The following is a 55077-nucleotide window of genomic DNA, read 5'->3' on the forward strand; positions in this document are numbered from 1 at the left end:
CCTACTACCTGATCATGCCTTCGGAGGTCTCCTCCAACCTGGCCAAGTTCGACGGCGTGCGCTACGGCCACCGCGTGCTTCCAGAAGAGGGTCCGCTCACCATCGAACGCGTCATGGCAGCCACCCGCGCCGCCGGCTTCGGCGACGAGGTCAAGCGCCGCATCATCTTGGGCACCTACGCCCTGTCCGCAGGCTACTACGACGCCTACTACGGTTCGGCCCAGAAGGTCCGCACCCTGATCCAGCGCGACTTCGATGCCGCGTTCGAGCAGGCAGATGTGCTGATCTCCCCAACCGCACCGACCGTGGCCTTCGAGCTGGGTGCGAACGACAACGACCCGCTGGCCATGTACCTGAACGACGTGGCAACCATCCCGGCAAACCTCGCCGGCGTCCCAGGCATCACCGTGCCCGGCGGCCTGAGCGAAAACCTGCCGGTGGGCATCCAGTTCCTGGCCCCTGCCTACGAGGACGCCCGCCTGTACCGCGCCGGTGCAGCCCTTGAAACCCTGCTGGAAAAGCAGTGGGGACACACGCTGATTTCGCAGGCGCCAGCCTTCGAATCCGCCTCGATTGCACAGGAGGCCTAGGAATTATGAGCAACTACACCGATGAACTAGTCGACTTCGACGAGGCGCTGGACCGCTACGATCCGGTCCTCGGCTTCGAGGTCCACGTAGAGCTGAACACCAAGACCAAGATGTTCTCCGATGCGCCGAACGCCTTCGGCGACGATCCGAACACCAACGTCACCCCGGTGGACCTGGGCCTGCCCGGCGTGCTGCCGGTGGTCAACAAGACCGCAGTGGAGTACTCCATCCTGATCGGCCTGGCGCTGAACTGCCAGATCGCCGAAAAGTGCGGCTTCGCCCGGAAGAACTACTTCTACCCGGACACCCCGAAGAACTTCCAGACCTCCCAGTACGACGACCCGATCGCCCACGACGGCTGGCTGGACATCGAGCTGGAGGACGGCGAGGTCTTCCGCGTTCAGATCGAACGCGCCCACATGGAAGAGGACGCCGGCAAGCTGACCCACATGGGCGGCGCTGCTGGCCGCATCCAGGGTGCTGACTACTCGCTGGTCGACTACAACCGTGCCGGCGTGCCGCTGGTAGAGATCGTGACCAAGCCGATCGTCGGCGCCGGCAAGCGCGCCCCGGAGCTGGCCCGCGCCTACGTGGCGGCCATTCGCGAGATCGTGAAGAACTTGGGCGTTTCGGATGCCAAGATGGAACGCGGCAACGTGCGCTGCGACGCCAACGTTTCGCTGATGCCAAAGGACGCCGACAAGTTCGGCACCCGCACCGAAACCAAGAACGTGAACTCCCTGCGCGCCGTGGAGCACGCGGTGCGTTTCGAAATCGAGCGCCACGCTGCGGTGCTGGATTCCGGAGCGAAGATCGTTCAGGAAACCCGCCACTGGCACGAAGACACCCGCACCACCACCTCGGGCCGCCCGAAGTCGGATGCGGATGACTACCGCTACTTCCCGGAGCCGGACCTGGTGCCGATCGTGACCACCGCAGAGTGGATCGACGAGCTGCGCGCCCGCTTGCCGGAGCCTCCAGCAGAGCGCCGCAAGCGTCTGAAGGCCGAGTGGGGCTACGCTGACAAGGAATTCCGCGACGTGGTCAACGCCGGTGTGCTGGACGAGATCGAGCAGACCGTGGCCACAGGCGCCTCCGCAGCCGTTGCCCGCAAGTGGTGGATGGGCGAGATCGCCCGTCTGGCCAAGGCCGCCGACAAGGAGATCGCAGATCTGGGTGTCACCCCGGCAACCATCGTTGAGCTGAACTCCCTGATCGAGGGCAAGAAGATCAACGATAAGATCGCCCGCCAGGTGCTTGAATTCGTTCTTGCAGGCGAAGGCACCCCAAGCGAAATCGTTGAGAAGCGTTCGCTGGCAGTCGTGAACGACGACGACGCGCTGGGCAAGGCAGTCGACGAGGCCATGGCGGCCATGCCGGATGTGGTTGAGAAGATCAAGGGCGGCAAGATGCAGGCCATCGGCGCGCTGATGGGCCCTGTCATGAAGGCTACCCGCGGCCAAGCCGACGCAGGCCGCGTCCGCGAAATTGTGATGGAGAAGCTGGGCCTCTAACCCACGCTGAAACACCATAGACCGATGGCCCGCACTGTTCAGGTGCGGGCCATCGGTCTATGGTCATCCACTATGAAGGAATTCAGCGACTCGGAGCTGCTTCGCCTCATCAGCAGGCAACTGGATGGACCCGGCCTTATGGAAAAGGAGCTAGGTCGCTATGCATTGGAAATAATAGGCTCTCAGCTGGTGCTCCGCTATGAGGGAACTGGGACCAGGCGGGGGCGGTTCAAGACAGTGATCGATATTCCTGAATTCATCGGTGACGACATATGGAACGACTATTGCGATGGCAGCAGCGACATCGCCTATTGGATCATCTGGGCCGTGATTGTTCCGGTGAACGAGGCATACTGCACCAGTGATCTTTTCACGCCAATGGATTCCGACGGCTCTATCAATTTGCCGCTTGTTCGATAGGGAGCCGAAGACTGGGCTGGGAGCTAATCATGCTGGTGCGTCAGCGACGCCACAACGAATTTGCCGGTGGTCTTGACGGGGGAGTCCTCCAGCAATTGCGCCGCATCTAGATACGACAGCTGCGCTCCGTCGAGCGTGCAAGACTTCTCCAGTGCTATAAGCACTTGCAGGACGCCGTCTTCGAACCGAAGACTTGGCGAGTCAACGATGGACACCGCAGGATTCCAGCACTCCCGGAGTCCCATGACATTCAGGTCGAGAAAGCCTTCGTTGCGAGGAGTCGCTGAAACATCGTCCTCCCCTTCAAAGACGATGGTTCCCTCCACAGGGAGAAGGATCTGCTGGCCATTGAGCACCAGATCCACCGCTCCAGGTCCCAGCGCCACCTGGCCTCGCCGGACGCCTGGATAGGGGCTATAAGGCTGAGTCCCGGTAATTTCGGCAATGCTGATCTTCCATGTCCATTCTCCGCTTCCCTCGGCAGCATCGCTGAAAAGGGTGCGTGTGATACCTTTGCCGTTCTTCCACGGTCGCGGCGGCAAATCTGCGTAGCGAATGATGGGCAATTTCATCATGAGTGGTTGGGTCCTTCGTGTTTCGGTGCGATGAATTAATGCTTGCATTCAGAAGCCATTGTTCAGCGCTTGAATTTCAAGCAGTGTCTGAACAGTCATAATTGCTGTTGAGTGCGGTGCTCCGCTCCGGTTCCGCCGTGGGTAGGATGAAGCCATGGAGCTGCACTTCAATCCAATGGATGAGTCCGATATGAACGACGTCATCGAGTTCCTGACCAAGAACAAATTTCCCTACCATGTGCGCAGCGAATGGACGGATGACGATGCCGCCAAAATTGTGGGAGATGGGCGATTCTGGAATCAATCGTCGCAGGGCTACTGGATCGTCGATGGCCACAAGCGTTTGGGAATGGTCAGCCTTGAGGACCTGGATGATGACTCGCCTATGTTCGATTTGAGGCTGTCGGAGGAACACCGAGGCCGGGGCTACGGTGTCAACGTCCTCAAGGCTCTCACGGACAAGGTTTTTACCGAGATGCCTGAAACCATCAGGTTCGAAGGACAAACGAGGGGAGACAACATCGCCATGCGTAGAACGTTTGTGAAAGCTGGGTTTCTGAAAGAGGCGCATTACCGGCTGGGTTGGCCTGCAGGCGGTGGTCAGTTCGTAGCATCTGTGGCCTATGCAATGATTCGGCCCGATTGGAAATCCGGAAAGACCACCAAATTCGTGTGGGAAGATTTGGTTTGATACAGGCATGAGGGCATGGATATTTGCCGGTAATATTTCAGCAAATTGAAAGGCTCATTGATTATTGTCTCAGCATGGGAATTTTTCGCGTATTAAGAAAACCGTCGCAGTTGGCGTTCCTTGGGTTCTGGGCGGTGCTGGTGCCCGCAACAATGACGGGATGCAACTCGACTCCTGATTTGCCGCCGCCGTGCATGCCACCAAGTTTTTCGACTTCTGTCAGTGAAGCTCGGGCAGGGGATTCGGTCATCATTTCAGCGCCTGCTGCAACATGCAATCCGAGTTATGGAGCGGGCGCCAAGGTGGAAATTTCTATTTCTACTGATTCCGGTGAGAAACTGCTTGATACAAAAGCCGCCATGGAAGACAACGGTGCCTTCGAATACTCCTACCGAGTACCGAAAACTGCCAAACCCGGTGTGCTATCGGTCAGTGCGGCTCCCGCTGATGTCGATTGGTGTGATGACACCGGGACCAACAACCGGCTTAAGGATGAATCCGACATTGAGCGAACCTCCTGCGAGATTCCGGTGAGGCTGTTAGCCATAGTCGACTAGCGACGCTAGGGAAAGAGTGCTGGAGTGTTGAATTTGAAGTTCAGGAAGACTGGGCAGACCGACATTTTCGCCGCTCAATTTCGAGCTCGATTGCAGGGTCTTGGCCACTCCACAAAATGTCCCCGAACTTCTTATCTGAAGCTACTAATTTTTCGTAATCTTCCGCGGTGAGCAAAACGTGCGAACGGTGTCCGTGGTCGGTAATTGTCACTGGCCCACGGAGAGTGGCTTTCTTCGCAGCTGATACATCACGATTGAACTCTTGGCTGGTAAAAGTTCTATTCATCTCAACCTCGCTAAAGTACTTTCAGTAATTACTGTACGCATTTCTGGGTATAAGGAGAATGGCGACGGACTCTTTGTGGACTGCGAATCACCATGGCGAACTGATCCGCATTTAATTGAAAGAGCGGGTCTTGCAAGCCCAGGAAATGACTTTGGTTGACTGGGCTCGAAGAATGACGATAGAAATTAGGCCAGCCACTCTCGACGACTTGCCACCAATCCAAGAAATTGGATTGCTTACGTGGCCGCCGGCGTACCTTCCATTAACCTCTCCGGAATACGTGCTGGCAAATCTAAATTCTTGGTGGAGCGAATCTGCTGTACGAGAATCAATCACGGCCGATAGGACTTTGGCTGCACTGCAAGCTGGCCGGACCATTGGTACATGTACCATCGGTGATTTCGAGGGTGATGCGGTGATCTGGCAAATATATGTGGTGCCTGCCATCGGCTCACGGACAGGGCGCTGGAGCCGCCCTGATGCGCGCGGCGCTCGAACACATTGGGCGGCGGGAAGTTCGTCTTGAATTCGTCAAGGGCAATGACCGCGCCTCGAGATTCTACGAGAGGTTCTGATTCCGCTTTGACTTTGCAGAAAGTCCAGGTGGCGGAACTATGACAGTTTGGATGAAGCGCCCGGCGTCCTAAAGCTACTAGCCTACGATGGAGCAATGACCCAACATTCTCCATCGATTTCCGGACTACCACCTGCAGAAGTAAGCATTTCGCTGGACCTTGTTCGCGAACTCATTCAGACGCAGGCGCCGCGCTGGGCCGGGGAGCAGATTTCCTATGTTGCGACCGGCTGGGACAATGAGGTCTATCGACTCGGCGACGACCTGATCATTCGGCTTCCGCGAAGAGAACTTGGCGATACGATTGGCCGAAGCGAACGGCAATGGCTACCAAAGCTGGTTGAAGAAACCGGCCTGAATATTGCCACCGAGCTGTTTTGCGGCGTACCAACAGCAACGTACCCCTTCGCTTTCTCGGTTACCAGGTATGTCCCAGGTCGAAGCGCTGCGACGTTGGACAGGCCAGCGCGCAATGACTACGCGGTGGAACTGGCAGGCTATTTACGCCGGTTGCATCGTCCTGCATCCGAACCCTGGCCGGTGAGCAGCTACAGGGGCTGCCCATTGTCAGGACTAGATGAAAAAACCGGCGGACAGATCTCCTTGTTGCCTTCCCGGCAGCGTGCTTCAGCTTTGAAACTTTGGCGAGAAGCTGTCCACGCGCCAGTTTATACAGGTCAACCCGTGTGGATTCACGGGGATCCCCACCCGCACAACACGATTGTCTCTAGGGGAAACCAAGGATTTAGGTTGTCAGGATTGGTCGATTTCGGCGATCTTTGCACCGGCGACCCTGCCTCTGATCTGGGCATGGCGTGGATGCATTTCAGCCCAGAGGTTATTGATAGATTCATGACCTCCTATGGCGTTCAGAATGGAAGCGCGACGTGGCTCAGAGCTCGGGGATGGGCACTGCGTTATTCCATGCTCACCTCAACCCTTGAGGAAAGCGACCCCCTGGGAATCGTTGGTCGCGAGACCCTCGATATCCTGCTTGCATAGAGCAACGGCCAGCACAATTGCGAAAGAGTCCTATCTCAATGCCAGAATTAGCTCAACTGCCCAAAGGACTTACCTAGTGAAAGGTGCGAGCAATTATGCTTCGCAAGATCGACCCGGCTCGAACTCGAAATTACTCGATGGTGCTCCGCGAGATTTTCGCTGATCCTGGTCGTTCGCGAAAAGAGATTGCTGACGCCATTGGGATCAGCGCGGCCTCGGTGACGAGCATTGCTGCCAACCTCTTGAGCAACTCGTTGATCGTTGAAGCTGCCCCGGTCGCTGCCGGTCAGGGTCGGCCTCGAGTGCCGTTGGCGGTCGACACCGAATCACAGTTGGTCATGGGCATTCACTTGGGACCGAGGGTTACCGGCGTCGTGCTGACGGGTCTGGACGGGGTAGCCAAGGCATCGGTACTTGTCCCGCATTCTGGATTGGACGCTCAGTCATCGTTTGCCTTGGTCATCGAGCAGGCAAACAAGCTGATTGCTGAGCACGGAAAGGGCCGAACAATCCTCGGAACCGGCGTCGCAACCGGTGGAATTGTCGACCGAATCAACGGTCGCATTGTTGAGAACCAGGGCGCCGGGTGGAGCGAAGTTCCAGCGGTGCAGATGCTGGCCCAGCTCCCGCAGCCGCTAGTTTTGGATAACAATGCGAGGGCGGCGGCTCAGTCAGAACTCTTCTATGGGCACGGTGCCCGGGTCGAAGACTTTCTGCTGATGGTCATCACCTCAGATCTCGGTGCTGTCATTGTCAGCAATGGTCAGATTCGGGCTGGCTGGTCGCAGCATGCAGGCAACATTTCCCACCTGACGGTCAGTGATAGCGGGGTGGCCTGCGAATGCGGTCGAAGCGGGTGCCTGCAGGTCATGGCAACGGATGAATCGACCGTCCGCCGTGCTCATGAAGCAGGTCGATTGGATGTCGCTGATTACGGGGACATCGACAGGATGTACGACGCGGGGGATGAGCAGATCCGCAGCTTGGTTGCAGAACGTGATGGATTTGTCGCGCGTGCGGCGGCAACGCTGTTCGACCTGCTTGATCCTGGACTTCTCGTCATCGCGGGAACTCCGGCAGAACGCCCGGAAACCCTAGCCCACGTGCAGTCGGTAGTTTCTGAAAGTACTTATCAAGGAGCCATTGCCGGCAGCCGCGTGGTGTACTCCAGCGATCATGAACTGTCCTTGTCGATCTTCGCCGCAAGCATCATGGTCAATGAGGTCCTCGCCGACCCATTGAGTTTCATGCAGTCAGCCGAAGAGCAGCACCAGGACAAGTAATTTCTTTCAAACCTGTTGACAGGTGACGCGCGTCATGTTTATTTTATTTCATAAAATAAAATAATGTGGCCGCGATCACGACCTTGCTCGTGTGGGGAGTCGCATCGAGGAAGGAACCAGATGAAGCAATCGAAGAAGCTTGCATTTGCTGCGGGCATCGCATCGCTGATGTTGGCCGCAACAGGCTGTGCATCATCCGCCGGATCATCCGGCGCCGGCTCTGAAAACGGCGACGCGACGCTGTCGTTCATGACCACCGAGCCCAAGAGCATACTCCCGCAGCAGGATCCAGGCAGCCAGATTGGTATGGCCTTATGCGCCAACCTCATGGAGGTCAACTCCACAACCCAGAAGCTCGAACCATTGGCTGCGAAGTCCGTTGAAAGCAAGGACGCCAAGGTCTGGGACATCGAACTGCAGGATGGTTGGACCTTCCACGACGGCACCCCTGTTACCGCGAAGTCCTTCGCGGATGCATGGAATGCCACCGCCACCGGATCCAACGCCTGGCAGGGCAACGGCACCTTCGTTGCGTTCGAAGGCTACGACAAGATGAACCCACTGGACGGCAGCAAGGCCACGGCAGACAAGCTGTCGGGCGTCAAGGTCGTCGACGACACCCACCTGCAGGTGACGCTCACCGCGCCGAACGCCGACTTCCCGAAGATCTTGAGCACCAACCCAACCTGCCCAATGCCGGAGTCTGCCTTCAAGGACCTGGATGCCTATGCGCAGGCACCGGTTTCCAACGGCCCCTACAAATTCATTTCCTGGGACCACAACCAGCAGGTTGTTCTGGAGAAGTGGGATGGCTTCAAAGCTGGTGAAGGATTCACCGGTGGGGCAAAAACCCTCGTCGGCAAGGTCTACACGGCGGTTGACGCCGCCTACACCGACATGACCGCCGGCAACCTCGATATGATCCGCAATGTTCCGGCCACCATGGTCGACAAGGCCAAGAGCCAGCTCGGCGAAGAATCGCTGTATGAGGTCAAGACCGCTTCCAAGCAGCAGACCCTGCAGATTCCCGAGTACGTCGATGACCTGAAGTCCCCGGCGCTGCGCAAGGCCATCTCACTGTCCATCGATCGAGAAGCCATCTCCCAGTCGCTGCTCAAGGGCTACTCCGCCCCATCCGATGCGCTGGTTCCGCCATCACTGGATTCCTATGTTGAAGGCTCCTGCGAAGACTGCGTTTTCGATCCAGAAAAGGCCAAGAAAATCCTGGCAGATGACGGCGGCTTCGACGGCACTTTGATCATCGAAAGCAACTCGGCTTCAGACCAGCAGCTGGTCCAGGCCATCGGCAAGCAGATCCAAGACAACCTGGGCATCAAGGTTCAGCTCAAGCCGACCCTTGGCACCGAACTGTCGGAGCGCCGCAACAGCCAGAAGCTCGACGGAGCGGTCTTCGGCCTGTGGGGCTGGTCCTACATGTCCCCGGACCAGTACCTGAGCCAGTATGAAACCGGGGGAGACGGCAACGCCGCCACCGGGTACTCCAACCCGAAGGTCGACAAGCTGCTGCGCGCGGCACGTGCAGAGCTGGATGAGGCCAAGGCCACCAAGCTGTACTCCGAGGCCGAGTCGATCATCATCAAGGACATGCCGGCCATCCCGCTGTTCATCCCTACCGACTTCGGCCTGCAGTCCAAGTGCGCACAACTGAACGATGTGCAGGGCGATCTGCAGTACTACCGCGCCGGCTACGGCTGCTAGTTCCGATCCATCAGCTGTTGGTGCGGCATTGATCCTCAGGGTTCACTGCCGCACCAATTGCAAGATACTAGGGGAGAACCCATGCTGGGCTACACGCTACGGCGCATCCTGCAGATGATCCCGGTGCTGCTGGGCGCCACATTTATCATCTACGCACTGACCTTCCTCATGCCGGGCGACCCGATTGCAGCACTGACCGGAGAACGTCCGCTACCCGAGGCAACCGTCGCGCAGATCCGTCAGGCCTACCACCTCGATGACCCGTTCATCGTCCAATATGGAAATTACATCCTCGGCGTCTTCCGCGGAGATTTCGGCATCGACTTCTTCGGCAGGCCGGTCTCAGACCTGATACTCGAACGGCTTCCGGTGACAGTGGCGCTCGCCGTCACCGCGTGGGGGCTGAAGCTGGTTATCGGTCTGATCATCGGCGTCTACGGTGGACTGCACGCAGGCAAGGCGGCAGATCACTTCGCCCTGATCTTCACCGTCCTTTTCATGGGAATCCCCGGATTCGTGATTGCGCTGGGCGGGCAGACCTACTTCGGCGTTCATCTCGGATGGGTGGATCCAGCGGGCACCCGTGCCGGGTGGCCCATGGCCTTCATCCTTCCGGCGCTTGTCATGGCGCTGGAAGCCGCGGCCGGACTGGCCCGGCTGACCCGCACCTCGCTGGTCGACGTGCTTCGTTCCGAATACCTTCGCACCGCCAAGGCCAAGGGTCTGTCCCAGGAACGCATCATCTGGGGACATGCACTGCGCAACGCGATGATTCCAGTGGTCACCTACCTCGGACTGAGCCTTGCGGGAATGCTCGGGGGAGCTGTCATCATCGAAGCCATCTTCAACCTGCCTGGCATCGGCGGATTGATGGTTTCATCTATCAACAACAAGGAAGGCACGGTAGTCGTGGGCATCGCTACGCTGCTGGTGCTGGTGTATCTGGTCTTCAACCTGCTGGTTGACCTGACCTACGGCCTGATTGATCCACGGGTGAGAATATGAGCTCTACCATCACAACTATTTCAACTGCCGACGGCGCCGAAGCCGTCGACCGGGCGCCGAACCCTTCGCGTGGTGCGCACCGACGCTGGTGGCTGCGCCCTCGTTTTGCGATCTCGGGAAGCATCGTTCTGCTGATGATTCTCATGGCGGCGTTCCCGCAGATATTTACCGGTTTCGGCCCAGGCCCCACCGAGAACTGCGACATCCTGCTCACCAACCAGCCGCCCAGCGCCGCCCACATTTTCGGCATCGATATTCAAGGCTGCGACTACTACACGAACATCATCTACGGTGCTAGGGCTTCCATCCTGGTAGGCATCGTCGTCTCGGTCATCGCCTTCACCATTGCAGCGCTGGTGGGCGCGATCGCCGGGTACTTCGGCGGCTGGGTGGATGCGGTCATTTCACGTTTCTGCGATATGGCCTTTGGGCTGCCGTTTATCCTCGCGGCCATCGTCGTCCTGCAGCTCTTTGGGCAGCGCAATGTATGGACCGTCATTTTTGCCCTCGCCCTGTTCAGTTGGCCCGGCGGCGTACGCTTCATGCGCTCGTCAGTACTGGAAGTGCGCAACCGCGAATATGTTCAGGCCGCCAGGCTGCTCGGTGCGTCCAACCGCCGCATCATCTCCAAACACATCGTTCCGAATGCGATCACGCCGCTGCTGGTGCTGCAAACCCTGGGGGTCGGCGGCATGATCGCCGCGGAGGCCGGCCTGACCTTCATCGGCATCGGCCTGACTCCACCGGCGGTTTCCTGGGGTCTACAGCTTGCCGCTGCACGAGACTACATCGACGCGGCTCCGCACCTGCTGATCTTCCCGGCAATCTTCCTGACACTCACTGTGCTCGGCTTCGTCCTCTTCGGCGAGGCGCTGCGCGATGAGTTCGACCCGAAGGGCAAATAATGACGCGACTACTTGAAGTACGCGACCTCCGCGTTGAATTCTCGACCAGCCAGGGCATCGCCACTGCCATCAACGGCGTGAACCTTGGCCTTGAACACGGGCAGTCGCTGGGCATTCTCGGGGAATCCGGATCGGGCAAATCCGTCACGGCACGAACCATCATGGGACTGCTGGACACGCCACCGGCAAAGATCAGGGGCGGACAGATCCTGCTTGAAGGTGAGGACCTGCTCACCGCCACCGCAAAACGCCAGCGCCAGCTCACCGGACCTGTCATGTCCATGGTGTTTCAGGATGCGCTAAGTGCCCTGAACCCTGTGCACCCGGTGGGACGGCAGATCGGCGAGCTCTATCGAGTCCACCGCGGATACAGCCGCAAGGCCGCCAAGGCGGCGGCCATCGAGATGATGGATCGGGTGCGCATCCCGGCTGCGGCAAGCCGCGTCAACGACTACCCTCATCAGTTCTCCGGCGGCATGCGCCAACGCATAGTCATCGCCATGGCGCTGGCGCTCGGTCCAAAGCTCTTGATCGCCGACGAACCGACCACCGCCCTGGACGTGACGGTGCAGGCCCAGATTCTCGAACTGCTCAAGGAACAGCAGGCAGAGAACAACATGGGGCTGATCCTTATCACCCACGACATTTCGGTAGTCCGCGAGGTTACCGACCAGGTTGCAGTGATGTATGCCGGGCGAATCGTCGAGCAGGGGCCCACCGCAAGCGTGCTGAGCGATCCCCGCCACCCCTATACCCTCGGCCTGTCCCAATCCGTGGCCAGCGAAGATCTCAAGGGCCAGCGGCTACCCGCCGTGGAAGGAAGCCCGCCCGATCTGCTGGCGCTTCCGCGAGGCTGCGCGTTCGCCACGCGCTGCCCGTTGGCAGATGAACAATGCACCGCCTCGGTCCCACCCCTGGAAAAAATCGGCCAGGACCGCACCGCAGCATGCTTCCATTCACGAAAGGCGGCAGTAGATGTTGCATACAGCAACTGAAAACGAAACCAGCCCGGTGGCAAACAGCCCCATCATGGAGCTACGCGGCATCAAGATGCACTACCCGGTGGCGCGCCCGCTGCCCTTCACCCCCAAAAAGGTGGTCAAGGCGCTGGACGGGATAGATCTTGAGGTTCTGCCGTCCACCACCCTCGGCATCATCGGTGAGAGCGGATGCGGCAAGTCAACGCTTGCCAGGGTGCTCTCGGGGCTGGAGAAGCCGACGGAAGGACAGGTACTTTTCGAGGGCGTGGACATCAATGAGCTGCAGGGGGCTGAGCGTGCGGCCATGCGCCGCAACATCCAGCTGATTTTCCAAGACCCCTACGCATCCCTTGATCCTCGGATGACCATCGAGCAGATTCTCAGTGAACCATTTGAGATCCACCCCGACCTGGTTCCCAAAGACCAGCGCAAGGCGAAGATCGCAGAGCTCATGGAATTGGTTGGACTGAGTCCGGATCACCTAGGACGCTACCCGCATAACTTCTCCGGAGGCCAACAGCAGCGCATTGGAATTGCCCGGGGAATCGCGCTGAACCCGAAGGTGTTGATCTGCGACGAAGCGGTATCTGCCTTGGATGTTTCGGTGCGGGCGCAGGTTGTTAATCTGCTGCAGGACCTGCAGCGGGAATTGGGGCTGAGCTTTGTCTTCATCTCCCACGACCTTCAGATCGTCCGTCACATCTCGGATTCCGTCGCCACCATGTACTTGGGGCGGGTCGTAGAAAAGGGCGACTACGCACAGGTCTATGACCACAGCGCCCACCCGTATACCCAGGCCCTGCTTTCAGCTGCACCGGAACTGCGCCAGGGGTCGAACACCCAGCGTGAATTGATCATGCTGCAGGGCGACCCGCCCTCGCCCATCGACCCGCCAACAGGCTGTCGATTCCATACCCGCTGCCCCATTGCACAGCCAAGCTGTGCAGACAGCGAGCCGGAACTCGATTCCCTGGGAGCCGGGCACCAGGCACGCTGCTTCTTCCCGGGCCCCATGGGCCTGCGCCTCAACTAGTCTGCGCCGCAGCCTTTGCTGACACTCAATATTTAAGGAGAATTTTCATGGACCTCAAGGTCGGAATTATTGGATTTGGATTGCGGTCCTCATTGCATCGCCACCTGCAGCGCCCCGGGGAGGGCAGCGTAGTGAGCATCGTCTGCGACACTTCACAGCGCGGACGCGAAGATGCCAAGACAGCCTTGCCCCAGGCCCAGATCACCGACGATCTGCAGGTGCTCCTGGATTCGGAACTCGACGCGGTGTTGGTGCTGACTCCGGACTACACCCATAGGGAGGTGGTGGTGCGGACGTTGGAAGCGGGGATCCCCACCTTCGTCGAGAAACCATTGGATGTCAGCGTCGAGGCAGCCGATGAAATTCTTACCACGGCCCAGCACACCGGAACCCGACTCTACGTCGGACACAACATGCGCCATATGCCGGTGATCTGGCAGATGAAGCAGATCATCGACGAGGGAACGATCGGCGAAGTCAAAGCAGTCTGGTGCCGCCATTTCGTGGGCAACGGCGGAGACTACTACTTCAAGGACTGGCATGCCGAACGCCGCTTCAGCAATACGCTGCTGCTGCAGAAGGGAGCCCACGACATCGACGTGATTCACTGGCTGGCTGGCGGGTACAGCACCCAGGTCTCAGGCATCGGCGCGCTGGCCGTCTATGGGGATGTCACCAGCCGCCGTGATAATTCAGACCGTCGGTTGCGCGACTGGTTCTCCCTAGATAACTGGCCGCCCACCGCTCAGACTGACCTGAATCCAAAGCTGGATGTAGAAGACATCTCCATGGTGCAGATGAAACTCGATAACGGTGTGCTGGCCTCCTATCAGCAGTGCCACTTCACCCCCGACTACTGGCGCAACTACACGGTGATCGGCACCAAGGGGAGGATTGAAAACTTCGGCGACGGACCTGGAGACTTCATTCACGTCTGGACCACACGAACCACCCACGGCTTTGCCGAACCCGACCAGAAAATCGAGGTCCTAGGCGACGAAGCAGACCACGGAGGAGCCGACCCGAACCTGATTGCAGAGTTCTTAAGATTTGCCAGAGACGGTGGTGCCACCGAAACCTCGCCGGTGGCGGCGCGCGCAGCCGTGGCAGTAGGGGACCTCGGGGCAAGATCGCTGCGCTCGAAGGGCGAAACCATGTATATCCCAGAACTGGGGGAGCAGGCGCTGCAATACTTCGCGGCCAACCAGTCGGCCGAACGAGTCGGTTAAAAGAATCGCTCAGAATCCTACGAGGGTGGGATTCTGAGCGATTATTCGCTGGTCTCTACTGAACAGCCAACGCGGGAAGCTCACTCATGGCGCCGAAAACGCGAGAGACTCCAGCGTCGCGCAGCTTCTGAGGATCGGTGCTGGTCGGTCCAATGTTGGAGAAGCCGAAGACCGTCGCCCCGGCGCCGATGCCCGCGGAAGCTCCGGTGGCAGTGTCTTCAATGACCAATGCGTGGGATGGGTCGATGCCCAGTGACGACGCGGCCGCCAAATAAACGTCGGGTGCCGGCTTGCTCTTGGCGCACTCCATGCCGCTGAATACACGATCACCGAAGAATCGGGTCAATCCTGCCAGTTCCAACTGCATTTCGACCTTGGCGCGGTCGGCACCTGTGACGCAGGCAATCTTCTCGCCATAGACCTCGTGAATGGCCTCCACCGCCTGGACCGCACCCTCAATGGCCTGCAGGTCCGTGCGCAGTGCAGCGTCGCGCCGGGCGCGGAAGGAACTGATCCATGCGTCGTCGATGCGCACGCCGGTGTGCTCCAAGATCGGTTCCCATTGATCCTTCAGCGCCTTGCCGATGAAGATGCGGATGCACTCCTCGACGCTGATATCCCAACCCATCTCGATCAGCATCTGCCGCAACACCGAATTGGTAATCGACTCCGAGTCCACGAGGACTCCGTCGCAGTCAAAGAGTACGGCAGAGAATTTGGGTTCCACGATTGGTGGTCCTTTCGAGAGGTACTAGGCGGCGGGAATCTGGTGCAGGATCCTTGCCAGGGGAGCGAGTTCCGGCTGCTCTTCTGCTTCTGCCAGCACGCGCTCAAGTGTTGAGTCGTGAATCGGCTTGGCCCGCTGGTACAGCTCCAGGCCGACCGGAGTCAGTTCCGTGTAGATGCCGCGGCGGTCATCCGCGCACAAAACGCGTGAAAGCAGGTTGCGGTCTTCAAGACGGGTTACCAGACGAGTGGTGGCGCTGGGGCTCAGAGCGGTGGCGCGGGCCAGCTGAGCCATGCGCATGTGCCAGCCGTCCTGTCGGTTCAGCGCGTCCAAAAGTGTGTACTCGACCACAGAAAGACCTACTTCTTTGCTGAGGTCTTTTTCCAGCGCCGCGTCGATAATTCCGTGTAAAGCCGCCAAAGTGCGCCATCCGCGGGCGCGGATTTCAACTGCGTCGTCTGCGATTCCCATGATTCCCCTCCAGATCATTGCTTGCGCTTGTTAGTTGCGTGTGCAACTATAGTATTCGTTGACGCAATAACAAGCGTCTGCAACTATCTTTCTCTAGTCTATCAGGAGTAACGCTATGCCGCTCGGCCTTATTGCACTGGCCATCGGTGCCTTCGGCATCGGCCTCACCGAATTCGTGATCATGGGTCTGCTGCCCGAAGTTGCCGCCGACTTCGGCGTCAGCGAGGCGGCCGCCGGCTGGCTCATTTCCGGTTACGCATTGAGCGTCGTCCTCGGTGCCCTAGGTTTGACCGCTGCCACCGTCCGTCTGCCACGCAAGCCGGTTCTTGTTGGCCTGCTGGTGCTGTTCATCGTTGGAAACACACTCACCGCCATTGCCCCGAGCTACGAGGTGGCAATGATCGGCCGAGTCATCGCGGCCCTGTGTCACGGCGCCTTCTTCGGCATCGGTTCGGTGGTTGCGGCAGATCTGGTGCCCAGCGATAAGAAAGCTCGGGCCATTGCCATCATGTTCACCGGTCTGACCGCAGCCAACGTGCTCGGCGTGCCGTTTGGCACCTTCCTCGGCCAGCAGGCTGGCTGGCGTGCAACCTTTTGGGCTATCTCGGGCATCGGAGTACTCGCGCTGATCGGCATCCTGTTGCTCGTGCCGGTGCTCAAGCATGCAGCTGATGAAATCTCGCTGCGCAAGGAACTAGGCGCGTTCCGCTCGGTGCAGGTCTGGCTGTCACTGGCAGTGACCGTCCTCGGCTACGGTGGCATGTTCGGCGCCTTCACCTACATTGCCTACACGCTGACCGAGGTTTCAGGATTCGATTCGGCCACCGTGCCATGGCTACTGGTGCTCTTCGGCGTTGGATTGTTTGTGGGCAACTGGCTTGGCGGACGCATGGCGGACGGCAACATCGACCGCTCCTTGCTGATCTTCATCGCTGGGCTGCTGGTAGTGCTCATCGGCTTCGGCGCATTGGCCTCCAGTCAAATGGCGACCATCATCTCCCTGTTCCTCATGGGTGGCTTTGGGTTCGGTACGGTGCCAGGCCTGCAGTCCCGCATCATGAAGTACGCCGGTTCGGCTCCCACCCTCGCCTCGGGTGCAAACATCGGCGCCTTCAACGTCGGCAACGCACTGGGCGCCTGGGCCGGCGGCGTGGGCATTGCAGCCGGGCTTGGCTACACCTCGCCGATCTGGATCGGTGCGACGATCACCGTTACGGCGCTGCTGGTGATGTTCGTGGCCGCCACCCTGGCCAAGAAAAGCGAAGCTGCGCAGCCAACCCTCGTAGCAGCCAACTAACCTCAAATTTTTAAACTTTTCATCTTCGATAAACCACCCACAAAGGAGAGTCTCATGACTACCGCAATCCCAACAGTCACTCTGAACAACGGCGTAGAAATGCCACAGGTAGGTTTCGGCGTCTTCCAGGTTCCGAACGAAGAAACCACCGCCGCAGTGGCCGACGCGCTGAAGGCCGGTTATCGCAGCATCGACACCGCCGCCATTTACGGCAATGAGGAGGGCGTGGGCAAGGCACTGGCCGAATCCGGAATTGCCCGCGAAGATCTGTTCATCACCTCCAAGCTGTGGATCGCGGACCTGGGCTACGATCAGACGCTGAAAGCCTTTGAACAGAGCCTTCAGCGCTTGGGCCTGGACTATTTGGACCTGTACCTCATCCACTGGCCAGCACCTGCCAAGGACCTCTATGTTGATTCTTGGAAGGCGTTGGAGAAGCTGTATGCAGAGAAGAAGATTCGCGCCATCGGCGTTTCCAACTTCCAGCCTGCACACCTGGACAAACTGATCGAGGCTTCGACGATTGTTCCAGTGGTCAATCAGGTGGAACTGCACCCGGCCCTGCAGAACCGCGAGGTCATCGCAGCCAACGCCGAGCACGGCATCGTGACCGAGGCATGGAGCCCACTGGCGCAGGGTGCCATGCTCACCGACGAGACCATCCTAGAAATCGCCGCGGGCCACAAGGTCACCGCGGCACAGGTCATCCTGCGCTGGCACCTGCAGGAAGGACGGGTGATCATCCCCAAATCGGTCACGCCAAGCCGCATTGCAGCCAACCTCGACCTGTTCGGCTTCGAGCTGACCAGCGACGAGCTGGCAAGCATCGACGCACTGGACCGCGATGGCCGCACCGGCCCACACCCGGAGCAGTTCAACGGCTGATCTGACAATGTGGCCCTAGGCCAAAATATATGATCGTTGCTCCCGCCAGTCAGCACGGCGGGAGCAACGAACATTTAATGATCTGGTTTTCCTGCTGCCATTGCATGCTGATTGGACGGAATGCTGAAGATCAATTGCAGGCATCCGTGCGCATACACCGGTTCGGCATGAATTCCATATACATCGTTCAGCAGATCTGGCTTCAAGACATCAGCCGGTGTTCCAGCAGCCACGATTTGCCCTTCAGATAAGAGAACGAGCTTGGTGCAGTAGCGGGCTGCCAAATTTAGATCATGCAGGACAACTACGGTTGTCAGTCCAAGCCGCCCCACAAGATCCAACAGTTCATGTTGATACCGAATATCCAAGTGATTGGTCGGTTCGTCAAGCAACAGGTGATCTGCCTGCTGCGCTATGGCCCGGGCCATGAGCACACGCTGCTTCTCTCCGCCCGAAAGCGTCGCGTAGCTTCGATCTGCAAGGTGCCGAACGCCGAGCAGGCTCAGGGCCGAGGCAGCCGTGCGGTGGTCGTCTACCGTGAATGAAGCAAGGGCGCCGCGATGTGGAGAACGTCCCAAGAGTACTGTTTCGGCCACCGATACAGGAAGGTCGCCCGGTGTCTCCTGCGCCACCACTGCCATGCGTCGCGCCAAAGCAGAGCCCCGCAGATCGCCTATGCGCTCCCCATCCAGGGTAATGAGCCCAGTTCGAGGGCGCAGGGCCGCGTAAAGAGTTTTGAGCAATGTGCTCTTGCCGCTGCCGTTCGGTCCGATCAGTCCGAGGACCTCGCCGCTTTCAACGTGGAGTCCCGCACCGTGAACAATCATTTGTCCGTCATATCCAACAGACACGTCGGAGGCTGAGATCATCTGTAACACCGCCTTTGGAAGGTAAAAACTAGCTGTTTGAATTGAGTCTGCGCACCAAGATGAACAGCAGCGGGGCGCCTAACAAAGCTGTGACGATCCCAAGCGGCAGTTCCTGCGGTGCTACCAGAACACGGGCCAGCACATCAGCCCAGACCAAAAAGATCGCACCGAGCAGCGCAGCCACCGGGAGCAACTTGCGGTGTGTAGCTCCCACGCACAAACGGGCAATATGCGGAACGATCAGCCCCACAAAGCCAATGCCTCCGGAAGCTGCCACCAGCGCCCCGACGCACAAAGCCGTCACGATCATGACCGCTGCCCGAAGCCTGGTCGGAGAAATCCCCAACGTCTGTGCAGTAGCATCGCCGGAGGCCAACGCGTCCAGTGGCCTAGCCCAATAGAGCAGTACAAAGAGGGCAAGCACCACGACAACCCAAGTAGTGAGCGCCGATGCTCCGGTGGCCTGGGTCAGGGATCCCAAGGTCCAGAACAGCACCGAGCGCCCGGCATTTGGGTCGTCGGAAGCAAAAATCAAGAGAGACGTGAGCGCGTTGAGCACGTAGCCGACCGACACCCCGGCAAGCACCAAACGTACCGACGTCATCTGCGATCCGACGCGGGCCAGCATAAAGACAGCAATTCCGGCGGTCAGCGCACCGAGAAATGCGCCCGACGCCAATGACACCGAACCAATGCCGGCACCCGCCCCGAAAAGGATCAATGAGGCTGAGACGGCTGAGGCACCGGAGGTGACTCCCAGCAGGTAGGGTTCTGCGAGGATGTTGCGGGTCAGCGCCTGCAATGCGACACCACAGAGTGCCAAACCTGCTCCGACCGCTGCCCCCAGAAGTACACGCGGTGTGCGCAGCAGCAAGATGATCGACTCCTGAGAGGGGCTCCACGTCGAAAGCTGCGGTGCCCCAGTCAACTGTCTGCTGAAAATTTGCAGCACGGTCTCAAGCGGAACGGCCACCGGACCCATCCCGATGGACAGCAACAAGGTGGCAACGAGAAGCATGCCGAGTCCAACGACCCACCACAGGGAATTGCGCCTTCTTCGACGGTGCTCCAGATCGTCAGGGGCGAGACCGGTGCCGACTAAAGGCAGTTCGGATTGCTTCTGCATCATGAACCCTGCCTTACCGGTTCAGCGAGCGATGAACCCACGTTGACGGCGGCAATTAGGGATAGGATTGTGAACCCAACAAGCACGGCGCAGGCAGCTGAATAGCCACCCATGGCAAGAGCCACACCGCAGGCTCCGGTGCCAAGGAACAGGCCCAGACTCATGCCGGCCGCGTTCAGGCTTAGGGCCGTCCCTCGGACTTCGGAACAGCGTTGCACCAGCAGTGAAGTTACTGCCGCTGCGACGACTGCATGGCTGGCCGAAAGTACCGCGGTACCGGCAAGCGCCAGTGGAAGAACCGGAGCAAAATAAACGCAAAGCAGGGCAGCCAACGAAGTTCCCAAACAGGCGACCATCCAGATCCGTGGCCTCGGCGCAGCCCCTTCGGCATTCAGCATGCGACCGGCCAACAGATGGCCAAGGAAGAACGAGCCGCCGCTCAGCGACCAGACGCATGCGAACCAGCCGGTTGAGAGCTGGAACTTCTCCGCATACAGTGGCGCAAGGAAAGCGAGATGCCCCATAAATGCCCCAGCTCGTCCAAAGGAAACCAGCAGCAGCGCCCTAGCGCCGCGGATACGGCCCAGCGTCCTGAATGCCGCCGCATATTTCAGTGCAGGTTTGGGAGGTCCGGGTTGAGTGCCCTGCCTGCCAAAACGCAGCAGGGCTGGCGCCAATGCGAAAGCAGCAATGGCGATGGCGACGAGGTTTCCTTGCCAACCCCACCACATGGCAGGCAACACCAATAGTGGCGCACCGGCGGTAGAGGCAAGGGTCTGCGCTGTCATCACCAGTGTTGCGGCTCGGCCGGCGGCAGGGCCCTCTCCAAGGCGATCCGCCGCAGCGGTGGACAAGGCCGGGTACAGCAAGGCATTGGACATGCCTGTGGCTAGGCAGAATGTCGCAAGGGCCCAGGTCCCCGAGAAGGTGCCGATAATGGCAGCTAGGCCCAAAAGCACCAGCGAGGCGGCAGCCACCGTTCCCGGGAGGATCCGACCAATTAAAGGAGCGAGGACAACACCGACGATGACTGCGCCGATCCCAGCTAGGCCGCGCAGCGATCCGATCTCTGCCACCTCGGCACCAGCCCATTGCGCCATGGGTATCAGGAACGTCGACAATAGGGTAAACGGCAGCAGGCCCAGCGCGGAGGCGAGCAACGCGGGCCAGACCGCGGCGATAATGCTGCGTTCGCTGGGAAGCTCCAGGCGGGGGTTCATTCGCGTACTGCTCATGCCTTAACACCAGCCTTCGTTAAGGCAATGGAGAGATCCTCGGAGAACTCCTGCGGCTCAAAAGCTGACGTTTTCGGTTGCGCACCCAGCTGCCCTGCGCTGCGTTGAAGCACAGATTCATAATTACCTACGAGCTTGTCTATGGTTGGGCAGTCCACCGAAAGCTTCTGGGCGAAGCCCTGGATGATTTTGGTGCGGTAGTAATCTTCCTTAGGCATTCGAGGGATGTCCCAATGGCCGGACTCATCGACAAAAATGGGGCGAATGGGGATGGCTGAGAAATCAAAGTATCGTCCCGCAGCATCAGGGGCGGAATATGGATCGATCAGCAATGATGCATAGCGGACGTACACCAAATATTCCTGGTGTATCGGTGCAAGAGATTCAAAAGATGAAACTAATTCCGCTGCGATGCTTTCAGGGCGGATCCTGTACCCATCGGCGAGCATGAACTCAAGCAGATTGATGCCGCTCCCACCCAAGGCACGGACAAGGTTGGTTAATTCTCTCCAGTAGTCAACCATGCAGTGAATCAGCGTCGGGGTGATGGGACCTTCGGGATAAAGCTTGTAGACAAACTGTTGGGGCCCCGATGGATTGAAGACGGCGTTAAGGGAAACATCATTCATGAAGAGGGCCGGGTGTACATACAATGATATGTTCCTGGCCTCGGCATCCAGAGGTAGATCCACGAGCTGAAGGTCGGTGCCGACCGATTCAAATAGCGTGCGCAGATATTGCAGGGACTGTGAGTTATGGAGGGTCGACCCCGAGTAGATTCGCGCCTTGACGCCGGTTGTCAGGACGGTGATGCCTGGTTTTGCTTCGGGCCATCGGCTGTCGCCGAGATAGCTTGAAAGGCTGATGACTTCGACGGGTAGTGCCCGGGAGTTCAGGTATTCGTGCACCAACGCACCAGACCCCAAGGTGGGGGAGAGCAGCACGACCCGTTCGATGCGTTCAAGCACCGCGGCCGGCATCCGGCGCAGCACCGGGAGGTATGCGTTGGCAGGAACGGTGAGGACCAAGGTTTTCCACTCGCCGCTGACCGTCTCAAAGTCGATGAATCGATGCTCGATGCGCTGCTGTCCAGCGAGCGCTTGATGCGCGGCATTTTGAACGGTGGCGGTCAAAAAGCCATCGGCGTCGGAAAGGTCCTGGAAAAACTGTTGCGAGCGTCGAGTGCTCCGGCCAACGAGTCCCACGGTGCCGCGCAGCCGTCCCAGCAGTACCGACATTTGAACTGCGGTTGGACCTGTACCGGCGATTAGTATTGATCCCAATTCGTTCATGATCTAGGCTCCTGGATCTTGGGTTCAGGTTTTACATACAGTGCAATATCGAAGACTTGATTCGGCTGGCTGACGATCCGCTCCAGGTGCCACAGTGCGGAGTCGACTGGTTGGCTTGGATAGTTGAAAAGAGATTTCAGATGGTCGCCGAAGCGCATCGCCACCACGACGTCCTGTCGGGTCAGGGCGTGAAGTTGCTGAAGCAGTTCGTATTTCACGGAAACTGTAGAACTGATGACGACGTGGGTCACCTGTCCGATCTCTTCCAGTTCATCGATACGCTGTCCCGACAATCTGATCTCCAACCCATCACCGAGGAGATCAACCACTTGGCGGCCTAGTTCGAGGGCTTCCCCGTCGATATCAATTCCGCAGGCTGAAGCACCGGTATGCTGGGCGGTTCTCAGGAGCGTCATGGGGAAAGCGCCGCAGCCGATGAGAAGAATTCGTGACGTGGCGGTCGGAGCCACAGCACCGAACTCTTCGGCGATGCACGACTCGATATTCAAGAAGTACTCGGCAGAGCTGCTCCTGCCGGCAAGTAGATGAAGTGCGCGGTATTTCTCCATGATGGCCACGCCGCGAGCCGAAAGTTCGCGTAGCCGAATGATGAGTTCCTCGCTTCCAGGCTGGGCCGAGAAGTCGGAGAAAGCCTCGAAGACCGGAGCGTGTGTAGTGAAGGTCGAGTATTCGCCCAGCAGCTCGTCGAGCGCCTGGACGGTGAGCGTTGATCCATCGTAGTCTCTGATGGATGATTCGAATCGCGGCACAAATTTTTCTAATGCGACGCGCATTTCCTGCGCCTTCGCAGTGTGTTTCTGCGGGGGATCGGTCAAAAGTTTAGACATGAACATAGGCCTTTCCTTCGGCGACGATAGTTACTTCTCCGGTGACCTGCAGGTCGGTGACTGCTCCCGCCCGGTAGCTGGCGGCGACGTGGAGACTGCCGCCCGGCTGCCTCACGCTGAGCGATACCGATTGTCGACATCGAGCTGCCAAAAAAGCCCCGAGGGCCGCAGTTCCCGAACCGCAGCTTCCTTCCCAGATCATGCTTCCCACTGCAGGAACATTCACCAAGGGAACGATGGCATTTTCGGTGGGGTTGTAGAGCATGACGCCAATGACGCTGGCAGCTTCACTGGCTGCGAGGCGTTGGGCCGTTGCTAGGGCGTGGCGACGAAGGGTCTGAGTGATCGCAGGGGCTTCAACCACCAGATGAACGGAGTCGTGGAATTTCACCAAGCTTGAGCCGCCATGCTGTGTGGGAAACGGATAGGGCTCGATCTGCAATGGCGAGGCGATGCCCATCCGGCAGCGGAATCCCATCGCGGTCGGTTCGACGCGGCAGGAGGTAGGTTCGTTGGTTCCCGAGGCTTCCAGCACCAAATCCAGTGATGCTACGTTAGAACGCGCCGACGCGTGGAGGGCTGCCAGTGCCATGCAGGCGTTGACGCAATATTCTCCGCCGGCCATGATTAGCCGCAAGTGAGCCTGGTCCGACTCCGGGGGAAGCACGAAGCCAATTTGTTCTGCGTGCAGGTGTTCGACCCGCAGCAGCTGTTCGGCAATTGTTTGATAGTGCTGCACCGGGTGTCGGCTGGTGACCAGGACCGTGGAATTCGAGGTTGGATTCAGTTTGACGAATTCCACTTGAATGATGTTCCGAGAGGTACTTCGCCGGCGACTGGTGGCTGCGGCGGGCTGGGGCGGTGCGGCGTCGTGTCGTGCAGTTTTCAGCGTCACTGGCCTGCCAACCGGTCTGCCAGCAGTTCAACGCCGTTGATGGCCAGTGGGCCCGGTGAAGAATAATAGTAGTTCAAGGGCATGACCGCTCCTGCGGTGTCGACGGCAGGCAGTCCGTTGAGTTCTGGACGTTGGCGGAGATCTTCAATGACCTGCTCATCATTCTCTAGTGACGAAGACCCGGTGGGGAGATACAGCGCAAAGACCTTGTCGGCCGAGCTGGAAACGAGGTTTTCCGTGGAAGGCTCGAAATAACGCTTATCGACATCGCTGAAAACGTTGTTCATTCCGAGAAGTTCCAGTTGCTCTGAAATCAGTGATTCATGACCATAGGACCCCAGGGTTCCGGCTGCAGGCACGTATAAGGGCAACGCGCGTTCTTCGGAGGAGTGCTGAACCTTTGCTGCTGCGGCGTCGACGCGGCCACGCATAGCATCAACCGCTTCGTCGGCTGCCTGTTCGGTACCAAAAAGTTTCCCGTAGGATTCCACGTCGCGGTAGATCTGTTCGAAGCCGCTCAGTCCGCCGGTGGATCGATCCTCGAAGCCTGCACAATAGCCGCTGACCGTCAGCATTTTGACACCAGCTTCCTCTAGGCGTTCGGCCAAGGAATTCAAGTCGACGCCTGAGGTGATGTCTGTACCAATGACTACATCGGCTCCTGAATTGATGATCATCTCATAGGACACATGATGTGAGTCCTCGACGACCCTTTCGGCGTTGGCGACGGCTTGACTGGTGCTGCTGTCAAACGGGACGTTCAAGCTTCCGGCGTAGTGGGTGAGCTTGTCGCCGGCGCCGGCAGCAGTCAAGAGCGAAGGAGCTTCGGAACCTACCGCGAAAACACTCTTCGGTTGGCCCTCGAATTCCACTTGGCGGCCGCAGCTGTCTAGAACAACAGGGGTGCCGGGAGACGAAGAGATTGACTCCTGGGCCATACCGCTGGAAGCTCCGCAGGATGTGAGCGTCAGTAGGAAAACGGCAGGAAGCGTGGTCTGCCACAAATTTATTCTGCGCAAAGGAGGGGCCTCAATTCATGGTGGGCAAAGAAAACTGGTGTTTCTCTGCATCTGGATGTGACGTTCGAGCTAAATGCTAATGAGAATTATTCTCAATAGTCAAGGCGAGAGAAATGCTTTCACAAGTCAATCGCGCGCCTCCGGAGTGCTGTGTGGCTAGGTGTTTTCACTCCCTTTGCAGGCAAGATGCGCCCAGGCATGGAGCAGAATGGCGAATTCGAGGCAGTCTGTGGTGCAAAGAAAAACTCGACCGGAGGGTTCCGGCCGAGCGTGAAATATTAAGTTTGGCCCGCTGTGGCGGTGCGGGTGATTTAGTGCCGATCGAGCCTGCGGTCCAGCTCGTTGCGTACCTGCGGCCATTCGGAGGCGAGAATTGAAAAGACGACGGTGTCGCGCAGCGAGCCGTCGGACATCCGGGTATGAGCTCGCAATACTCCGTCCTGCTTGGCGCCGAGACGGCTGATGGCCGCCCGGGATTGCTGGTTCATCCAGTGGGTGCAGAACACCACCACTTCGCACTTCATCTGCTCGAAGGCGTGGGCCAGGAGCAGTCGTTTGCTTTCTGCGTTGGTGCCGGTGCCGTGGACGCTTGCCGCGTTCCAGGTGTAGCCGATTTCCACCTTGGGAACCGACAGGTCGACGTCGCAGTAGGTGGTCATGCCGATGATCTGGCCTGGCTCACCGCTCGTGGGGTCGTTGAGGCGAGTAGTGAATGCAAGCATTGACCCTTCGGCCTGCATTTTCAGTCGCTTATCAATTTCCGCAGCCATCGCCTCGGGTCGTGGTACCGAGGTGTACCAGAGATTCCACAATTCACCGTCGCTAGCGGCTTCTACTAGGCCATCATGATGGTCAACGGACAGCGGTTCAAGGGTGACTAGTCTTCCCCGAAGGGTTAGGGGCTCGAAATTTGGCATGGGAATACCTTATGCGTGCGTCGCGTCACAGGATACTGACCCGTAGGGATTCTTAGAGTGTCGGGCCTCGTTCCTAGGATGATGCATAAGCAATGACGATCAAAGGAAAGATTGTGAAGAAATTTCAGCTCATCGAACAACCGCCCACCTTGGATGACTATTTGGCCCTGCGCAGTGAATCGGGGCTTTCGCCCAAATCGCCTGAGCAAGGCCAAGGCGCAATAGCGAACAGCTGGTACTTCTGCCACCTGCGCGATAGCGATACCGGCCGGGCGGTGGCCATGGGGCGAGTGATTGGCGATGGAGGTTGGTACTTTCACATCGCCGATATGGCAACGCTTCCCGAGTTTCAGGGCATGGGACTGGGGCGTAAGATCATCGACAACCTAATCGCAAAGATTCGATCCAGCGCACCAGAAAATCCCTACATCACGTTGATTGCTGATCCGCCCGGGCGCAGGCTTTATGAAAAAGTTGGTTTCCACGAGATTTCACCCTCGCGAGGCATGCAGCTGCCAGTGCAGCCGACTAGCTGATCACCAGCCGCTGTACAGTACTTCTGATTGCCTCAATGACCTCAACTACCGGCGCACGGTGCAGGTGTTCCGCCCGAACCAAAAGGTCGATTTGTCTACCTGAATTCAATCCTTTGATTGGTCGTAAAGTCACCGATTCATCCAATGAGCGCCGCGCGGTATAGCGAGGCAGGATTCCCAGGCAGCCGCTGGCTTCAACCAGTGCTCCGGCAGTGGCGTAATCGTTGACTCGATGTTCGATTTGCGGGGCGCTGCCGGCAAGAGCTGCGATGGTCTCCAGCACGTCGGCCGGGGAATAGCCAGAGCGTGAGACTACCCAGCGTTCGCCAATGACCTGGGCGGGGGAGAGCTGCTCGAGCTTGGCCAATGGGTGGTCGCGATGCAGGGCGATGTCCAAAGGCTCGAATGCCAGTGGGATCACCGCAACATGATTCTCTGGCCATGGCGCTGTATGCGGCATGCGATGGGCCAAGACAAGATCGTAGATAGAGGTCAGGCCCGGGAAATCCTGCTGCGAGACATCTTCATCCGAAAAGTGCAACGGCGGCAACTGGCCTTCGGGGAAGGCCAGAAGCGGAGCAAAGATCGTTTGCCCGATTGAGTGGAAACCCGAAATCTTCACCGGCGTTTTGCGGTCCTGATCCTGACTCTGAATCTTCGCGCTGGCCTGCGCCAAGGTCGATGCCACGGCACCAGCCGCTGCGGCGAGTATTTTGCCCTCGGCCGTAAGCACCAGGCGGCGCCCGTCTTTCCGAGTCAGTGGTTCGCCGAACCCTCGCTGCAGCTGAGCCAAATGCTGGGACACCGCGGAAGGGGAGACGTACAGGGCCTTGGCCACCGCGTTCACGCTGCCCAAATCCGCCAGCTCACGCAGGATCTTCAGCTGATGTAATTCCATGAAGTAAATACTAAATCGTGAAATCAGTAAATCGAGGATTATCTAAGGTGTTTTAGCGGGGGTGCCGGTGCGACACTTGAAGTGAATCACTTCGTTGTGTGTTGCTCGCAACCTCTAACACCTAAGGACGCCTTGATGAAAGCACTTTATAAGTCCGGCCCGCATGCAGGTCTAGAACTCGTTGACCGTCCAGAGCCAGAGGTTGGCGTCCACGACGTAAAGATCCGCGTGATGACCACCGGAATCTGCGGCACCGACCTGCACATCGAAGCCTATGACGAAGCCGCCAAGGCCATGATCAACACCCCGCTGGTCCCGGGCCATGAGTTCTACGGCGAAGTCGTCGAGGTGGGCGACTTCGTGCAGAACGTCAAGATCGGCGATCGCGTCTCCGGTGAAGGACACATTGTCTGTGGGCTGTGCCGCAACTGCCGTGCCGGCCGCAAGCAGATGTGCATCAACGTCAGTTCCGTGGGTGTGCAGCGCGACGGCGCTTTCGCCGAATACGTCTCCATCCCTGAAAGCAATGTCTACGTGCACCGCGACGAGCGCATCACCCCGCTGCTGGGAGCGATCTTCGATCCTTTCGGCAACGCAGTGCACACCGCGCTGCAGTTCCCCATGGTCGGCGAAGACGTGCTGATTACCGGCGCAGGTCCCATCGGCCTGATGGCAGCCGCAGTGGCCCGCCATATCGGCGCCCGCAAGATCGCCATCACCGATATTTCGGAACAGCGCCTGGAACTGGCCAAGACCATGGGCATCGACCTGGCCGTCAACGTCGCCCAGCAGCGCATCAAGGAGGCCCAGCAGGAGCTGGGCATGGTGGAAGGCTTCGACTACGGCATGGAAATGTCCGGCCACAAGACCGCGCTGCCGGAAATGATCGAAAACATGAACCACGGCGGCAAGATCTGCATGCTCGGCCTGCCCAGTGAATCCATTGACATCAACTGGGGCAAGGTCGTCACCCACATGCTGACCCTGCGCGGCATCTACGGACGTGAAATGTTCGAGACCTGGTACGCCATGAGCGCCATGCTCACCAGCTCCGACGTCATGCGCGAACGCATCTCCTCGGTGGTCACCGACTTCGTGCCGGCCAGCGAATGGCAGGACGGCTTCAACGCCGCCCGTTCCGGCCACGGCGGCAAGGTGGTCCTGGACTGGACCGTCTTCTCCAAGTAATTTTCCGACTAGTTTTCTGACAAGAAAGTAGTACCCATGTACACCGATCTCAAGGAACAGCTCGCCGGGGAACTGGCAGAGCTGAAGACCGCAGGCCTGTTCAAGGCAGAGCGCCACATCGATTCGGCGCAGTCGGCCTCGATTCTGGCCGGTTCGTTGGGCGACGACGCCCGCAAGGTGCTGAACTTCTGCGCCAATAACTACCTTGGTCTGGCCGATGACGAGCGCATTATCGCCGCCGCCAAGCAGGCCATGGACGACCGGGGCTTCGGCATGGCGTCGGTCCGCTTCATTTGCGGCACCCAGGACATGCACCTGGAACTGGAAGCCAAGCTTTCCTCGTTCCTGGGCACCGAGGACACCATCTTGTTCTCCAGCTGCTTCGACGCCAATGGAGGTGTCTTCGAGTCGTTGTTCGGCAAGGAGGACGCCATCATCTCCGATGCGCTGAACCATGCATCGATCATCGACGGCATCCGACTGTCCAAGGCTGCCCGCTTCCGCTACGCCAACCAGGACATGGCAGACCTGGAAACCCAGCTGCAGGCGGCCGCCGCCATGAACGACGGCAAGGGCGCACGCCGCACCATCATCGTCACCGACGGCGTATTCTCCATGGACGGCTACCTGGCACCCCTGGAAGCCATCTGCGACCTGGCAGAGAAGTACAACGCACTGGTCATGGTGGACGACTCCCACGCGGTGGGCTTCATGGGGTCCACCGGCGCCGGCACCCCGGAACACGCAGGAGTCTCGGACCGCGTCGATATCTACACCGGCACCTTCGGCAAGGCATTGGGCGGTGCCTCGGGCGGCTATGTTTCGGGCCGCGGTGAAATCGTTGCGATGCTGCGCCAGAAGGCGCGTCCTTACCTGTTCTCCAACTCGCTGGCCCCGTCGATCGTTGCGGCGACCTCTAAGGCGCTGGATCTTGTTGTGGACTCCGGAGAGCTGCGCGAAAAGCTCTTCGCCAACGCCACCCTGTTCCGCACCAAGATGGCGGAGGCAGGTTTTGAACTGTTGGAAGGCGAGCACGCGATCATCCCGGTGATGTTCGGCGATGCGGTGGTGGCAGGTAAGGTGGCCGAGCAGATGCTTGAGCGCGGCGTCTTCGTCACCGCCTTCTCCTACCCGGTGGTTCCCAAGGGCTTGGCCCGCATCCGAGTCCAGCTCTCTGCTGCGCACAGCGAGTCGGACATCGAGGCCTGCGTGCAGGCATTCATCGCCAGCCGCGAAGCGGTGCTCGGAGCCTAAGCGCCCGGACGTCGTGCCCACGGGGCCGTCGATCGGTCGGAGCTGTCTGTAATCCCAGACGGTCCCGGCGGATGGCGGCCCCTGCCGCATTTAAAACCGCGCTAGGCTCATCCAAGGGCCTGCCGCCCGACCAGAATGCGACACCACTTACTAAGGGGACAGATCCATGGCCACGCTGCTGCTGACCAACATCTCACAGCTGAATACCGTTGATGCCGCGCACACCGTCATCACCGATGCGGCTGTACTCATTGAAGATGGCCTGATCAGCTGGGTCGGCACTGCGGCTGAGGCTCCGGCCTCGGACGAGGTCCACGACCTGGGTGGCCGCGCAGTGCTCCCGGGCTGGGTTGATTCCCACAGCCACCTGATCTTCGCCGGGGACCGCGCCGAAGAATTCGCTGCACGCATGGCCGGCCAGTCCTACGCCGCAGGCGGCATCGCGGTGACCACCGAAGCTACCCGCGCCCAGACCGACACCCAGCTGGCAGACCTGGTGGCCGCCCGCCGCCGCGAGGCCCTGGCCATGGGCACCACCTGGATGGAGACCAAAACCGGGTATGGTCTGAACCTCTCGGAGGAAACCCGGCATGCGGCGCTGGCCAAGCCGCTGGTGGAGAACCTGACATTCTTGGGCGCGCACCTGGTTCCCGCCGGACAGGATGCCGACGAATACACCGCGCTGGTAGCCGGTCCCATGATGGACGCCGTGGCCGCCAATGTAGACTTCGTCGATGTCTTCTGCGAGCGCGGCGCCTTCAACGAAGAGCAGACCCGCACGGTGCTGACTTCCGCCGTGGCCCACGGCATTGCCACCAAGGTGCACGGAAACCAGCTGGGCCCGGGCCCGGGCGTCAAGATTGCAGTTGAATTCGGCAGCGCCTCGGTGGACCACGTGAACTACCTCGACCAGGAGGACGTCGATGCTCTGGCCGGCACCTGGACCGGCTGGGATGCCGCCACCCGTACCGGTGACGTCGGCACCGTCGCGACCTGCCTTCCAGCCTGCGACCTGTCCACCCGCCAGCCGCTGGCTCCGGGGCGCGAACTGCTCGACGCTGGTGTCCAGATCGCCCTGGCTAGCAACTGCAACCCCGGCACCAGCTACACCAGCAACATGAACTTCTGCGTGGCAACCGCCGTACTGCAGATGCACCTGTCGCTTGACGAAGCCATTGAGGCAGCCACCTACGGTGGCGCGCTGGCACTGGGCGTGGCAGATCAGGTCGGTTCCGTTGAAGTGGGCAAGCGTGCCGATCTGCATGTGCTCGATGCGCCAGTGGCTGCCCACCTTGCCTACCGCCCGGGAATGAACCTGACTCACAGCGTCTACCAGGGCGGTGCGCTGGTCAACGCGGGCTAAAAAGTCCACCTAGATTTTCTTCGGTGACCGCCGCCAACAAATCCTGTGTCTGTACGATGCTGGCGAATCCGCCGCCGTGCAAGTTGGTGGCGGTCACTGCGGAAAGCTGCTGTGCGCTGCGACTGATGCCGGCCGTGCGCCCCATTGCAGGAGATTAGCTGCCCTGCTAAGCGCTGGTAATTAGTAGTTAACACGCATTTGGTTTCGCGATATTGGTCCAATTGCCCACAATGGCCGAACCAATGGTTGTCCATACATATGTCGGTAGCGACGGTTAATGTTTGTGCATGGTAGTAAGACGGGTTCTTCAGTGGGTACTCGTGGCTGCTCTGTTGTGTGCCACGGGGTGGTTCCTTAGTCTGTCTGCCGACAAGGTGGACAGTTTCTGGGCATGGATGAATCCCGGGGCAAAAGCTTTGGCAGAAGTTGCTCCAATTGGCACATTCGTCGCCGTGGGGACGGCTTCCTTTCTTGCCTACCGTACTCTTCGTTATAGGGCACGTGTGGATGACGCTGACCAATGGTGGAAGCGTGCGCAGTATGGGATTGGGTTGACTTACGGCACTGCCTCAGAGAATTTCACTGGATCTAAAATTTTGTTCTCGCTACTCGGTCCGTGGGCGGAGCTGAAAGACACCGAGGAAAAAAGTAGGGAGCACAAGCGAATCGCAAGAATCGCTAAGAAGTACGGCTGGAGGGTTTCTGAAGCTGAAAAGACAATGCTTCAAGAGATCTTGGATGAGAGCCTTACTGGTGTTGTTCCTGAGTCTTTGAATGATGCTGAATTGGCTGACCTCGAAGGGCAACGAAAAGCAATACTAACTACTAAGGAAGCCTCTGCAGGGACCAGTGGTAGGCATCTTGATACGTCCGAAGGCTTGAAGCTCCCAATAATTTCCCGGCGTACTATTGAAGGACGAGAGGAGGAACATGATGGCTAAGAAACATGAAAGTATTCGATCGGTGGAGAACCGTGAAGGTGTTATAGTTGTCCAGCTTCAAGGCAACTACATCGTTCTCGACGAAAATAATAGTCCGCTGACAAAGCGTTACCCGATCAAGGACTTTAGGTTCGTTCAAGAAAGTGCAAAAACCGTGGTGAAGATGTCCGAAATCACTGGTCAGCCTCCAAGCGACGCCATTGTGGCCCTCGCCAACTATGTTCCTTCCGGCCACAAAATTGCCTAATGAAAAGACGCGCCGAATCAAGCTGGTGGGTATTTTCGTTGCCTATCTTTGACTTTTATTTATTGCTCGAGGTTGATTCCCTTAAAGCCTAGGTTTTCACATGCGAAGTCGTGGCAACAGAGCCTGTCTTCGCCCATGGAGCTGATTGCCAAGTACTGATCTGACTGGACTACAGGAGGAAACTCGGGCAATGGGTAAGGGTCTCGGTTTCCCGGCTAATCTTTGTTGTGCTCAGGCAAGATGAATTTTCCGTCGGGAGCGGGGAATGGTTCCCTGGCACCTACGAGCGTATAGACGCTGACCGACCAAGGCGTGCCGTCGACGAACGGGTTGAGATGCCAATCTGCGAAGCGTTGTTGAAGCTGCATTCCCGATCGCCGCGCCGTCTGATCCAGAAAGTTTGGCCCGTGCTTGCCGTGAGTCGTCGTCCCAATCACGAGAGAACCAATCGTGCTGAGTCGTTCACGCGCGAAGGTGAATACTTGCTCAATTTCGAGCGGAGTTAAGAATTCCGGGACATTTCCGGTAGCCATCAAGGCGTCAAATGTTGCCGGCAATCCCGTGGCAATCAAGTCCGACTTGTCTAGTGAGCCCGCATCCATCTGCCTGAACCAGTGTGGTTCATGCAGTGCCGTTGCCGCCTGGAATAATTCGGGAATCGGATCTATGCCGAATGCCTGATGGCCACGAGCACGCAAACCAGCGACAGCGCTGCCGATACCACATCCAATATCGAGAATTCGAGCCTGTCTTGGGGTCAGCATATCGACGAATCGAACATCTACCTCTAAGTCGACGCCGACCTGTGCCAGCTTGAGCATCTTCCGCGTGTACCCGGCATAGTCGGTCTCGGCATCCATGGATAAAGTCTGACATGAAGCTGCGCATGCGACTTATAAGCGTGCCAGAAAGTACACATATGGCAACCAAAAGCTCATTCGTGATAAACAAGAATCATGGCTAATACTGCTTTCCAGGGAACCCCTGTTCAGACCGTTGGAGAACTGCCAGCCGTTGGCTCGCAGGCTCCTGCTTTTACTCTTACCGGCACCGACTTGGCTGACGTCACCAGCGACTCGCTGGCCGGCCGTCGCGTTGTGCTTAATATCTTCCCATCGGTGGATACCGGCGTGTGCGCCGCCAGCGTTCGTCGTTTCAACGAACTTGCAGCTGGTCTGGAGAACACCACCGTGGTGACCGCTTCCGCTGACCTTCCATTCGCTCTGGGCCGTTTCTGCGGCGCCGAGGGCATCGAGAACGTTGTACCTACCTCCGCGTTCCGTTCGAGCTTCGGCGCAGATTACGGTGTGACCCAGGCCGACGGTCCACTGGCTGGCCTCTTCGCCCGCTCCGTTGTCGTACTGGACGAAGCCGGCAAGGTTGTATACACCGAGGTAGTTCCAGAAATCACCACCGAGCCTAACTACGATGCAGCAATCGCAGCATTGAGCTAGGTGACACTTCGACGACGTTAGCGCCGTCGAAACGATCAGGCGACGTTTCTCAAGACACTCAAGTCTTGGGAGGCGTCGTTTTTTTGATGTCCGGATCGTGGTGGCACGCAAGTTTCTTTACTTCTTTCCCTCAGGGGATTTCCAAGTGCACCATCTATCCCTATACTCTTTATAGATTGCTTATGATTGTTCTTTACTAAAAATGATCATAAAACATCAAAGAGACTTCACCGGCTGCCATGCCGGTCGCAAAAACGAGGACGAGGGAGACGGTAGATGAGTGAGCGGTCAGCACTGGGTGCGCACATGGAAGAAGAATTAGTCTCGCAGCCTCAGATGTGGCGGCGAGCCATTGAGCAGCAACAAGCAGAAGATCTGCTTCCCGCCCATGGGCTGTCTGTGGCGGTCGTCGGCTGTGGCACCTCCTGGTTCATGGCAGAAGCCTACGCTGCGGCTCGTGAAGCTGCGGGCCTCGGGGTCACCGATGCCTTCGCCGCCTCGGAAGCGCGTATCGCCACCCGAAACTATGATGTTTTGGTCGCCATCACCCGTTCCGGGACCACATCTGAGGTACTGCAGCTGCTCGACGAGCTGGATGGAAGCCTGCGCACCGTTGCGATTATTGGGGATACCGCCTCACCGATCGTGGGTAAAGTCGATGCCGTCATCGAGCTGCCCTACGCGGATGAACAGTCTGTGGTGCAAACTCGATTTGCCACGACCGCATTGTCCTATCTGCTTTCAAGCCTTGGTGAAGATCTCAACGCGGCGATCGAGCAGGCAGCCGCATTGGTTGTGCAGCAGACTCCCCAGGAGCTCATTGACGCTGAACAATTCACCTTCCTCGGTCGAGGCTTCTCGGTTGGACTTGCCCATGAAGCAGCCTTGAAGATGCGCGAAGCAGTACAGGGATGGACCGAAGCTTATCCCGCCATGGACTACCGCCACGGACCAATTTCCATCGCAGCTCCCAACAGGGTGACATGGATGCTTGGAGCGCAGCCGGAGGGCCTGAACGTCGACGTCGAACGCACTGGCGCCATCTATATTAATGAGGATCGCCACCCGCTGGCAGACCTTGCCTATATCCACCGGGTGACCCTTGACCGTGCCCGCGCACGCAACCTCGACCCGGACAGTCCACGCAATCTGACCCGATCGGTCATCCTGGAAGGCTAACGGCCATGAACGAACATTTCCTGCTCTTTGACGTCGGAGGAACCGACATCAAGGCGGGGCTGGCCAATAGCAACGGGGAAGTGCTGCAGGTCTTGCGTGAGCCCACCCATAAGGTCGCACCAGAAAATGCGGCCACCGTCCTGGTGGCACAGCTTGAACAGCTTGGCCGCCGACTGCAAGAAGACACCGGCGCCACCGCGTCATCCGCGGGACTGATTGTTTGTGGGTTGGTTGATTCCGAGGAAGGCATTGGCATATTCTCCGCCAACCTCGGTTGGCGCAACGCCCCCTTGAAGTCAATGACCTCCCAGGCTCTTGGGCTTCCCGTGGGCTTCGGCCACGACGTATCTCTTGCCGCGCGGGCAGAACTTGAGTTGGGCAGCGGGGCCAAGGATGAGGCTCTGCGCCGCAATGCAGTGGTGATGATCATCGGAACCGGGATTGCCTCGGCGCTGATGGTTGACGGCCGGTTGATCAGCGCCGGCGGATATGCCGGGGAACTGGGCCACTCTCAGGTGCCAGGCGGATTCGACTGCGCCTGCGGTGCAACCGGATGCCTTGAAACCGTTGGATCGGCGGGCGCTATCGCCAAGCGTTACGGCGATAAAACAGGCGTGAGCGTTGGGGCGAAGGAAGTTTTTGCCGCCCGCGCGGCCGGCGACGAGCTCGCCGCAGGCATCATCAATGATGCTGTGGAAGCGTTGACCTTCACCATGGCGCAGCTGTGCTCCTCGGTCGCTCCCGAAGGCATCGTACTCGGTGGCGGATTGGCACAGGCCGGACCGGGATTTTTCGCCGAACTTGAAAAGTCGCTGCGGCGAAGGCTCTCCTTCCACCGCATGCCGCGCCTCATTTCCGCCCACCTCGGTGCCGACGCCGGTCTACAAGGCGCACTGATTCTTGCGCGTGAAGTCAACCAGGCATCGGCTGGGCAGGCCTCATGATCCTTGCCTTCACACCCAACCCCGCAATGGATGAAACCTATGCGGCTCCGGGAGCCTCAATCGATAGCAGCCACCGAGTCTCACTGCTGCATCGGCAGGCAGGTGGAAAAGGGCTGAACGTTGCCAGGGTTTTGCATGCCCAGCAGTACCCGACGCACGCGATCTTCCCAAGCGGCGGGCGTACCGGTCGAGAATTTGTCGAGGAACTGCAATCGGCCAAGGTGCCATTCACCGCGGTTCCAACAGCGGCGGACACCCGTCGATCCATGTCATTCTTCGATCCCCAAGCCAACACCACCAGCGTCTTCAACGAGGCAGGCAGCCCGCTGTCCACGCAGGAATGGGAACAACTTCACGCCAGTTATGTGGAACTGTTGGAGGGGGCGGATGCCGTGGCCATTTGTGGATCGTGGCCCGCAGCCACAGACCCTGCGCTGATTCGCTCTTTCATCACGGAGGCAACCGAACGCGGCATCTACACGATGGTCGATACCAGTGGGCCCCTGATGTTGGAGGCCGCCTCCAGCGGGGCGGTGCTCAAGCCCAACGAGCATGAGCTTTTGGCTGCCACGGGAGCCGCGACATTGATTGACGGCGCGGCACAGCTGCTGCAGCGGGGAGCTGCCGAAATTTACTTGAGCGCAGCAGAGCGCGGGATCTACCATTTCACCCAAGAAACTCCGCTGGTCGCGCACGCTCGGCTCGGGCGCGCTCTCACTGGCAATCCCACCGGTGCGGGAGATTCCGCAGTCGCGGCAATCCTTGCCAGCAAATTTGCGCGGTCGAATCGCGAGGATACCTTGCGCCGTGCAGTGGGCTGGTCTGCATCTACCGTGCTTATGCCCACCGCTGGTGTACTCTCACCAGAAACTCAGACCTTGAACCAAGAGGTCGTCTATCGGATCTTGCCCGAGGGCGAGGACATTTAAAGGAGTATTTACGTGCCATTAGTTCCTACACGTCAGATTCTCGATCAAGCGGTGGCTGGAAAATATGGCCAGGGTGCATTTAATGTCATCCATCTTGAGACTGCCCAGGCCCTCATTGCTGGGGCGCAGCACGTGCAGCGTCCCGTGATACTTCAAATCAGTGAGAACTGCGTGAAGTACCACGGTTCATTGCGCCCCATTGCATTGGCTTCCTTGGCCATGGCGGACGAGGCGTCGGTTCCAGTTGCCTTGCATCTTGACCACGCCGAGGACGAACGCCTGGTTTATGAGGCGCTGGATCTTGGCTTTGGCTCCGTGATGTATGACGGGGCCAAACTTCCCTTCGCTGAGAACGTCGCCGCAACCCGACGCGTAGTGGCGGCGGCGGCGCAGGTCGGTGCCAGTGTTGAAGCTGAACTCGGTGAGATCGGCGGAAAAGACGGCGCGCATGCACCGGGTGTGCGCACCGACCCCGACGAAGCCGTGCAGTTTGTCCAGAGCACCGGTGTTGATTCGCTGGCGGTTGCCGTCGGGTCGTCTCACGCCATGCTTGAGCGGGGCGCAGCACTTGATCTTGAACTGATTTCGACACTGCAGGCTGCATTGGACGTGCCGCTGGTGCTGCATGGCTCCTCAGGAGTTACCGACACAATGCTGGTTGACGGTATTCGCGCAGGCATGCGGAAAATAAACGTCTCCACGCACCTGAATGGCTTTTTCACTCGTGCGGTTCGCGGCTGGCTCAGCGAGAATTCGATGGGCGTGGATTCGAGAAAGTACATGGATGCCGGTCGTCGAGCCATGTCAGACGAGACCGGAAGAATGCTCGAACTCTTCGCCAGCGCCTAGATCCAATTACCTCAGCTGACCCCTTTGGACGAACTTATGATTGATTATGATTTTTTGGATCACGATTAAGCCAAAAAATCATAATTTCCCCTTGACGTTGCGTGTGACACACCCCATACTCGAATAGAACGTGATTTTTCTTGATCGAAATTTCAAGAAAAAATCATAAATCATTCACTTGCACCGGTGCTGCGGCATCTCAAACGATTGAGGAAGACAATGAAACGATCCAAGCGCACAGCGGCCCTTGCTCTCTCCGCCGCAGCCGCCTTGCTCCTGACCAGCTGCGGATTCTCTGCAGACAAGGGCGGGTCTGAGTCCGCTGAAGGCGGCACAACAACGCTGGAAATGCTCGTTCCAACCTATTCCACCGGCACCAAGGCCCTGTGGGAAGGCGTCATCAAGGACTTCGAAGCTGAGCACCCCGACATCAAGATTGATCTAGAAGTCCAGTCGTGGGAGAACATCGAAAACGTCCTGAAGACCAAGCTGCAGGGCAACCAGGCACCGGACATCTATAACGGTGGTGCCTTCGCAGAGTACGCCGCCGAAGACCTTTTGGCACCGGCCAGCGATGTTGCCTCGCAGGCAACACTGGACGACTTCCAGCCGACCTTCGCCGATGCCGAAAAGTTTGAAGGCACCCAGTACGGCCTTCCGCTCATTGCCTCGGCTCGCGCACTGTTCTACAACAAGGACCTGATGAAGGAGGCCGGCGTCAGCGAAGTCCCAGAGACCTGGGATGAACTGCACGACGCGGCCAAGGCCATCAGCGACAAGACCAAGTCAGATGGTTACGGCATGCCACTGGGCAACGAAGAGGCACAGGGCGAAACCCTGATCTGGTTCGCTGGCAACGGCGGCAACTTCGGCGACGCGGAGAAGATCGCGGTCAACACCCCGCAGGATGTTGAAGCCGCAGAATACATGCAGAAGATGATCGAAGACGGCGTGACACAGAACGACCCGGGAGCCACCCAGCGCACCCCGATGCTGAACACCTTCATCCAGGGGAAGCTCGGCTTCGCCTATGGCCTGCCGCAGACCGTGGGACAGATTGAAAAGGAAAACCCCGACCTGAACTACGGCATCGCCAAGGTCGCCACCAAGACCGGTGCGCCGGCAACCCTTGGTGTGGCAGACCGCCTGATGTCCTTCAAGAACGATGGATCCAAGGCGGAGGCAGTCAAGGAATTCTTCGACTACTTCTTCAGCGCAGATGTCTACACCAATTGGGTCAGCACCGAAGGCTTCCTGCCGACCACCAAGTCCGGCTCGGACAAGCTCTCGGGCGATGAAACCCTGAAGCCATTCTTGGAGCTGCTGCCCAACGCGGTCTTCTACCCAACCACCAACCCTGCATGGAACGCCACGGACGGTGCCTTCAAATCGATGATGGGTGAGATTGCAACGGGCAAGTCCGCCACGGAAGTACTCGACGCAATCCAGGCGAAGGCCGACGCCGCCGCGGAGTAGTTCGCAGAGAGTCGACTTTCGCTCACAGGCAGAGGCCCGGCGTGAGAACGCTGGGCCTCTTTCTGAAATACCGCACCCATTCTGCCGGTCCCTACCGGGGCCGTATGCAACGAAAGCGAGCCGAACATGAGCTCCTCCTCAGTGCCAGTCAAAGCCCCGGCAGGGCGCAAACGCCGACGCAGCACCGATCATGAACCGTTCTTTTCCTCCCTGCCGTGGATCGGTCCAGCGCTGCTGCTGATCTTGGCGATCGTGGTATTCCCTGCGGGATACATGATCTACAACTCGACTCGCAAGATTTCATCGGTGGGCACCGACATCAAGTCGGTCGGGCTGGACAATTTCGCGACGATCTTCGCCGACCCGGCGCTGCCGCGGATCCTGCTCAACACCTTTTTCTGGGTGGTCTCCGTTGTGTTGATCACCGTGATTCTCTCCCTGGCACTGGCACAGTTTTTGAACAAGCCATTCCCGGGCCGCACGCTGGTCCGCATGGCTGTCGTTGTACCGTGGGCAGCCTCCGTGGTCATGACCACGACGGTTTTCTACTACGGTCTGGATCCCAACTACGGCATCTTCAACCACTTCTTCGTACAGATTGGTTTGATGGACGAAGGCTTTGGCTGGACCAAGAATGCCATACCCGCCATGGCAGTTTCGGTGGTTGTAGCAATCTTCGTCTCAATACCCTTCACCACCTACACCCTGCTTGCAGGACTTCAGGCTGTTCCCACCGAGACGCTGGAAGCCGCCCGCATGGACGGGGCAGGACGCTGGAAGACCTACATTTTCGTGGTGCTGCCGCAACTGCGCTCGGCGCTGGCCGTGTCGGTGTTGATCAACATCATCAACGTGTTCAACAACCTGCCGATTCTCAAGATCATGACCGGCTCAATTCCGGGCAATGATGCAGATACGTTGATGACCTACATCTTCAAGGTGCTGCAGTTCGACCGCCGGCTGGACCTTTCATCGGCCCTTTCAGTGCTCAACTTTGCGATTGTGCTGGTCATCGTCGCCATCTATTTGAAGACCGTCAAGCCTATGGATGAGGTTTAATCGTGGCTTTCCTCGACACCGAAGACCGCGCTGCGCGCAAGACAGTCATCAGCCGCATGCTGATCGGCGTGGTTGTTGCACTGGTCTTCATGATTCCCTACATCACCATGATGATCGGCTCGTTGAAGACGCAGGCCGAAATCCTGCAGATTCCGCCGCACTACCTGCCGCAGGACGGCGCCCAATGGTCGAACTACGTGACCATGTGGGACACCCCGGAGACCCCGGTGCCATACAACCTGATATCTACCATCGTGATCTCGGTCTGCGCCACCTTGCTGGTGCTGCTTGTCGCGACCCCCGCCGCCTATTTCACGGCTCGGTTCAAGTTTCCGGGCAAGATGGCCTTCATGTTTCTGGTGATCGTCACCCAGATGCTGCAGCCTGCCGTGTTGACCGCGGGCCTGTTCAAGCAGATGCTCGCCTGGGGGATCAACGACACCTGGCTGGCAATGATCTTGATCAACGCGGCGTTCAACCTCGCCTTTGCGGTATGGATCATGCACTCCTTCTTTGCGGGCGTTCCGCGCAGCATTGACGAGGCGGCCCAGATCGACGGTGCGGGCAAGTGGCGTGTGCTGTTCACCATCAACCTCCCGCTGGTGTGGCCGGGGATTGTCACCGCGGTGATCTTCACCTTCGTCTCCTGCTGGAACGAATTCGCTGCTTCACTGGTCATTCTTTCCACCGCCGAAAATCAGCCGTTGAGCGTGGCATTGACCAAGTTCGTCGGCCAGTACGCCACCGCCTGGCAGTACGTCTTCGGCGTATCGATCGTGGCGATCGTCCCTGTCATCATCCTGTTCGCCCTGATTGAAAAGCGCCTGATCGGCGGCTTGTCGGCCGGTGCGGTGAAATAGCGGTGGAGGCAATTTCCAAACGGCACCCGGCCCTGGAGATCGTTGCCACCAGCGGCGTAAGTGCTCGGCTGGCAGCACAGAACGGGGCTGACAGGATCGAAGCCTGCGAGGCCCTGGAACTCGGCGGCCTCACCCCGTCGCCGGAAGTGCTCGCCGATATCTTGGAGCATCGGCCACGGTTGGGAATTCATGCATTGCTGCGCAGCCGGCCCGGAGACTTCCACTATGACGCGCTGGATGTATCCGTCATGCGGCGGCAGGCACGGCGACTTGCCCTTGCAGGAGTCGACGGCGTGGTGCTTGGGGCACTGAATGCACAGCGGCAGCTGGACCTGGAAACCATCCAGATCTTGGCGGACTCCTGTTTGGAAGTGAACCCGGAGCTTGAAATCACCGTCCACCGAGCCATCGATGCCAGCACGGATCCGGTTCACGCAGTTTCGCAACTTTTGGCACTTGGGGTCAGACGCGTGTTGACTAGTGGGGGACGAGAATCCGCCGGCGACGGAATGGGCACCATTACCCAGATGGTCCATCAGGCAAAAACCAAGATTCAAATCATGTCCGGCGGCGGCATGCGGGTGCAAGACATCGCTACCGCAACTATGGCAGGGGTTTGCGCCGTACACTTCTCCGCCAAAACACCATGCGCCGGCACCATCCGGGTGTCTGCAGACCAAGTGCGAGAACTGCGCAGTGCAGTAGACGCGCTAGAGCGATAGAGAGCAGGAGCTATGAAACGCGAGGAGCGGCTTAATCACATCCTCGATCTATTGGCCAACAAGGGCCAGATCGATGTGGATGAGATCGTGCAGCAGCTCGGGACCAGCCCGGCGACGGCCCGGCGGGATCTCGATTCCTTGGCGGCCGCCTCGCTGCTCACCCGCACCCACGGCGGCGCGGTGTCGAACACCGTCGCCTATGACCTGCCCTCGCGCTATCAGCGCGAGGACCACGACGAGGAGAAGATCCAGATCGCCAAGGTGGCCGCCGCCATGGTCAACAGGGACATGGTCGTGGGGCTCTCCGGGGGAACTACCACCAAGGCCATTGCCACGGAGTTGAGCCTGCGCCAGGACCTGGTGGGGGAGCCGGGACGGGTCACTTTGACGGTTGTCACCAACGCGGTGAATATCGCCTCGCTGCTGGCGGTGCGACCGCACATCCGTGTCATGGTCACCGGCGGTGTGCTCAACGATCGATCCTATGAGCTGGTTGGGCCGCTGGCCCAATCCTCCCTGTCGAAGATCACCATGGATCTTTCATTCCTTGGAGTCAACGGGCTTGATCCGGAGGACGGGCTGATGGTCGGGGACGAAATGGAAGCGGCGGTCAACGAACTGCTGATCAGGCAGGCCACGCACAGTTACGTCGTGGTGGATTCCTCCAAGATCGGCCGGCGCTCATTCGTGATCCTAGACCGGGAGAATCTCACCGGAGTGATTACTGACGACAAGGCGAGCACTGAGCAGCGAGAAGCCCTGAACGCCGCCGGCATGCCTGTGGTCAACTAAGCTTCAGGATTGAAGTCCGCGGAATCCCGCGGCCTTTGCCGCGTCGATGATCCGCGGACCGATCTTCCGCAGCAGTTTATTCAGCTTTGGAGCATCGGTGCGGGAGAGCGTATCGGAGAGCCGCTCAAGGCTCATCAGGCCGAGCCAGATCTGTGCGCGATGAGCCTGTTCTGCATCAGGGGCGATCTGCTCGATCAAATCCTGTCCGTGCCAGAGCGCCAGGTAGGCAGTGTTCAGCGCCGGATCCCAGGCGGAGGCAAGATCCCAGTCCAAGATGCCAATCAGCTGCCCATCCAACCAGTGCATGTTATGCCCTGCCAGATCTCCATGAACCAGCGACGGCGGAACCTGAGCCAGCTTGTCCAGCTGGTTCCATACGGCGCTCGCCGGCTGGCGAAGGTCCTCGGGCAGCGCGTTGAAGCATTCCGAGATACGCTCCTCGGTCCACGGGCCGCGAAAAGCGAACGGCGGTGCTAGATCATCTGCCATTCCTGCAAGCTCCACCGCCGCCAAATCTGCGACGAGCCGGCGCAGGATTAATGGATCGCCGTGATGTGGTGGATGCGCGGAACCTGGGATGAACTTCATTGCCACGCTGCTCAGCGAATCGCGGGTGAGAATGGGGCTCACCGCTGTGGGGACCTGATAGTTAAGCTGCTTGGCCACGAGGGCGTTGATGCGGACAGTGCGAGGCATCTGCTGCGATGCCTGCACCGTACGAGCCATGCGAATCACCGCAGCGTCGTTGGCGATCAGCACCGTGTGAAATTGTCCGCCCTCTTCGACATGGGCGTCGTCCCACGAAAGCTGCGGGCACAACTGTTCGGCCAGTGCTAATTCGGCGGCGGTAGCGGGGCGAGTCACTGGCTGATCTCTCGATTCTGGGTTGAGGCGGACAACGGGGAACAACCACAGCCTATCTCCTTGGCCTACTCACAGGCATTTCTGGCTATGATCGACTGGTGAATGACGCAACAGCAACGCCTGCGGTGCGGCGGAACCTCAAGATAGAAATCATCTTGGTGATGGCATTGTCGCTGGGGCAAAGCGCCGTGTATTCGCTGGTGAGCTTCGCCGATAAGGTGACACGCGGCCCGCTGGGTGAGCAGACCACCTCGATGAACACGCCCAAGAACACGCGGGAATACTTCGACCTTCTCTACCAGCTGTTGGACATCGGTTTTGCGCTGGTCCCCGTGTTACTGGCGCTGTACCTGATGAAACGAAGCACTGGCACGACCGCCGGGATGATTGGATTTGATCTGCGCCGGCCTGGCAGGGATTCATTGTTCGGTGCGGGATTGTTTCTTGCCATGGGTCTGGGAACACTCGGGGTCTACTCCGCAGGGCGGGCCCTGGGGATCACCACGGCGCTGTCTACGGCGAACCTCGGCGATTATTGGTGGAGCGTGCCGGTGCTGCTTCTATCGGCGGCACGGCATGCGGTAGTCGAAGAAGTCATCATGCTTGGCGTGTTCTTCACCTATGGCAGAAACCTAGGGGCGTCTGCGTGGAAGCTGATCATACTCTCGGCGCTGATCCGCGGCAGCTATCACCTGTATCAGGGTGTGGGACCGATGATCGGGAACATGATCATGGGCATCGTGTTCGGCTGGGTCTACCAGCGCTACGGGCGGGTGATGCCTTTGGTCATTGCGCATTTCCTGCTAGACGCTTTTGGTTTCGTAGGTTACCTGCTGCTTGGACCGGTAATTGGCATTGGCTCCTAGCCTTCACATACGCTGTGCCAATGAAAGTCATTGAACTTCCCGAATCCTATATAGAACACGCAGTTGACCTATGGAATCGCACGGGATTGACCCGGCCCTGGAACGATGCGGCGGCCGATGCTCGCCAAGCCCTGACGACGCCCACATCGACAATTTTGGCAATGATCGAGAACGAGCAACTAGTGGCGACTGCCATGGCGGGATTCGACGGCCATCGCGGCTGGCTGTATTACGTGGCGGTGGACCCGGAACAGCAGTCTCGAGGAATTGGACGGAAAATCGTTCAACAAGCCTCCGATTGGCTCAGGGACCATGGGGCAGTCAAGGTGCAGTTGATGGTCCGCAGTGAGAACGCCAAGGTGGTTGACTTCTATACTGCCCAGGGCTTTGAGGATGCCAATGTCGTGGTTTTGGGCAAGCGGCTCGTGCCCTAGGTGCCTCCAGATGCGGCCGATCCAAGCGTAACCGGATAGAGTTACTCCGGTATGGAATTGTCCAACCGGATGACTAGAGCCACTGAATGGTCCTAGACCGCAGCGAAAAGTACTGAAAGGTTCTTGTGTCGACAGCAGAGCTCTGGAGTAAGTCTCGCGCCTCCCTGGTACTCACGATAATCCTGATCTGCACCGAGGTCCTAGCTTTGCTGGTCCCAGTCGAAGTCGAGAACACCACCCGCGAGGGGATGAGCGTTGCCTCATCCTTCGGGCTGGTGTTTTGCGGCCTGATCATCTCTTCCTACAGTGCATGGGTCGCATCAAACTTCGCATCCGAGCATCTGGCGAAGGCGAATTCTGCTGTGCAGAGAATCGGCGCCATGATCAGGCTTGCGGCTCCCTCTCTCATCATTGGATTTGGCGCCTACTGCCTTGGATGGTTCACGGTGATGTATCGGGTGCGGCAGGTTTTCATTCCCGATCCGAAAATGTTTGCCCTCGCGGTGGTGATGCTGCTGGGGCTGATCTTCGGTGGACTCGGAATTGGTCTGCTACTGCATCGATGGATTGCGCTTCCGGTCAGCATCGTGCTTTTCGGAGGGCTCCAGTTGGCGGCGACCCTCCAGAAGTCGCCGATGATCTCCAACATGGCCGGCCTCGCCAGATGTTGTTCCACCGATTCCACGCCAAATCCTCAGGTGCTCTTGTCGGTGGGCATGTGTTATCTGGGGTGGTTTGTTGCCGGCGTCCTGACCCTCTGCCTCAAGGCTGGGGTGTTGAGGAGTTTCTCTACCATTGCGACGGCAACCTGCGGTGCGTTGGTGGTTGCGGGGCTATGGAGCATCGCCGCAGTGAACGGATTCAACGCAGGACAGCGTCAGGCTATCGATCTGACGGCCAACCTGAAATGTGTTGCGGCAGGCGCGGAACGTCAGCACAATTATTGTTTCTGGCCGCAGGAGGCCGAGCAGTGGGAGGCGCTGGGGGAGAACCTTGTGCGGGGCGTGCAGCAATTGGAGGATGCCAGCGGCATATCGCTGCCTCGAGTATTTACTACGAGCAAGGGGTATGCGGCTGCTACTGGGGGAGAGTACGTTCGGTTGTCTGAGCAGGGCAGTGTTGAATCTGTGCTGTGGGATCTGGCGATGCGTCAAATTAGTGAGCCGACTGACCAGTGCTTGGATTCATTGAAAATGATCGCAGACCCCTCGGGGAGTACTGAAGCGGAAATTGTTGATCAGATGCAGCGTCCGCAGCGCATGCTTGATCAGGCGCAATTGGTGCACCTTTGGTGGGCTTCCACTGCTGATGAAGGGTATCTGCTTCCAGAAGAAAAGCAGACCCTTGCCCAGCTCTGGGAGCTGCCCAAGCACGAACAACTGGCCTGGGTGCAGCAAGCCCGTGAAGGGGTCGAGACCTGCCGGGTAATCGATCTTCCCACGGTGAAAGATCCCTCCCGGCCCAAGGAAATTACCGGTTAACGACTCGAAGTAGGTGGGGACGCCGTTGTCCCCGCCTACTTCATGGTGCAGTGATGCAATTCTCCGCGGCGCAGCGCCTAGAGGACTACGGTACCCTTAGCCGTCTCGAAGGTGACAGACAAGATTCCGGGGGTGCCGTTCGGGGCCTGGTAGGTCGTGGTGACCCCGCCAAGATTCACATTCTCCGGCTGTCCCAACCATTCAAGTACGCGCTCACGCGAACCGGCAATCGAAATTTCGCTGATGGATCCCACCGGCTCAAGAGCCTTGGAAGGGTGCAGCTCTTCGGTGCCCTCATCCCAACGCAACAGGTAGGGCACCTGTGGATCGGCGATCAGGCCCTGAATGCCGATCTGCTGCCAGGTCAGTTCGCGGCCGTCCGGGAATTTGCGGTTTCCGGGGACTGCCTTGCGGCCCAACCGTTCTTCGGCGGCGCTCAGATCCTGCAGGGAAACGCACCAGCCCATCCAGCCGCCGCCGAGCTCGGAACGAGCTCGAACTGCCTGGCCGAAGGGAGCCTTGTCGCTCGCGGGATGGTTCAACACCTCGACAACTTCAAGGTACTGGTCGTTCTTCAGCGGGAAAATGACATTGCGAGTTCCAAACCGTGGATGCACGCCTCCCTTGACGAATTCCAAGCCCAGGGACTGGGAAATTCTCTCGGCGGTTTGCAGCAGCCCATCGGGTCCACATGCGTACGTAACGTGATCTAGCCTCATCATGTGCCCATCATGGCAATATTGTGATCCCAGTCTCTACTTAGGTTCACCTAAGGTGAATCCGCTGATCGAATACTCTGCGGTAAAACTGTGATCTTGAACTGAATATGACCGATTACGACTTTTATCCGCGGTGAGATTGCGCAATTATTCGATTTTCAGGCACACTGGTTACAGGTCATGAGTTCCAGTAACAAGCCCCGGCTTACTGGACGGCAACCCTCCAACCGCGGTGGGGTGCCCCGGGTGAAGACCTGGCCCACCATGCATACGGCATGTTGGACAAGCGCGGGTTACCCCTCTGGAAGCACCTAGACGTAGGTACTTCCTGCTGGTGTGCTTTTCAGTGGTGTACCCCCATAGTTACAAAACTTTTGGAGGCAATCATGAGCAACAACTGGTCTTTTGAAACCCGTCAGATCCACGCCGGTCAGGCACCGGATCCTGTCACCGGCGCACGAGCACTGCCGATCTACCAGACCACATCCTTCGTCTTCCCTTCGGCCGAAAGCGCTGCAGCACGCTTCGCGCTGCAGGAACTGGAACCGATCTACACCCGCATCGGCAATCCCACCGCCGACGCAGTGGAAACCCGGATCGCCGACCTTGAGGGCGGAGTCGGTGCACTGCTGCTCTCCTCGGGCCAGGCGGCAACCACCTTTGCGATCCTCAACGTTGCCGAGTCCGGCGACCACCTGGTGGCCAGCCCCAGCATTTACGGCGGCAGCCAAAACCTGCTCAAGCACACCCTGAAGAAGCTCGGCGTCGAGGTCACCTTCGTCGAGAACCCGGATGACCTGCAGAGCTGGCGCGACGCCGTGCGCCCGAACACCAAGGCCTTCTTTGCCGAGACCATCTCCAACCCGCGCCAAGATGTGTTGGACATTGAAAACGTTGCGGCCATTGCCCACGAGGCGGGCGTGCCGCTGCTGGTGGACAACACCCTAGCAAGCCCGTACCTGATCCGCCCGATCGAGTGGGGCGCGGACATCGTCATCCATTCGGCCACCAAGTTCCTCGGCGGCCACGGCAGCGCCATCGCAGGAGTGATCGTCGACTCGGGCAACTTCGACTTCGCCAAGGATCCGGAGCGCTTCCCGACCTTCAACACCCCGGACGAGTCCTACAACGGCCTGGTCTACGCCCGCGACCTCGGCGTGAACGGCATCCTCGGCGCCAACCTCGCCTACATCCTCAAGGCCCGCGTACAGCTGCTGCGCGACCTCGGGTCGGCGCCGGCTCCGTTCAACGCATTCCTCATTGCCCAGGGTCTTGAAACCCTGTCGCTGCGCATCGAACGCCACGTTGAGAACGCCACCAAGGTCGCCAACTGGCTCGAAGCCCACGCCGACGTGGACGCGGTTGCCTACGCTGGGCTGGAATCCTCGCCGTGGTTTGAGCGCGCCAAGAAGTACAGCCCCAAGGGCGCCGGTTCGATTATCGCGTTCGACGTGGCAGGCGGCGCGGAGGCGGGGCAGGCCTTTGTCTCTGCCCTGAAGCTGCATTCGCACGTGGCCAACCTCGGCGATGTGCGTTCGCTGGTGATCCACCCCGCCTCGACCACCCACGCGCAGCTGACCGAAGAGGAGCGCCTGGCGGCGGGTGTCCGCCCAGGCCTTGTGCGCCTGAGCGTCGGCCTGGAGAACATCGACGACATCCTTGCTGACCTGGAGCTTGGCTTCCAAGCGGTCGCAGCGCTGGAAACCAAGCAGCTGCAGGAATCGCGCTAAATATGACATCCATTGCGACTACCGAGGACACCGTGACTACCGAAGACACCCTGGGTACGGCGACGTTGACCGAGGGCGAGCACGGCGTATTGCGCCGTGCCGCCGTCGGCCCCTTCGACTTCGAGTTCGGCGGCCACCTGCCGCAGGTCGAGCTGGCCTATGAAACATGGGGCAGCCTGAATGCGCAGCGCAGCAACGCGGTGCTCGTGATGCACGCACTCACCGGCGACGCCCACGTTTCGCAGGGCGACTCGCAGACCGCCGGCTGGTGGGAGGACTTCGTCGGACCCGGGTTGACGGTGGACACCGACAAGTACTTCGTGGTGTCCATCAACATGGTCGGTGGTTGCAATGGATCCACCGGGCCCGCCACGCTGGACGAGACCGGGCGCCCCTGGGGTTCGCGGTTCCCCTTTGTCACGATCAAGGATTCGGTGCGCCTGGAGCAGCGTCTGGCGCAGCGCCTGGGCGTCGAGCGCTGGCATGCGGTGATCGGCGGGTCCATGGGAGGGGCGCGCGCCCTGGAATACGCGGTGCACTTCCCGCAGCAAGTGGCTAACCTCGTGGTGATGGCATCCACCGGACAATCCAGCGCCGAACAAATCGCGCTGGCACAGGTGCAGACCCAGGCCATCCGCATGGATCCGCACTTTGCCGGGGGCGACTACTACGCCAATCAGGTGCGCCCCGATCAAGGCTTGGGAATCGCCCGCAGGCTCGCCCACATCAGCTACCGCAGCGAGAGCGAACTGGAAACCCGCTTTGGCCGCAAGGCTCAGGCCGGAGAAGTCCCAGACGGAAAATTCGACGACCAGCGCGGCCGCTACCAGGTGGAAAGCTACCTTGACCACCAGGCGAGCAAACTGGTCAACCGCTTTGACGCAAATAGCTACGTGGTGTTGACTGAGGCGCTGATGAGCCACGACGTGGCCCGCGGGCACGAGTCCTTCGAGGCGGCGCTGGCACGCCTCGCCCCGGTCAATGTGGTGGTGGCGGCGGTGACCTCCGACCGCCTCTATTTCCCCGAGCAGTCGGTGCGGCTGGCCAATGCGCTGGTGCGCAGCAAACCGGTGCACTACATCCAGTCGCCGATCGGGCACGACGGCTTCCTGACGGATGCCAAACAGTTGGACCCTGTGCTTCGCACCCTGGTCTTCGAGGACTAGCGGCAGCACAACAGAAGAAACCAGCGGCACCAGTCATCGGTGTCAGCTGGTTTTTTCTTTGTGCGCCTCGTGCCGACGGCTAGTTGCTGCTGTCTCCGGCACCCAGCGAATCGTTTGCTGCGGTCTGCGCGAACGGGGTAGGGGTGGGACGCTTGGGGGTGATGCCATCACCCGAGGACTGATGGCGCAGCCGGCGCAGCACCCAGGGAGCTAGATGCTCGCGGGCCCACTGCAGGTCCTCGATGCGTGCCTCGCGCCAGGTGCGGGTGTCTTGAACCGCCTCGATCGTCGTATCCAGCGTGTGCGGTACATTCAGCGAATCCAGGGCCATGGCGGCGATGCGCTGGTGGCCCAGCGGGGAGAAGTGCAGGCGGTCGGCAGACCACATCTGCGGCTGGTGCAGGTCCCGCAGCGCCCACATATCCGCGACGACGGCGTCATAGCGCGAGGCCACGGTGCGCACGTTTTCGTTGTAGATCGCCACGCGGCCGCGGATGCTTCCCAGCACCGGGGTGTCGCGGATGTCGGGACCGGTAAACAGCAGGATGGTGGCTCCCGTATCGCTCAGCCGGCTGATGGTGCCGTCGAGCAGATCGGCGATCTTGTCCGGGTCCCCGCCCGGGCGCAGAACGTCGTTGCCGCCGGCGCAGATGGAAATCAAATCGGGCTTCAGCGCGACGGTGGCCTCAAGCTGTTCGTCGATGATCTGCTGAATCAGGCGGCCGCGGATCGCCAGGTTGGCATAGGCGAATTCGGGAACCTCGCGGCTGAGCTCCTGCGCCAATCGATCGGCCCACCCGCGGAATGCTCCGGGGCTGCTGGGATCGGGGTCCCCGACGCCTTCGCTGAAGGAATCGCCCATGGCGATGTAGCGGCGCCATGGATGCACCGTTGAATTGACTGGTTCAGGGTTTTCGCTGCGTGGGGAATTTGGCACAAATAATATTGTTACTCTCCAGTAGTGAAGTGTCAACGGTGGCTCCGGCCGGAGCGCACGGCGGCCCCGAGAACCTGAGACGCCCTCGACGGGCAGCTAATAGTTATTGCCGACGACCGCACGGGCGTCGTATTGTTATCGCGTTCTAGGAGCGAAAATACTGCGCCGCACGGTGAACACCGACCGGGGAAGGCGCAGGCACAGACGCGATATGGAGTGCAACGCTATGGCTGCGAATACAGGGTTTCGGCTGACTCCCATGCGGCCGCGCGATCCGCAGGAATCGGGGCGCACCGCCTCGACGCTGGAGCTCTTCTTCGACCTGGTGTTCGTGGTTGCGGTCAGCGCCGCGGCGACGAATCTGCACCACGCACTGAGCGAGGCGCACGTGCTGGACGGCATCGTGAACTACCTGATGGTGTTCTGGGGGATCTGGTGGGCCTGGATGAACTTTACGTGGTTCGCCACCTCCTTCGACACCGATGACTGGCTCTACCGAATCCTTACCATCTTTCAAATGGGCGGCGTGCTGGTGCTTGCCGCCGGCGTCGGCCCGGCATTCACCGAGGGAGATTTCACCGTGGTGGTGGCTGGCTATGTCATCATGCGCATCTCCATGGTGCTCCAATGGCTGCGCGCCTCCCGCCGGGCAGGCAGCGCGCGCCGAGCCACCCAGATTTACGCCATCGGCATCGCGGTGATTCAGGTGCTCTGGCTGATTCGCCTGGCCCTACCCACGCAGCTGAGCGTCGCCTCTTTCTTGATCCTCGCCCTGGCTGAACTGCTGGTGCCGGTGATTGCCGAGCGCACCGGAACTACGTCCTGGCACCCGCACCACATCACCGAACGCTACGGGCTGTTCACCCTGATCCTGCTCGGCGAGAGCCTGCTGGCATCCTCCAACGCCATCTTCGAAGCCCTTGACAGTGTTGATGATCTGGCGCCGCTGATCTCCATCGCCGCGTTGGCCTTGGCAGCCACCGCAGCACTGTGGTGGATCTACTTTTGGCCGCCGCACCACCGATCGATCGACGGCAGCCTGGGGCGCTCACTGGTTTACGGCTACGGCCACTACTTCATTTTCGCGGCGGCCGGTGCGTTCTCCGCCGGGATCGAGGTGGAGATCGACGTATTGACCGGCCACAGCGAACTGCATCAGCCCTGGGCCGCCTTTGCCTACACCCTTCCGCTGTCGGTGTTCGTGCTGGGAATCTGGGCACTGGCAATTCGTCCGGCTGCCGACCGCATAGTCAACGTGCTGCTCCCGAGCGCGGGGGTATTGGTGCTGATCGATCCGCTGATCCCGGTTCCCTTTGCGCTGACCGCCGTGGTACTGGCAGGCGCGGTGGCGGTGCTGGTTTGGCGCAGCCCCGTCGAGGACAAACAGCGGCAGGGCCCCACCGCCTGATGCTGCGCCTGAGCGCCTCCGGCGCAGGCTTGGGGGCCTGTGCGAATCGCGCGGTAACCTCAACAGTAGCTAGGCTGGGGGAACTATGACTACCAATGAATCGCAGCCGGTTGCGCTGATCTCAAAGAACGACGACTCCCGCCTTGGCACCCCGCTGCTGGTGTTCCTGCACGGATACGGCTCGAACGAACAAGACCTCATGGGCCTGTCCCAGTACCTGCCCGAAGAGTTCACCTATCTCTCCGTGCGCGCACCGCTACAGGCCGGTCCGGGATTCAGCTGGTTCCCGCTGTCCCAGGAAATCGACTACAGCATTGCATCGGTGGAAGACAGCGTGCGCTCGCTCTGGAGCTTCCTTGAGCCGCTGGCGGAGCAGCATTCGTCGCTGACCCTGCTCGGGTTCTCCCAGGGCATGGCGATGGCCACCTCGCTGGCCCGCTATCAGCGCGAGGCTGTCAGCGCGGTGGTCGGGCTGTCAGGGTTTGCCATCGAGGCGCCGGACTCGCAGCTGTTCAACGACAGCCTGCTGGAGACCGCGCCGCTGCCGCTGTTCTGGGGCCGGGACCTGGCCGACCCGGTGATCACCCAGGACAAGATCGCCTACACCCTTGGCTGGGCCCCGAAGCACACCGAGCTGCGCCACGAAACCTATCCGCAGATCGCCCACTCGGTGTGCATGGAGGAGATTCAGGATGTTGCGCAATTCCTGAACCAGGTGGTGCTGGGGAAGTAGCGCCTTAGGCGCGTGAAGCTACCTTCACGCATTCACCCTCAACGCAGACGATGTCGCCCGGGCGCACCTGGGCGCCGCGTCGGGTTTCCACTTCTCCGTTGAGGGTGACAATGCCATCGGCGATCAGCTCCTTGGCATGGATGCCGTCCTCCGCCAGATTGGCAAGCTTGAGCAGCTGGCCCAGGCGGATCGACTCGTCGCGGATTTCAAGATCAAAAGCATCGGTTGCACTCATGGAATCCATTGTTCCCTACCTGGGGACGCCCGAAGGCACGCAGCGGGGAAAAGAGCGGGGAAGTTCACGTGTTCTTTACGGGCGAGCACTTAGTGCCGCGGGCCTTGTGACGATACGCTTGAAGGGTATGTATTTTTCTACGGACCGCAACCAGCGGCCTCGTAAGTCCCATTGGAGTTGATATGGCGCCACAGTCCAAGCTTGATCAGGTCATTTCCCTCGCAAAGCGTCGCGGGTTCGTCTTCCAGGCCGGTGAAATTTACGGCGGTTCCCGCTCCGCATGGGACTACGGCCCCCTGGGCACCGAACTGAAGGAAAACATCAAGCGCGAATGGTGGCAGAACTTCGTGCGCGGCCGTGAAGACATGGTGGGCCTTGACTCATCCATCGTTTTGCCCAAGGCAGTCTGGGAAGCCTCCGGCCACGTGGCCACCTTCACCGACCCGCTGGTCGAATGCACCCAGTGCCACAAGCGCCACCGCCAGGACCACCTGATCGAGGCATTCGTGGCCAAGAAGGGCCGCGAGCCGCAGGACGGCATGAGCGAAATCGCCTGCCCAGACTGCGGCACCAAGGGCCAGTTCACCGAACCACAGCAGTTCTCCGGCCTGATGAAAACCTTCCTCGGCCCGGTGGACACCGAAGCCGGCCTGGCATTCCTGCGCCCGGAAACCGCGCAGGGCATCTTCGTGAACTTCGCCAACGTGCTCACCGCCAGCCGCAAGAAGCCGCCGTTCGGCATCGGCCAGATCGGCAAGTCCTTCCGTAACGAAATCACCCCGGGCAACTTCATCTTCCGCACCCGCGAGTTCGAACAGATGGAAATCGAGTACTTCACCGCGCCCGAGGACGCACCGAAGTTCTTCGATGAATGGGTCAAGGACTGCTGGAACTGGTTCATCGACCTGGGCATCAAGGAAGAGAACCTGCGCCAGTTCGACGTGCCGGAAGACGAGCGCGCCCACTACTCGGCGGGCACCATCGACTTCGAGTACCGCTTCGGCTTCCAGGGCTCGGAATGGGGCGAGCTCATGGGCGTCGCCAACCGCACCGACTACGACCTGTCATCCCACGCCAAGGCCTCGGGCGCGGAACTGTCCTACTTCAACCAGGCCAGCGGCGAACGCTACACCCCGTACGTAATCGAGCCTTCCTTCGGCCTGACCCGTTCGATGATGGCATTCCTGGTCGACGCCTACACCGAGGACGAGGCACCGAACACCAAGGGCGGCGTGGACAAGCGCACCGTGCTCAAGCTCGACCCACGCCTGGCACCGGTCAAGGCCGCCGTGCTTCCGCTCTCGCGCAACGAGAACCTTTCGCCGAAGGCCAAGGATCTTGCTAACGAGCTGCGCAAGCGCTGGAACATCGACTTCGACGACGCCGGAGCCATCGGCCGCCGCTACCGCCGCCAGGATGAGATCGGCACCCCGTTCTGCATCACCGTGGACTTCGACACCCTCGAAGACCAGGCGGTCACCATCCGCGAGCGCGACACCATGGCCCAGGAGCGCGTCTCCCTGGACCAGGTCACCGCCTACCTGTCCGAGCGTCTGAACGGAGCCTAGGTTCTTGATGAACGAATTGGCATTCCGCCCCTGGCGTTCGGGAGACGACCTGCAGCTGTTGCAGATCTTCGGCGACCCGCGCTCGCCGCAGGCCCACCAGGACCGCACCATGCTGCGCGAGAATTCGGATGCGCCGTTTTCCCGTACGCTGGTGGCCACCGTTGACTCGGTGGCCATCGGGGCCGGCGTGGTCTTCGCCTCCTCGCTGCACCCGCAGCGCTTGTGGCTCTACGTCGAGGTGGCCCCGGACCAGCGCCGCAACGGCGTGGGCACCGCACTGGTGCAGCAGCTGCGCGCGCAG

The 55077-nt window shown here is 59.5% G+C and carries 60 protein-coding genes and 1 riboswitch (1 of these 61 only partly in view); of the genes, 41 read left to right on the forward strand and 19 right to left on the reverse strand.

The features are described 5' to 3' along the window. The 3 genes from RUH64_RS03790 to RUH64_RS03800 form a co-directional block, all read left to right on the forward strand. A partial coding sequence (locus RUH64_RS03790; protein ID WP_313811429.1) for an amidase family protein occupies positions 1–590 on the forward strand: 590 nt, incomplete at its 5' end. A gap of 5 nt (positions 591–595) precedes the next feature. Then, entirely contained in the window at positions 596–2104 is a 1509-nt protein-coding gene (gene gatB, locus RUH64_RS03795) for an Asp-tRNA(Asn)/Glu-tRNA(Gln) amidotransferase subunit GatB (protein ID WP_313811431.1), read from the forward strand. 24 nt (positions 2105–2128) lie between these two features. Next, positions 2129–2524, forward strand: coding sequence for a hypothetical protein (locus tag RUH64_RS03800; RefSeq protein WP_313811432.1), 396 nt, complete (start codon positions 2129–2131; stop codon positions 2522–2524). A gap of 23 nt (positions 2525–2547) precedes the next feature. On the opposite strand, the gene RUH64_RS03805 is transcribed toward RUH64_RS03800, so the two are convergent. After that, complete coding sequence (locus RUH64_RS03805) at positions 2548–3099, reverse strand: HutD family protein (RefSeq protein ID WP_313811434.1); 552 nt, start codon at positions 3097–3099, stop codon at positions 2548–2550. Between the two features lie 154 nt (positions 3100–3253). Between RUH64_RS03805 and RUH64_RS03810 the strand changes: the two genes are divergently transcribed. Both RUH64_RS03810 and RUH64_RS03815 read left to right on the forward strand, forming a co-directional pair. Then, positions 3254–3790, forward strand: a complete 537-nt coding sequence (locus RUH64_RS03810; RefSeq protein WP_313811435.1) for a GNAT family protein — start codon at positions 3254–3256, stop codon at positions 3788–3790. A 74-nt stretch (positions 3791–3864) separates the two neighbouring features. After that, positions 3865–4347, forward strand: coding sequence for a hypothetical protein (locus RUH64_RS03815; protein ID WP_313811436.1), 483 nt, complete (start codon positions 3865–3867; stop codon positions 4345–4347). 40 nt (positions 4348–4387) lie between these two features. On the opposite strand, the gene RUH64_RS03820 is transcribed toward RUH64_RS03815, so the two are convergent. Continuing rightward, positions 4388–4633, reverse strand: a complete 246-nt coding sequence (locus RUH64_RS03820) for a type II toxin-antitoxin system prevent-host-death family antitoxin (protein WP_313811437.1) — start codon at positions 4631–4633, stop codon at positions 4388–4390. A gap of 431 nt (positions 4634–5064) precedes the next feature. Here RUH64_RS03820 and RUH64_RS16885 point away from each other — a divergent pair, with 431 nt between their 5' ends. The 9 genes from RUH64_RS16885 to RUH64_RS03860 all read left to right on the forward strand — a co-directional run bounded on the left by RUH64_RS16885 (position 5065) and on the right by RUH64_RS03860 (position 14363). After that, on the forward strand, positions 5065–5208 hold the full coding sequence (locus RUH64_RS16885) for a GNAT family N-acetyltransferase (protein ID WP_396275981.1): 144 nt from the start codon (positions 5065–5067) through the stop codon (positions 5206–5208). 47 nt (positions 5209–5255) lie between these two features. Continuing rightward, entirely contained in the window at positions 5256–6209 is a 954-nt protein-coding gene (locus RUH64_RS03825; protein ID WP_313811439.1) for an aminoglycoside phosphotransferase family protein, read from the forward strand. Positions 6210–6304: 95 nt separating this feature from the next. After that, on the forward strand, positions 6305–7492 hold the full coding sequence (locus RUH64_RS03830; protein WP_313811440.1) for an ROK family transcriptional regulator: 1188 nt from the start codon (positions 6305–6307) through the stop codon (positions 7490–7492). A gap of 120 nt (positions 7493–7612) precedes the next feature. Continuing rightward, the gene (locus RUH64_RS03835; protein WP_313811442.1) at positions 7613–9211 is read left to right on the forward strand and encodes an ABC transporter substrate-binding protein; all 1599 of its coding nucleotides are present in this window, start codon (positions 7613–7615) and stop codon (positions 9209–9211) included. Between the two features lie 81 nt (positions 9212–9292). Next, positions 9293–10216, forward strand: coding sequence for an ABC transporter permease (locus RUH64_RS03840; RefSeq protein ID WP_313811443.1), 924 nt, complete (start codon positions 9293–9295; stop codon positions 10214–10216). Further along, the gene (locus RUH64_RS03845) at positions 10213–11121 is read left to right on the forward strand and encodes an ABC transporter permease (protein ID WP_313811445.1); all 909 of its coding nucleotides are present in this window, start codon (positions 10213–10215) and stop codon (positions 11119–11121) included. The genes RUH64_RS03840 and RUH64_RS03845 overlap by 4 nt, the downstream gene beginning before the upstream one ends. Further along, positions 11121–12116 (forward strand): ABC transporter ATP-binding protein, encoded by a 996-nt coding sequence (locus tag RUH64_RS03850; RefSeq protein WP_313811446.1) that lies wholly within the window; start codon positions 11121–11123, stop codon positions 12114–12116. The genes RUH64_RS03845 and RUH64_RS03850 overlap by 1 nt, the downstream gene beginning before the upstream one ends. Continuing rightward, entirely contained in the window at positions 12097–13134 is a 1038-nt protein-coding gene (locus tag RUH64_RS03855; RefSeq protein ID WP_313811448.1) for a dipeptide ABC transporter ATP-binding protein, read from the forward strand. Before RUH64_RS03850 ends, RUH64_RS03855 begins: the two co-directional genes overlap by 20 nt. A 47-nt stretch (positions 13135–13181) precedes the next feature. After that, on the forward strand, positions 13182–14363 hold the full coding sequence (locus RUH64_RS03860) for a Gfo/Idh/MocA family oxidoreductase (RefSeq protein WP_313811450.1): 1182 nt from the start codon (positions 13182–13184) through the stop codon (positions 14361–14363). Between the two features lie 55 nt (positions 14364–14418). On the opposite strand, the gene RUH64_RS03865 is transcribed toward RUH64_RS03860, so the two are convergent. Together RUH64_RS03865 and RUH64_RS03870 are read right to left on the reverse strand one after the other, a co-directional pair. Beyond that, entirely contained in the window at positions 14419–15090 is a 672-nt protein-coding gene (locus tag RUH64_RS03865; protein WP_313811451.1) for an HAD family phosphatase, read from the reverse strand. Between the two features lie 24 nt (positions 15091–15114). Further along, positions 15115–15561 (reverse strand): MarR family transcriptional regulator, encoded by a 447-nt coding sequence (locus RUH64_RS03870; protein WP_313811453.1) that lies wholly within the window; start codon positions 15559–15561, stop codon positions 15115–15117. A gap of 115 nt (positions 15562–15676) precedes the next feature. Here RUH64_RS03870 and RUH64_RS03875 point away from each other — a divergent pair, with 115 nt between their 5' ends. Together RUH64_RS03875 and RUH64_RS03880 are read left to right on the forward strand one after the other, a co-directional pair. After that, complete coding sequence (locus RUH64_RS03875) at positions 15677–16858, forward strand: MFS transporter (RefSeq protein ID WP_313811454.1); 1182 nt, start codon at positions 15677–15679, stop codon at positions 16856–16858. A gap of 54 nt (positions 16859–16912) precedes the next feature. Further along, the gene (locus RUH64_RS03880; RefSeq protein ID WP_313811456.1) at positions 16913–17743 is read left to right on the forward strand and encodes an aldo/keto reductase; all 831 of its coding nucleotides are present in this window, start codon (positions 16913–16915) and stop codon (positions 17741–17743) included. 74 nt (positions 17744–17817) lie between these two features. Here RUH64_RS03880 and RUH64_RS03885 read toward each other — a convergent pair whose 3' ends face one another. The 8 genes from RUH64_RS03885 to RUH64_RS03920 all read right to left on the reverse strand — a co-directional run bounded on the left by RUH64_RS03885 (position 17818) and on the right by RUH64_RS03920 (position 25944). Beyond that, the gene (locus RUH64_RS03885; RefSeq protein WP_313811457.1) at positions 17818–18612 is read right to left on the reverse strand and encodes an ABC transporter ATP-binding protein; all 795 of its coding nucleotides are present in this window, start codon (positions 18610–18612) and stop codon (positions 17818–17820) included. Positions 18613–18640: 28 nt separating this feature from the next. Further along, the gene (locus RUH64_RS03890; RefSeq protein WP_313811459.1) at positions 18641–19741 is read right to left on the reverse strand and encodes an iron ABC transporter permease; all 1101 of its coding nucleotides are present in this window, start codon (positions 19739–19741) and stop codon (positions 18641–18643) included. Further along, positions 19738–20973, reverse strand: coding sequence for an MFS transporter (locus RUH64_RS03895; RefSeq protein WP_313811461.1), 1236 nt, complete (start codon positions 20971–20973; stop codon positions 19738–19740). Before RUH64_RS03895 ends, RUH64_RS03890 begins: the two co-directional genes overlap by 4 nt. After that, a complete protein-coding gene (locus tag RUH64_RS03900; protein ID WP_313811463.1) occupies positions 20970–22265 on the reverse strand; it encodes an opine metallophore biosynthesis dehydrogenase in 1296 nt (431 codons plus the stop codon). Before RUH64_RS03900 ends, RUH64_RS03895 begins: the two co-directional genes overlap by 4 nt. Continuing rightward, on the reverse strand, positions 22262–23113 hold the full coding sequence (locus RUH64_RS03905; protein ID WP_313811464.1) for an SAM-dependent methyltransferase: 852 nt from the start codon (positions 23111–23113) through the stop codon (positions 22262–22264). Before RUH64_RS03905 ends, RUH64_RS03900 begins: the two co-directional genes overlap by 4 nt. After that, complete coding sequence (locus RUH64_RS03910) at positions 23106–23915, reverse strand: hypothetical protein (protein WP_313811465.1); 810 nt, start codon at positions 23913–23915, stop codon at positions 23106–23108. The genes RUH64_RS03905 and RUH64_RS03910 overlap by 8 nt, the downstream gene beginning before the upstream one ends. 89 nt (positions 23916–24004) lie before the next feature. Then, positions 24005–24946, reverse strand: a complete 942-nt coding sequence (locus RUH64_RS03915) for an ABC transporter substrate-binding protein (RefSeq protein WP_313811466.1) — start codon at positions 24944–24946, stop codon at positions 24005–24007. Between the two features lie 392 nt (positions 24947–25338). Then, entirely contained in the window at positions 25339–25944 is a 606-nt protein-coding gene (locus RUH64_RS03920) for a GNAT family protein (protein WP_313811467.1), read from the reverse strand. 92 nt (positions 25945–26036) lie between these two features. On the opposite strand from RUH64_RS03920, the gene RUH64_RS03925 reads away from it, so the two are divergent. Then, complete coding sequence (locus RUH64_RS03925; protein WP_313811468.1) at positions 26037–26480, forward strand: GNAT family N-acetyltransferase; 444 nt, start codon at positions 26037–26039, stop codon at positions 26478–26480. On the opposite strand, the gene RUH64_RS03930 is transcribed toward RUH64_RS03925, so the two are convergent. Then, complete coding sequence (locus tag RUH64_RS03930; protein ID WP_313811470.1) at positions 26473–27378, reverse strand: LysR family transcriptional regulator; 906 nt, start codon at positions 27376–27378, stop codon at positions 26473–26475. The two genes, RUH64_RS03925 and RUH64_RS03930, sit on opposite strands and share 8 nt — an antisense overlap. Positions 27379–27513: 135 nt before the next feature. Here RUH64_RS03930 and tdh point away from each other — a divergent pair, with 135 nt between their 5' ends. From tdh to hutI, 3 genes are all read left to right on the forward strand, one after another. Further along, on the forward strand, positions 27514–28566 hold the full coding sequence (tdh, locus tag RUH64_RS03935; RefSeq protein WP_313811472.1) for an L-threonine 3-dehydrogenase: 1053 nt from the start codon (positions 27514–27516) through the stop codon (positions 28564–28566). A gap of 36 nt (positions 28567–28602) precedes the next feature. Continuing rightward, positions 28603–29820: a glycine C-acetyltransferase gene (locus tag RUH64_RS03940; RefSeq protein WP_313811474.1), complete on the forward strand. Its 1218-nt coding sequence runs from the start codon at positions 28603–28605 to the stop codon at positions 29818–29820. A 166-nt stretch (positions 29821–29986) separates the two neighbouring features. Then, positions 29987–31183 carry an imidazolonepropionase gene (gene hutI, locus RUH64_RS03945; RefSeq protein ID WP_313811475.1) on the forward strand — a complete coding sequence of 399 codons (1197 nt, stop codon included), beginning with the start codon at positions 29987–29989 and terminating at the stop codon, positions 31181–31183. Here hutI and RUH64_RS03950 read toward each other — a convergent pair. After that, positions 31170–31328, reverse strand: a complete 159-nt coding sequence (locus RUH64_RS03950; protein ID WP_313811476.1) for a hypothetical protein — start codon at positions 31326–31328, stop codon at positions 31170–31172. The genes hutI and RUH64_RS03950 overlap by 14 nt on opposite strands. A gap of 175 nt (positions 31329–31503) precedes the next feature. Here RUH64_RS03950 and RUH64_RS03955 point away from each other — a divergent pair, with 175 nt between their 5' ends. Both RUH64_RS03955 and RUH64_RS03960 read left to right on the forward strand, forming a co-directional pair. Continuing rightward, entirely contained in the window at positions 31504–32124 is a 621-nt protein-coding gene (locus tag RUH64_RS03955) for a hypothetical protein (RefSeq protein ID WP_313811477.1), read from the forward strand. Beyond that, positions 32117–32371 (forward strand): hypothetical protein, encoded by a 255-nt coding sequence (locus tag RUH64_RS03960; protein WP_313811478.1) that lies wholly within the window; start codon positions 32117–32119, stop codon positions 32369–32371. Before RUH64_RS03955 ends, RUH64_RS03960 begins: the two co-directional genes overlap by 8 nt. A gap of 215 nt (positions 32372–32586) precedes the next feature. Here the strand turns inward: RUH64_RS03960 and RUH64_RS03965 are convergent, their stop codons facing one another. Continuing rightward, positions 32587–33231, reverse strand: coding sequence for a class I SAM-dependent methyltransferase (locus RUH64_RS03965; RefSeq protein WP_313811480.1), 645 nt, complete (start codon positions 33229–33231; stop codon positions 32587–32589). Positions 33232–33327: 96 nt separating this feature from the next. On the opposite strand from RUH64_RS03965, the gene tpx reads away from it, so the two are divergent. The 10 genes from tpx (at position 33328) to RUH64_RS04015 (ending at position 42635) form a co-directional block, all read left to right on the forward strand. Then, the gene (gene tpx, locus RUH64_RS03970) at positions 33328–33825 is read left to right on the forward strand and encodes a thiol peroxidase (protein ID WP_313811482.1); all 498 of its coding nucleotides are present in this window, start codon (positions 33328–33330) and stop codon (positions 33823–33825) included. Between the two features lie 276 nt (positions 33826–34101). Next, positions 34102–35004 (forward strand): sugar isomerase, encoded by a 903-nt coding sequence (locus RUH64_RS03975; protein WP_313811484.1) that lies wholly within the window; start codon positions 34102–34104, stop codon positions 35002–35004. A 5-nt stretch (positions 35005–35009) separates the two neighbouring features. Next, positions 35010–35948 (forward strand): ROK family protein, encoded by a 939-nt coding sequence (locus RUH64_RS03980; protein ID WP_313811486.1) that lies wholly within the window; start codon positions 35010–35012, stop codon positions 35946–35948. Further along, positions 35945–36877: a PfkB family carbohydrate kinase gene (locus RUH64_RS03985; protein WP_313811488.1), complete on the forward strand. Its 933-nt coding sequence runs from the start codon at positions 35945–35947 to the stop codon at positions 36875–36877. The genes RUH64_RS03980 and RUH64_RS03985 overlap by 4 nt, the downstream gene beginning before the upstream one ends. Positions 36878–36889: 12 nt before the next feature. Beyond that, the gene (locus tag RUH64_RS03990) at positions 36890–37726 is read left to right on the forward strand and encodes a class II fructose-bisphosphate aldolase (RefSeq protein WP_313811490.1); all 837 of its coding nucleotides are present in this window, start codon (positions 36890–36892) and stop codon (positions 37724–37726) included. Positions 37727–37945: 219 nt separating this feature from the next. Then, on the forward strand, positions 37946–39202 hold the full coding sequence (locus RUH64_RS03995; protein ID WP_313811491.1) for an extracellular solute-binding protein: 1257 nt from the start codon (positions 37946–37948) through the stop codon (positions 39200–39202). Positions 39203–39328: 126 nt separating this feature from the next. Next, complete coding sequence (locus RUH64_RS04000) at positions 39329–40261, forward strand: sugar ABC transporter permease (RefSeq protein ID WP_313811493.1); 933 nt, start codon at positions 39329–39331, stop codon at positions 40259–40261. A gap of 2 nt (positions 40262–40263) precedes the next feature. Then, complete coding sequence (locus RUH64_RS04005) at positions 40264–41121, forward strand: carbohydrate ABC transporter permease (protein WP_313811494.1); 858 nt, start codon at positions 40264–40266, stop codon at positions 41119–41121. A 2-nt stretch (positions 41122–41123) separates the two neighbouring features. Further along, a complete protein-coding gene (locus RUH64_RS04010; RefSeq protein WP_313811496.1) occupies positions 41124–41843 on the forward strand; it encodes a copper homeostasis protein CutC in 720 nt (239 codons plus the stop codon). Positions 41844–41855: 12 nt separating this feature from the next. Then, positions 41856–42635, forward strand: a complete 780-nt coding sequence (locus tag RUH64_RS04015) for a DeoR/GlpR family DNA-binding transcription regulator (protein ID WP_313811498.1) — start codon at positions 41856–41858, stop codon at positions 42633–42635. 3 nt (positions 42636–42638) lie between these two features. Here RUH64_RS04015 and RUH64_RS04020 read toward each other — a convergent pair whose 3' ends face one another. Continuing rightward, positions 42639–43499 carry an aminoglycoside phosphotransferase family protein gene (locus tag RUH64_RS04020; RefSeq protein ID WP_313811499.1) on the reverse strand — a complete coding sequence of 287 codons (861 nt, stop codon included), beginning with the start codon at positions 43497–43499 and terminating at the stop codon, positions 42639–42641. Between the two features lie 161 nt (positions 43500–43660). On the opposite strand from RUH64_RS04020, the gene RUH64_RS04025 reads away from it, so the two are divergent. From RUH64_RS04025 to RUH64_RS04035, 3 genes are all read left to right on the forward strand, one after another. Beyond that, positions 43661–44365, forward strand: coding sequence for a CPBP family intramembrane glutamic endopeptidase (locus tag RUH64_RS04025; protein WP_313811824.1), 705 nt, complete (start codon positions 43661–43663; stop codon positions 44363–44365). 20 nt (positions 44366–44385) lie between these two features. Beyond that, a complete protein-coding gene (locus RUH64_RS04030) occupies positions 44386–44799 on the forward strand; it encodes a GNAT family acetyltransferase (RefSeq protein WP_313811500.1) in 414 nt (137 codons plus the stop codon). Between the two features lie 125 nt (positions 44800–44924). Further along, positions 44925–46280, forward strand: a complete 1356-nt coding sequence (locus RUH64_RS04035; RefSeq protein ID WP_313811502.1) for a hypothetical protein — start codon at positions 44925–44927, stop codon at positions 46278–46280. A gap of 77 nt (positions 46281–46357) precedes the next feature. On the opposite strand, the gene RUH64_RS04040 is transcribed toward RUH64_RS04035, so the two are convergent. Beyond that, a complete protein-coding gene (locus tag RUH64_RS04040) occupies positions 46358–47002 on the reverse strand; it encodes a VOC family protein (RefSeq protein WP_313811503.1) in 645 nt (214 codons plus the stop codon). Between the two features lie 173 nt (positions 47003–47175). Then, positions 47176–47294, forward strand: a riboswitch (SAM riboswitch). A 91-nt stretch (positions 47295–47385) separates the two neighbouring features. On the opposite strand from RUH64_RS04040, the gene RUH64_RS04045 reads away from it, so the two are divergent. Then, positions 47386–48729 (forward strand): bifunctional o-acetylhomoserine/o-acetylserine sulfhydrylase, encoded by a 1344-nt coding sequence (locus RUH64_RS04045; RefSeq protein WP_313811504.1) that lies wholly within the window; start codon positions 47386–47388, stop codon positions 48727–48729. A gap of 2 nt (positions 48730–48731) precedes the next feature. Continuing rightward, positions 48732–49895, forward strand: a complete 1164-nt coding sequence (locus tag RUH64_RS04050) for a homoserine O-acetyltransferase (RefSeq protein WP_313811506.1) — start codon at positions 48732–48734, stop codon at positions 49893–49895. A 79-nt stretch (positions 49896–49974) separates the two neighbouring features. On the opposite strand, the gene RUH64_RS04055 is transcribed toward RUH64_RS04050, so the two are convergent. Continuing rightward, on the reverse strand, positions 49975–50757 hold the full coding sequence (locus tag RUH64_RS04055; RefSeq protein ID WP_313811825.1) for an SGNH/GDSL hydrolase family protein: 783 nt from the start codon (positions 50755–50757) through the stop codon (positions 49975–49977). A gap of 301 nt (positions 50758–51058) precedes the next feature. Between RUH64_RS04055 and RUH64_RS04060 the strand changes: the two genes are divergently transcribed. Both RUH64_RS04060 and RUH64_RS04065 read left to right on the forward strand, forming a co-directional pair. Next, entirely contained in the window at positions 51059–52240 is a 1182-nt protein-coding gene (locus RUH64_RS04060) for a low temperature requirement protein A (protein WP_313811507.1), read from the forward strand. An 85-nt stretch (positions 52241–52325) separates the two neighbouring features. After that, on the forward strand, positions 52326–52973 hold the full coding sequence (locus RUH64_RS04065; RefSeq protein ID WP_313811508.1) for a phospholipase: 648 nt from the start codon (positions 52326–52328) through the stop codon (positions 52971–52973). 4 nt (positions 52974–52977) lie between these two features. On the opposite strand, the gene RUH64_RS04070 is transcribed toward RUH64_RS04065, so the two are convergent. Then, positions 52978–53208, reverse strand: coding sequence for an RNA-binding S4 domain-containing protein (locus RUH64_RS04070; protein ID WP_313811509.1), 231 nt, complete (start codon positions 53206–53208; stop codon positions 52978–52980). 182 nt (positions 53209–53390) lie between these two features. Between RUH64_RS04070 and RUH64_RS04075 the strand changes: the two genes are divergently transcribed. Both RUH64_RS04075 and RUH64_RS04080 read left to right on the forward strand, forming a co-directional pair. Then, positions 53391–54776 carry a glycine--tRNA ligase gene (locus RUH64_RS04075; RefSeq protein ID WP_141365352.1) on the forward strand — a complete coding sequence of 462 codons (1386 nt, stop codon included), beginning with the start codon at positions 53391–53393 and terminating at the stop codon, positions 54774–54776. Between the two features lie 7 nt (positions 54777–54783). Continuing rightward, positions 54784–55077, forward strand: the beginning of a protein-coding gene (locus RUH64_RS04080) for a GNAT family N-acetyltransferase (protein WP_313811510.1). Its footprint extends 630 nt past the window's final position; 294 of the gene's 924 nt are visible here — the first part of the coding sequence; the start codon lies at positions 54784–54786; its stop codon lies off the right edge, out of view.

This window comes from Glutamicibacter sp., assembly GCF_032154645.1.
Taxonomy (GTDB): Bacteria; Actinomycetota; Actinomycetes; order Actinomycetales; family Micrococcaceae; genus Glutamicibacter.

What these genes read in the sequence shown, in the direction of transcription:
- RUH64_RS03920 (WP_313811467.1), bottom strand. Translation starts at nt 25,944, where the DNA reads ATGCCAAATTTCGAGCCCCTAACCCTTCGGGGAAGACTAGTCACCCTT.
- RUH64_RS03995 (WP_313811491.1), top strand. Translation starts at nt 37,946, where the DNA reads ATGAAACGATCCAAGCGCACAGCGGCCCTTGCTCTCTCCGCCGCAGCC.
- RUH64_RS03805 (WP_313811434.1), bottom strand. Translation starts at nt 3,099, where the DNA reads ATGATGAAATTGCCCATCATTCGCTACGCAGATTTGCCGCCGCGACCG.
- RUH64_RS04030 (WP_313811500.1), top strand. Translation starts at nt 44,386, where the DNA reads ATGAAAGTCATTGAACTTCCCGAATCCTATATAGAACACGCAGTTGAC.
- RUH64_RS04055 (WP_313811825.1), bottom strand. Translation starts at nt 50,757, where the DNA reads ATGGGCGATTCCTTCAGCGAAGGCGTCGGGGACCCCGATCCCAGCAGC.
- gatB (WP_313811431.1), top strand. Translation starts at nt 596, where the DNA reads ATGAGCAACTACACCGATGAACTAGTCGACTTCGACGAGGCGCTGGAC.
- RUH64_RS03975 (WP_313811484.1), top strand. Translation starts at nt 34,102, where the DNA reads ATGAGTGAGCGGTCAGCACTGGGTGCGCACATGGAAGAAGAATTAGTC.
- RUH64_RS03800 (WP_313811432.1), top strand. Translation starts at nt 2,129, where the DNA reads ATGGCCCGCACTGTTCAGGTGCGGGCCATCGGTCTATGGTCATCCACT.
- RUH64_RS03905 (WP_313811464.1), bottom strand. Translation starts at nt 23,113, where the DNA reads ATGTCTAAACTTTTGACCGATCCCCCGCAGAAACACACTGCGAAGGCG.
- RUH64_RS03875 (WP_313811454.1), top strand. Translation starts at nt 15,677, where the DNA reads ATGCCGCTCGGCCTTATTGCACTGGCCATCGGTGCCTTCGGCATCGGC.
- hutI (WP_313811475.1), top strand. Translation starts at nt 29,987, where the DNA reads ATGGCCACGCTGCTGCTGACCAACATCTCACAGCTGAATACCGTTGAT.
- RUH64_RS03925 (WP_313811468.1), top strand. Translation starts at nt 26,037, where the DNA reads ATGACGATCAAAGGAAAGATTGTGAAGAAATTTCAGCTCATCGAACAA.
- RUH64_RS04060 (WP_313811507.1), top strand. Translation starts at nt 51,059, where the DNA reads ATGGCTGCGAATACAGGGTTTCGGCTGACTCCCATGCGGCCGCGCGAT.
- RUH64_RS04000 (WP_313811493.1), top strand. Translation starts at nt 39,329, where the DNA reads ATGAGCTCCTCCTCAGTGCCAGTCAAAGCCCCGGCAGGGCGCAAACGC.
- RUH64_RS03965 (WP_313811480.1), bottom strand. Translation starts at nt 33,231, where the DNA reads ATGGATGCCGAGACCGACTATGCCGGGTACACGCGGAAGATGCTCAAG.
- RUH64_RS03940 (WP_313811474.1), top strand. Translation starts at nt 28,603, where the DNA reads ATGTACACCGATCTCAAGGAACAGCTCGCCGGGGAACTGGCAGAGCTG.
- RUH64_RS03890 (WP_313811459.1), bottom strand. Translation starts at nt 19,741, where the DNA reads ATGATGCAGAAGCAATCCGAACTGCCTTTAGTCGGCACCGGTCTCGCC.
- RUH64_RS03960 (WP_313811478.1), top strand. Translation starts at nt 32,117, where the DNA reads ATGGCTAAGAAACATGAAAGTATTCGATCGGTGGAGAACCGTGAAGGT.
- RUH64_RS03880 (WP_313811456.1), top strand. Translation starts at nt 16,913, where the DNA reads ATGACTACCGCAATCCCAACAGTCACTCTGAACAACGGCGTAGAAATG.
- RUH64_RS03980 (WP_313811486.1), top strand. Translation starts at nt 35,010, where the DNA reads ATGAACGAACATTTCCTGCTCTTTGACGTCGGAGGAACCGACATCAAG.
- RUH64_RS03870 (WP_313811453.1), bottom strand. Translation starts at nt 15,561, where the DNA reads ATGGGAATCGCAGACGACGCAGTTGAAATCCGCGCCCGCGGATGGCGC.
- tpx (WP_313811482.1), top strand. Translation starts at nt 33,328, where the DNA reads ATGGCTAATACTGCTTTCCAGGGAACCCCTGTTCAGACCGTTGGAGAA.
- RUH64_RS03815 (WP_313811436.1), top strand. Translation starts at nt 3,865, where the DNA reads ATGGGAATTTTTCGCGTATTAAGAAAACCGTCGCAGTTGGCGTTCCTT.
- RUH64_RS04015 (WP_313811498.1), top strand. Translation starts at nt 41,856, where the DNA reads ATGAAACGCGAGGAGCGGCTTAATCACATCCTCGATCTATTGGCCAAC.
- RUH64_RS03885 (WP_313811457.1), bottom strand. Translation starts at nt 18,612, where the DNA reads ATGATCTCAGCCTCCGACGTGTCTGTTGGATATGACGGACAAATGATT.
- RUH64_RS03830 (WP_313811440.1), top strand. Translation starts at nt 6,305, where the DNA reads ATGCTTCGCAAGATCGACCCGGCTCGAACTCGAAATTACTCGATGGTG.
- RUH64_RS03895 (WP_313811461.1), bottom strand. Translation starts at nt 20,973, where the DNA reads ATGAGCAGTACGCGAATGAACCCCCGCCTGGAGCTTCCCAGCGAACGC.
- RUH64_RS04050 (WP_313811506.1), top strand. Translation starts at nt 48,732, where the DNA reads ATGACATCCATTGCGACTACCGAGGACACCGTGACTACCGAAGACACC.
- RUH64_RS03915 (WP_313811466.1), bottom strand. Translation starts at nt 24,946, where the DNA reads ATGGCCCAGGAGTCAATCTCTTCGTCTCCCGGCACCCCTGTTGTTCTA.
- tdh (WP_313811472.1), top strand. Translation starts at nt 27,514, where the DNA reads ATGAAAGCACTTTATAAGTCCGGCCCGCATGCAGGTCTAGAACTCGTT.
- RUH64_RS04075 (WP_141365352.1), top strand. Translation starts at nt 53,391, where the DNA reads ATGGCGCCACAGTCCAAGCTTGATCAGGTCATTTCCCTCGCAAAGCGT.
- RUH64_RS03860 (WP_313811450.1), top strand. Translation starts at nt 13,182, where the DNA reads ATGGACCTCAAGGTCGGAATTATTGGATTTGGATTGCGGTCCTCATTG.
- RUH64_RS03855 (WP_313811448.1), top strand. Translation starts at nt 12,097, where the DNA reads ATGTTGCATACAGCAACTGAAAACGAAACCAGCCCGGTGGCAAACAGC.
- RUH64_RS04065 (WP_313811508.1), top strand. Translation starts at nt 52,326, where the DNA reads ATGACTACCAATGAATCGCAGCCGGTTGCGCTGATCTCAAAGAACGAC.
- RUH64_RS03810 (WP_313811435.1), top strand. Translation starts at nt 3,254, where the DNA reads ATGGAGCTGCACTTCAATCCAATGGATGAGTCCGATATGAACGACGTC.
- RUH64_RS03850 (WP_313811446.1), top strand. Translation starts at nt 11,121, where the DNA reads ATGACGCGACTACTTGAAGTACGCGACCTCCGCGTTGAATTCTCGACC.
- RUH64_RS04045 (WP_313811504.1), top strand. Translation starts at nt 47,386, where the DNA reads ATGAGCAACAACTGGTCTTTTGAAACCCGTCAGATCCACGCCGGTCAG.
- RUH64_RS16885 (WP_396275981.1), top strand. Translation starts at nt 5,065, where the DNA reads ATGTGGTGCCTGCCATCGGCTCACGGACAGGGCGCTGGAGCCGCCCTG.
- RUH64_RS03840 (WP_313811443.1), top strand. Translation starts at nt 9,293, where the DNA reads ATGCTGGGCTACACGCTACGGCGCATCCTGCAGATGATCCCGGTGCTG.
- RUH64_RS03845 (WP_313811445.1), top strand. Translation starts at nt 10,213, where the DNA reads ATGAGCTCTACCATCACAACTATTTCAACTGCCGACGGCGCCGAAGCC.
- RUH64_RS04025 (WP_313811824.1), top strand. Translation starts at nt 43,661, where the DNA reads ATGGCATTGTCGCTGGGGCAAAGCGCCGTGTATTCGCTGGTGAGCTTC.
- RUH64_RS03985 (WP_313811488.1), top strand. Translation starts at nt 35,945, where the DNA reads ATGATCCTTGCCTTCACACCCAACCCCGCAATGGATGAAACCTATGCG.
- RUH64_RS04070 (WP_313811509.1), bottom strand. Translation starts at nt 53,208, where the DNA reads ATGAGTGCAACCGATGCTTTTGATCTTGAAATCCGCGACGAGTCGATC.
- RUH64_RS03930 (WP_313811470.1), bottom strand. Translation starts at nt 27,378, where the DNA reads ATGGAATTACATCAGCTGAAGATCCTGCGTGAGCTGGCGGATTTGGGC.
- RUH64_RS04040 (WP_313811503.1), bottom strand. Translation starts at nt 47,002, where the DNA reads ATGATGAGGCTAGATCACGTTACGTACGCATGTGGACCCGATGGGCTG.
- RUH64_RS03900 (WP_313811463.1), bottom strand. Translation starts at nt 22,265, where the DNA reads ATGAACGAATTGGGATCAATACTAATCGCCGGTACAGGTCCAACCGCA.
- RUH64_RS03820 (WP_313811437.1), bottom strand. Translation starts at nt 4,633, where the DNA reads ATGAATAGAACTTTTACCAGCCAAGAGTTCAATCGTGATGTATCAGCT.
- RUH64_RS03835 (WP_313811442.1), top strand. Translation starts at nt 7,613, where the DNA reads ATGAAGCAATCGAAGAAGCTTGCATTTGCTGCGGGCATCGCATCGCTG.
- RUH64_RS03950 (WP_313811476.1), bottom strand. Translation starts at nt 31,328, where the DNA reads ATGGGGCGCACGGCCGGCATCAGTCGCAGCGCACAGCAGCTTTCCGCA.